Here is a 51,838-nt window from a genome sequence, read left to right on the forward strand (position 1 = left end):
GGCCCAGTCGGCCCCAAGCTGCGATTTTGGCCAAGTCGGAGAACGTTTTGGGAACGTGGCATTCGGTATTGACGATGGAAATCATAGAAGAGGACAGTTCGCTCCATCATAGGGAGTGGGTTGATGGATCGGAGTATTCCGGGCGGGGATTTGATCGGACGATGGAGCCTGAGCTTTGCCGATATTGATTTTGTAAATTCGAAGCCGGCCCTGACGCGCCTTGGCCTCGCCGCACAGCTGAAATTCTTCGCTTCCCTGGGGTTTTTCGCGATCGATCCCGGCTCAATCCCTACCGATGGCCTCTCGTATCTGGCCGAGCAACTCGGTGTCGAGGCTGGCGAGATAGCCGGTTATGACTTTTCCAGTCGGACAGCACGACGGCATTGTGCGGAGATCCTGATCCATCTTGGATATCACCGCATGAAGCGGGTGGATCGCGCGCAATTGACGGAATGGATTGCTGGCGAGCTGTGCCCGGGCGGCCAGTCGATCAATGCCATGCTTGAGCATGTTTTCCTGTGGTGCCGGGACCGGCGTATTTATGGGCCGTCGCGCAAGGAGCTTGAACGTGTCGTTCGCTCACAACGGCAAGATTATCTGGACACCTGGCTGATCGGAGCCAGTGATCGGCTTTCGTCAGATGCGGTGGCGTTATTGGAAGCCTCGCTTGCCGATCCGGACAGCTCGACCGGATTCAACAGGATGAAGGGTGACGCCGGACAGGCAACGCTCGACAACATTCTCGACGTGACCGAGAAACTCGCCTTTATCCAGAGACTTGATCTTCCCCATGATCTCCTGACGGCTACGGGCAAGCCATGGGTCGATCAGATTGTTCGCCGCGTTGCCGGTGAAAAGGCCTCGGAGATGCGCCGGCATGCGCCGGCGCGACAGCTCGGCCTTTATGCGATTTATCTAATGTCGCGGGAGGCGCAACTCACTGACGCGATGATCGACCTGCTGATCGAAACCGTTCACAAGATCGGAACGCGCTCGAAACGCAAGGTGGTGGGCGATATCGCGAAAGACATCGAGCGGGTCTATGGAAAGGAGCGCCTGCTGGTCGAGATCGCCAGCGCCTCGATCAATGAACCATCGGGGCGCATCTGCGATGTCATTTTCCCGATCGCCGGTAAGGCCAAGCTGGCGGCGATCGTCAAGGAGAGCCATGCGAAGGGCGCTCTGGACCGGCGCATCTACAAGGTGATGCGTGGTTCCTGGGCCAATCATTACCGGCGCATGCTGCCAAGCCTGCTTTCCGTACTTGAGTTCCGGTCGAACAACGCGGTGTGGCGGCCGGTCCTGGCGGCCCTCGACTGGATCAGGAGCAAGGTGGATGGCGGATGCCGCTTCGTGCCATTGCAGGATGTTCCGATCGATGAGGTGATTCCAGCGCGATGGCGCAGTTCCGTCATTGATGACGATGGGCGGGTAAACCGGATCAGCTATGAGCTTTGCGTCCTGACGCAACTGCGCGACCGCATCCGCTCCAAAGAAATCTGGGTGGTCGGGGCGGATCGCTATCGCAATCCCGATGACGATCTTCCCAAGGACTTCGAGATCAGGCGAGATGCGTACTATTCCGGCCTCAGCCTGACGCCAGATGCGCAGGCGTTTTGCGCCTCGATCCGGGAGGAGCTTGAACGGGAACTGTTGCTCCTCAATGCCAATATTCCACAAAACGACAAGGTCCGGCTCCTGTGGCGCGGCGACAACCGGATATCGATTACACCGTTCAAGCCCTTGCCCGAACCGAAGGGTCTCGCTTCGATCAAAAGCGAGATCGGTCAGCGCTGGCCGATGACCGGACTGCTGGACGTGTTGAAAGAGGCTGCTCTGGACACGGGATTGATGGATGCTTTCGAAACGTCGGCCTCGCGGGTTACCCTGTCGAAAGCAGCCTTGGCTCAGCGTCTTTTGCTGTGTCTCTATGGCTTGGGCACGAACGCCGGGCTCAAGCGGGTCGCTGGCGCAACACCCGATGTCAGTTACGAGGAATTGCTGCATGTCCATCGCCGTTTCATCCACGCGCCAGCGCTGAGGGAGGCGTGCGCGCGGGTAGCAAACGCGACACTGGCAATCCGCAATGCCGCAGTATGGGGAGATGCGGGCACGGCATGCGCGTCCGATTCAACGAAGTTCGGCGCGTGGGACCGCAACCTGATGACGGAATGGCACGCCCGCTATGGCGGCCGTGGCGTCATGATCTACTGGCATGTGGAGAAGCGCGCGACCTGCGTTTATTCCCAGCTCAAGCGGTGCTCTTCCTCGGAGGTCGCCTCCATGATCGAAGGCGTGCTACGCCATTGCACCGACATGGAAATCCAGCGCCAGTACGTCGATAGCCACGGCCAGAGCGCAGTCGGCTTTGCGTTCTGCCGACTCCTTGGATTTGAGCTTGCCCCGCGGCTGAAAGCAGTGGCACGCCAGAAACTGGCCCTTCCCCAAGCCGGCATGCGCACGCGGCTTTCCAATTTACTGCCGATCCTCTCCAGCCCGATCGACTGGGACGAGATCGAGCAACAATATGACGAAATGGTCAAATATGCCGCTGCCATGCAATCGCGCACCGCCGATCCGGAAGCGATCCTGCTCCGGTTTGCCAGAGCCGAAGTGATGCACCCGACCTACAAGGCGCTGAGTGAACTCGGCCGCGCGGTCAAAACAATCTTCCTATGCCGGTATTTGCGTCAGGAGGCATTCCGCCGCGAGATCCACGAAGGGCTGAATGTGGTTGAGAACTGGAACGGCGCTAATGGTTTCGTGTTCTTCGGCAAGGGCGGCGAGATCGCCACCAACCGCATCCATGAGCAGGAAATCTCCGTTCTGGCGCTACACCTCCTGCAAGCGTCGCTGGTGTATGTGAACACCCGCATGCTTCAGACCGTACTGGTTGAGCCGAAGTGGGCGGGGCGGATGACGCCGGAAGATTATCGTGGTCTCACGCCGTTGATCTACAGTCATGTGAACCCTTATGGCCGCTTCGACCTCGACCTGAACGACCGGATTGATTTTGGACGGCTTGCAGCGTGAGGCGGCTGATCGGCCTATAACATTTGGGTACACCCCAGAGTGATAGGGCCGAGTGACACCATTCGTCTGTCACAAAAGGGTGGGTTTGCGCTCAATGTGACGATACACTGCAAGAGCCACCCTAATGTGACGGATTTTGCACTTGGCTCGTATCGGATATGCCCGCGTCAGCACCACGGACCAGGATCTGGATATCCAGATTGGCCGCCTCAAGAATGCAGGTTGCGAAATTATCCGTTCCGAGACCGGATCGGGGGCCTCGCGGAGCGGGCGCACGGAACTGGAAACGATCATGCAGTTTATGCACACCGGCGACGAGCTGGTCGTGCTGCGGCTCGACCGGCTCGGCCGCTCCACGCGCGATGTCCTGAACCTGGTGCATGAGCTTGATGAAAAGGGAGCTTCGCTGCGCATCCTTGAGCCAGAGGTGACGACGGCGGGCGACATGGGGCGAATGGTCATCACCATACTCGGCATGGTCGCCGATATGGAGCTGAAGTTCATCAAGGATCGTCAGCGCGCCGGGATCGAAGCGGCGCGCGCCGAAGGCGTTTACAAAGGCCGGAAGAAGAACGTCGATGACGATGAAATCCGCCGTCGCCTTGCCGCCGGCGCCAGCAAGGCCCGCGTTGCCCGCGACCTGAAGGTCTCACGAATGACCGTCTATCGGGCGCTCGACATTATTCCGTCACAGACCAAACTGCCGGAAAAGCCGCCCACTGCCAGCATCGCCCTGCATCTGATTATCGAGAACTTCAACAAGCGTGGAAGAGGTAGAAAACCCGCTCGGGAGCGGATTGAGGCGATGCTGGAACGCGACTACGCCATGGTAAAAAACGGCAATTGTGATTACAAACTGACCGTCGCCTATGACCCCGATCCGGATGGCATTTCCCTTGATGAGGAAATCCAAAGCCTCCTCTCCGAGATGTTCAACATCGCAGAGAGCTACAATTGCTCCATGGAAGCCGATATCTACGAGGTCGGTGGTCAGCAACGGTCCTGGTAGAATCAATCAAGCGTTCAGTGTTCGTTCTTCAACCTGGCCAAAATCGCAGCTTCGGGCCGACTGGGCCATCATGGGGAATTGTAATTTATATGGCGGACAAGTCGGCCACTGCTTCGGCGGATCCTGAGGGCCTCGGCGAATCGGCAGCGTCCCCGCTTAAATCGCCACGCGTTCGCCTGGCGATGCTCATTAGCGCGATCTTGCTGCTCATTGGTGGCCTTGTCTGGTACTTGGATCATCAGAACCGGGGCCGATACATGCAGGTGACCGACAACGCCTATGTTGCGGCGGATTCCGTCATCACAGCGCCCAAGATCGCCGGATATGTTGAACGGGTGTTCGTTATCGAGAATCAGACGGTTCGGCAGGGGCAGTCTCTAGCTGAACTCGATCCCCGCGAATATCGGGCGCAGACTGAACAGATTACCAGCCAGATCGAAACGGCAACGGCTGCGGGGGATACGACGCGCTCTCAGATTTCCGAACAACAGGCAACCATAGCGCAAGCGCAAGCCCAGCTCGACGCGGCGCGCGCCGAGGCTGCTTTCGCCGCACAGCAGGTTACGCGATATCAGCCGCTTGCCGCATCCGGCGCCGAGCCAGGGGAGCGTTTCGCGCAGCTTCAGACGCAGGCACGGCAAGCTCGCGAGCGAACCAATGCTGCGCATGCCGCGCTGATTGCCGCGCAACGGCGTGTCGGTACACTGAGCGCGCAGGTACGTCAGGCCCAGTCGCAAGCAGAGGCCGCGCGTGCCCAACTCAAGGTGGCGCGCGTCAACGTCGAATCGACAGTGCTTAAGGCTGCCATCAATGGCCGTGTGGGCGACCTGGCTGTCCGTGTCGGGCAATTCGTGCAGCCCGGTACGCGCCTGATGACACTGGTTCCTGTCGATCGATTGTTCATAGAGGCGAATTTCAAAGAGACTCAACTGGGGCTTATGCGCGTCGGCCAGCCTGTTGGCATCGAAATCGATGCGCTCCCTGGCGTCGAACTGACCGGGCGTATTGCCAGTGTCGCTCCTGGCACGGGCGCCCAGTTCTCGGTGCTCCCCCCCCAGAATGCGACCGGAAACTTCACAAAGATCGTACAGCGCGTGCCTGTACGCATTGCAATCGATGCTCCTCTCGAAGTGCGCAGGCTCCTTGTGCCGGGAATGTCGGTTGGAGTAACGGTCGATACGCGTTCAGCCAGAGGAGAGATGGATCGACTCCGTCAGGCCGTAAGCCGGAAGCGTTGACAGTGGTCACGGTCACAGCATCTCCAGACGCAGCTCGTTCCGCGCGTGCGGACTTGACCGCTTGGATCGCTGTGGCTGCCGGCTCGCTCGGCGCACTGCTGGCGACCCTCGACATCTCGATCGTCAACTCGGCACTGCCAACGATCCAAGGCGAAATCGGAGCAACCGGCACTGAGGGAACGTGGATCGCCACCGCCTTTCTCGTTGCCGAGATCGTCGTCATTCCGCTGAGCGCTTGGCTGGAGCGGCTTTTGGGACTGAGAACCCTCCTTCTCATTTCCGTGACTGCCTTTACCGGGTTCTCCATCCTATGCGGCATCGCCACCGACCTTATGACGATGATCATCGGACGAACCGGGCAGGGCCTTATGGGAGGGCTGCTGATACCGACCGCCATGACGATTGTCGCAAAGCGACTCCCGCCACCCCAGCAGCCTATCGGGATGGCCCTTTTCGGAATGACAGTAATCTTGGGGCCCGTTCTTGGCCCCTTGCTCGGTGGCTGGCTGACGGAAAATTTGAGCTGGCATTATGCCTTCTTCGTCAATGTGCCGGTCTGCGGGATACTCCTCTTGCTCCTGTTGCTCGGCCTGCCGCACGAACGTACGAATTGGGTCTATCTTCGCGAGGCCGACTGGTTGGGTATTATAGGCCTGATCCTTGGCCTTGGAGGACTGACGATCGTGCTCGAGGAGGGGCACCGTGAAGACTGGTTCGAATCGACGCTTATCATCCGGCTGACGTTTATAACAGTAGCAGGGTTTGTGATGTTGGGGATCGGACAGATCCGGGCAACAAAGCCCGTCCTTAAGTTGCGAATCGTCATGAGCAGACAGTTCGGCAGCGTCGTTATAATGGCGCTAGCGCTGGGCATGGTGATGTACGGATCGACCTTCGTCATCCCGCAATTCCTGTCGCTTATCGCCGACTATAATGCCCTCGAGACCGGACAGGTCATTTTTCTCATGGGCGTTCCTGCCTTCTTTGTGATGCCATTCGTACCGTTTCTGATGCGGTTTGTCGACATCAGGCTGGCCGTTGGTGCTGGCCTCGCGCTTATGGCTGCTAGCTGCTTTGTGAACACCAGTCTCACAGTGGAATCCGCAGGCGAAGCCTTTACTACCGGTCAGCTGCTGCGCGGGGTGGGGATGATCTTTGTCATGCTCTTTCTGAACCAAGCCGCCATTACCTCAGTCAGCAAGGAGGATGCTGGAGATGCCTCGGGCATCTTCAATGCTGCGCGAAACCTCGGTGGCTCATTCGCTCTGGCGGCCCTGACGTCGTTCCAGGACCAGCGCATGTCACTCCACAGCCGACGGATGGAGGAAACGCTGTGGGCAAACGATCCAAGCGTGCAGGAGTATATCGCGGGGATGTCTCATACTCTGGGAAATATGGACGCCGGCCTTCAGTCGCTCGCTGGCACTATTCAGCAGCAGGCGTTCGTCATGACCTATAACGACATATTTTTGACGATGGCGGTAGCGACTTTTGTGACGCTCCCGTTCGTGTTTTTCCTTCGCCCGCTCCCCAAGGGGATGTCGCTGACGATGCATTGAGGTGGTAATGGCAAAGTTAAGTGGTCTCATCCTTCCGCTGCTCCTTGGTGGATGTGTGGTCGGCCCGGACTATTCCGGACCACCAGAGCTCGGCCAAGCCGCGCCGCGGCCAACATTCGTTCGTCAACCAGCAGATGCATCGACCAGCGAGCCTGAACTCGCCGAATGGTGGGCGACGCTGCAAGATCCGGTTCTCGATGAGCTCGAGCGGCGCACTCTTGTCGCGAATCCCTCGATTGATGTTGCGCAGGCCCGACTTCGCCAAGCCCGTGCGTCTGTACGCCAGGAGCGAGCAAACCGCCTGCCGACGGCTGGTGCTCAGGGCACGGCCATATTTGCCGATCTTCCCGGGATCGATCTCCAGACCAGTCAAGGAAGTACTACACCCACACCTGTTCCGGCGCCTTCATCCGCCCAGGATGCGGACACGTCTCTGCGTTTCTACAACCTTGGTCTGAACGCAAACTGGGAAATAGATCTCGCGGGCGGGCAGGTGCGAAAAATCGAAGCGGCAAACGCGCTGGCGGCGGCAGCGGCGTATAATGTTGCAGACGCAAAGGTCCAGCTCAGCGCTGAAGTCGCGCAGACCTATACCAATCTTCGTGACCGGCAGCAGCGCGCCGCCGCTTTTCGCGAAGGTCTCGACATTCAGCGGCAGCAGCTCGCCCTAGCCCGGCAGCGTTTCGGGCAAGGCACAATCCCGGCCTTTACTGTCGGCCAAGCGAACCGCGCGGTTCAGGCCACGATCAGCGATCTCGCCGCAGCCGATGCTGAGATCGTAATATATATGAATGCGCTAGCGGTTCTCGCCGGTGAAGCGCCGGGATCTCTCGATCCGCTATTGACGCCACGGCGCGATATCCCGATGCCCCCTGCGCGGGTGTCGATCGGAGACCCTTCGGCGCTCCTGCGTCGCCGTCCCGACATCCGCGCTGCGGAGCGCAGTCTCGCTGCCACAACTTCCCGGATAGGAGTCGCGGAAGCAGCTCGTTTTCCGAAAATCAGCTTCATGGGGATTCTCGGGATTGGCGGCACGTCGATCGGAGACCTGGTAGATCTGGGCAATATTTCCAACATCGCCGTCCCTCAGCTGCAATGGGGCTTGCTCGATTTTGGACGAACGTCAGCGGCGATATCACAGGCACGCTCTGGTCGCGATGAAGCCGAGGCACAATATCGGCAGGTAGTGCTCGGCGCGCTTGAGGATGCGGAGACGTCGCTTGCGCGCTTTGCACAGCAAAGGCGAAACGTCGCCGCTTTTGCCGAAATCAAGCGGTCAGCAGATGAAGCGGCAACGCTGATGCGGCAGCGCTATGCGCGGCAGGTCATTTCGAGAGGCGACGCTCTTGAGGCTGACCGCCAGCAGCGGCTTGCAGAGGCAAACCTGCACAGTGCGGTTGCGGCCCTCACCGCCAGCTATGTTGCCATACAGAAGTCGCTTGGACTGGGATGGACAGAAGCTGGGAGTCAAGCCTCAGCCCTTATGAGCAAATAATGATGGTATCTGTCCGGACTTGCCAATACAAGAATCGGCGGCCCTGCCCACCGCCAATGATGACTTTTGGCACAGGGCAACCCGCCTGTTCGGCATCCATCCTGCGGCCCTTGCGATTATACAGAGTTTCGCGGGGTAACGCGCCCCGGGGCGATTGCGATGTGTTTGACGGGGGTTGCCCCCGATAGGATGAAATACGGATTCACGACCGCATAGCCGGACGCAACATCGGACCGGAGACAACCATAGAGCAGTTTATCGGCCTCGACGTGTGATTGAATAGAATTTTCTGTCCGACGAAGATCTATCCCGCGGGGAGTTGTCCTGACCGCGTATACGACCTTGTACCCGACAGACGGCATCACCCGCAGACGGAAGATGGGGGCGCTTGTAAGACCAGCCAAGCTTACGACCTCACGACCATAGATCGACGAAGGGGGCACTTCAAGGTTTGTTACACGGACAGCGGTAAGTTGAACATAGAGGCAACATTGCGGGGTCAGATGAGCTTCGACCCCCTTCATGCAACTTGGTCGATGGGTTCGACGCCAAGATTGAGCGGCCTGAAGCCGTCGTTATCGACGCCATGGCCGGTGTTCTGCCAAAGATAGTCGCCGGTGAGGCTGATATGCCGCCAGCCCAGCGGCGCGACATGCGCAAGCAACTCGTTGGGGGCAGGCTCGCCCGATCGGCGTAGGTGATCGACTGCCCGGCCCATATAAAGTGTGTTCCAATAGATGATGGCGGCGGTGACAAAGTTCAGCCCCGATGCCTTGAGCGCCTGGTCCTCGAACGTGCGATCCCGCAACCGGCCCTGCTTGTGCGCGAAGACGGCCTGGGCGAGGAAATGCCGCGCTTCGCCCTTGTTCAGTCCGGCCTGGCACTGCTGCCGGAGCTGCTTCGATTCCAACCAGTCGATTGTGAACAGTGCGCGCTCGATGCGGCCCACCTCCTGGAGCGCGAAATCGAGACGGTTCTGACGGCGGTGCGCGGCCAGCTTCTTCAGCATGACCGACGGCAGCACGGCATGGGCCTTGATGGATGCGGCCAGACGGACCAGCTCGTCCCAGCTCTCGCGGATCACCGAGGTGTTGATCGGGCGGCCGATCAGGGGCGCCAGCGAAGGGTAGCGACTCTGGCCCTCGAATGTGCCGAGCTTGCGGTCTGCCAAGTCGCGCAGGCGCGGGACAAACCGGAAACCGAGCAGATGCGCCAGGCTGAACACATGGTCGGAACTGCCGCCGGTGTCGGCGTAATGGGTGGCCGGTTCGATGCCGGTTCCGTGGGCGACCAAACCGTTGAGGACGTAGGGCGCCTCGGCCGCGGTCGCCGAGATCAGCCGGGCGTGGAACGGGGCATAGGTGTCGGCGACGTGGGTATAGATCTTCTGCCCGGGTTCCGAGCCGTAATGCAGGTTGACGCTACCGGCGGACCCGCGGCGACCGCTCCTGAAGAACTGCCCATCCGAACTCGACGTGGTGCCGTCTCCCCAGAGCCGGGTGAGCGGCAGGGCGGCCTGCGCATCGATCAGGTGGCGCAGCGCGCCCGCATAGTTCTCGTCCGAGAGATACCAGCTGTGTGTCCACGCCAACTGCGCGTAACTGATACCCTGACTGGCGTTAGCCATTCGCTCGATCCCGAGATTGGTCGCGTCCGCCAGGATGGCCGCAAGAAGGGCCTCGGGATTGGGATGCGTCCGCCCCGAACGGAGTTCGGGGAAAGCTGACACAAAGCCGGTGCGTCTCGCCACCTCGGCCAGAAGCTCGGTGATGCGGACCTTAGGCATGATCCGATCAACGAGTGCATCGAGCTGGTCGGCTGCCGCGGGTGTCGTTGCCGCGACCGGGGTGACGCGCAATTCGTTGCCCCTCAGCTCGACGCCGTCGAGCGTGCCGCGCTTCAGTGCATTGCCGAACCGGCGCAGCCGCCAGTCGAGCAACTTGGCACGTCCGTCGAGGTAGCGGTCCACGTCGGTGTCGAAAGGCAGATTACCGGCGATTGCTGCGGCCTCGGAGCGGGGCAGCAGATAGGCATCGAAGCGAAGGTGGTCGCGGGTACCCTCCACCCACAGGTCTCCCGAGCCAAGCCGCTCGCGCACCATAGCGACGGTTGCCGTCTCATATCGTCTCCGATCGATGCTTCCGCCCTCCGTGATCGCGGCTTTCCAGCTCTTCGGGAATGGCATGGGTGCGTCGATCGGCACCTCGCGCTTGCCGGTCGCGTTCAACTCGCGCACCAGCTTTACGGCCGCGAGCACGCCATCGCGCGACCCCGTGGCCTTGAACCGGAATGCGTCCAGGAAAGCCGGCGCATATCGACGAAGCGTCATGTACTTGTCGGACGCCCTGACCAACGGCTCGTCACGAGCGAGATCGGCGATCGCGGACACCTCATCGGCCACACCCATCAACCGGTCCCAGCCAACGCCGGTCTCGAGCGCAGACCAAGGATCAAGCCCGTCTTCGCGCGCGACACGAAGCGTACCGATCGTCGATCCGAACATTCGCATGAGGCGGCCGACGTCCTTGGTGGTCGCCTCGTAGCGGCGTTTTTGCGAGGCTCGCGCCTTGGCGAATAGGAGCCCGGTCTGCTTGGCGAACATCTCGATCGCGGCATCGGCGAGCCGGGCTTCAAGGTCGATCATGGCCGCGGCCAAGGTCGCTCGCCGGCGACGGAGCGAATAGTCCGAGAGGAGGAATGCCGGCGCAACTGCTCCTTCACGTACGAGTTGGCGAAATCGGCGCTCGTGGATGCTCTCGGCCACCCGCGCGTCGATGCCGATGCCGCGGACGTAGGACAGGCGAGCGAGGATGCCGGCGAGATTTCGGGCGGATGGGCTGTCGCCCGTGTCGCGCAACCACGCGAGCGGGGTCACCCCACTTTTCTGATCGGCGACCAGCAAAGCGTCGAGGGCGCCGACCTGCCCTGGCGTGAGTGCGGCCACCACGATGTCGGCCGCGAGCTTGCGCGCCCTTGCCCTTCCTGCGATCCCGATCCGCTCGATGCGGGCTGGCGCCGGAAGAACGATGCGGCCTGCGCGAAGGTCGTCGATGATCGCAGTCGCAATGGCCATGCCGCGCTCGGTTCCTCTCGCCGCCTCGGTCGCGACGTCAAGTGCGCGCCCCACGTCGCCGGGCTCGAAGCCGCGCAGGCCCAGACTTCCCATTGCTTCCCAGGCGTGCTCGAGCCGGGTCTGTGCGCGGTGGGCATAGCCAGCCAGCGTGCTCGATCGCAAGCCGAGTTGGTCCGCTATGTAATGGGCCAGAAAGTCGGGCACCACCTCGTCGTGTCGTAATCCAAAGCCTGGATACTGCAGAAGCGCCAAGTGGAGCGCGAAGCCAAGCCGGTTGGCGTCGCCACGCCTCGCCTCGATCAGCGACCGATGCTCGGGCATGACGGTGTAGAACTTGGCGAGCGAGGCGCGGTCGAGCGGTACGCCGAACAGTGCTCGGCGCTCGTCTCCTGTCAGAAGGTCGCGTCGGGCCATACGACTCACTCCCGTCAACCAGTAAGCGTAGCCTTGCCGCGCCAGGGACGCGAGGTTTCGCAAAACTTGTAAGTTCCGCGACAGATCGGGACCACACGGAAAATCTGGTGTAAACGCTCGCGCTAAATGGCGGCGTTCTGATCGCGCTATTTGTCAGTTGCCGGGTCCGATGACGAGGCAATCGCGCGCGGCCTGAACGATGTCAGCGGTGACCTCCTCGACGCGGTTGAGGGTCATGATCCGCCGCATCTGCGCGAACAGGCGCTCCATGAGCCGGAAGTTGCCGCGCGTGATGCGGATCACGGCTGCCTGCGCTTCGATCGCGTCGAGTTGGGCCGGGTCGAAGCTGATCCCGAAATCGCCGGCGTGGGTCGCGAGCAGCAGCCGCATTTCGGTCTCGGTAAGCGGTTTGAACTCGTGGACGAAGCCGATCCGCGAGTAGAGCTGGGCATAGCGGGCGAGGCGCTTCTCCAAGCCCGGCATACCCATCAGGATCAGCCCGAAGCCGTGGCGATCGGCCATGTCGCGGAGATGTTCGAGCGACTTTATGGTCAGGCGGTCGGCCTCGTCGACGATGACGAGGGGGCAGGCGATGCGGGCGGCGTCATGGGTGATTTCGTCCTGCGAGCCGCCCGCGACCGTCAGCCGGGCATAGCCCAGCTTAATGAGGTTGAGGCCCAACACCGCGTCGATCGTCTTGGGCGTGTTGCTGACCGACACGGTGTAGAAGACGGCGCGGCAGCGAGCGACCTTTTCGCCAAGGAGCGCGGCAATGGGACGGAGCGCGGCATATTCCCCCAGGTCGGGGAAGCTGGAAAACTCGCGCGCCGATCGCGTCTTTCCGACGCCCGGCCGGCCATGACACACGCCGATATAGCGGTAGTGCGCGCAGGCTTCGGCAAACTCGACGAACCGGGCATGTTCGCGGGTCGCCAGGAACGGCTGCTCGACCAGGAACTCAATCGTCAGCGGCGTAGAGCCGGAGCCCTCGGTAGGTGGTGGGCCGGGAAGCCGTATCCTCTTGGTCGCCATCGAAGGTCTCCGTGGGGGCAGGCACCTGCTTGTCGCGCTCCTTCGCGCCGCGCCGGGCGCGCTGGATCGCGCGCAACGACGGGTGCCCAGCGTGCTCGGAGCTGAGCGCACGGCAGACGAACCGGCCCTGGTGGTAGACGTGGATCTCGGTCAGGTCGCGGGGGTCATAGACCGCCTCGACCTGCTCGCCGACGAAGGCCGCGAGCGTGGGTTCGACATAGCGCCTGCCCATCAGACGGATGCCGTCGCGCAGCACTTTACGGGGCTTGGGCACGTGCACGAGCAGCATGTCGAGCTGTTCAAGGCTGTCGGGCATTGCGGGCAGGAACCCGCCCTTCTGCCAGCGCGTGATCGGCGGTTCGCCGGTGCTGCCATGCGGGCGACGATGATAGACGCCGCACACGAACGCCTCGAAGCGGGCGCGCAGCTCGTCGAGCGTGAGCACTGGCGCCGACAGCGGCTTGCCCGCGATCAGGTGGCCGGGCAGGTCGGGCAGGAACATGTCGTTGATGGTGCGGAACAGCCGCTCGATCTTGCCGCGCCCGCGAGGACGCCCCGGCAGCGAATGGATGAGGCGGATTTTGAGGGCGATGCACGCCTGCTCGATATGCTCGGAGATGAAATCCGAGCCGTTGTCGACGTAAAGCTGTTCGGGAATGCCGCTGACGATCCATTCGGGATTGGGCTTGCGCCAGATCGCCTGCCGCAAGGCGTGCGCCGTGTTGAGGGCACTGGGGGCATCGAGGCTGAGGAAGTAACCGGCGATGGCTCGGCTGTGATCGTCAACGATGACGGTCAGCCAAGGACGCACCGGGGTTCCGGCATCATCGAGCACGAGAATGTCGAGAACGGTATGATCGGCCTGCCACATCTCGTTCGAGGTCGCGGCTTCGCGCCGATGCACTAGCTCGTGCTGGTCGCGGTAGACGGCCGGATCGGAGGCTGCGGCGATCTGGCTTGCCGGTATCGCCCTGACGACACGCGCGACGGCCGCATAGCTGGGGGTTCGGTGTCCATGCGCGATGGCGAGTTCCTGCACCTTTCGGTGAATGGCGGCGACCGGGGGTCGCGGGCGCTTGGTGGCGAGAGTGCGGGTCAGTTCGACCAGATGTTCCGGCAGGTGCAGCCTGCCCCGATCGTTGCGCGGCAGACGCGCGAGACCGGCAAGTCCTTCGGCACGGTAGCGCCCGAGCCAGCGCTGCAACGTCCGCTCGCTCAGCGTGCCGGTGCGGGCGAGGTCCGCGAGCGGGATGCCATCGGCGAGGTGCGGTTCAAGGACGCGGTAGCGCTCGATCGCCAGCGGCGGGACAAGCGCCGGATGCGTCACCGCCGACGGTCCGTGTCGCAGGTAAGGAAAACGGAGATTTGCCTGCCCATCGCCATGCGAGTCCGCTCGCGTTGCCAAACCGGCCTGTTCGACGTAAATCTACCCGGTAAAGAAAACTAGGGCAACATAGACCTGCCGATGACGACTTTCTTCCCAAACCGCGCCCGATCGGGGCGCCACCGGCCCTACGCATGAAAATCGGTTACGCCCGCGTATCGACCGCCGAGCAGAACCTGGACCTCCAGCGTGATGCGCTGAAGGCTGCCGGCTGCGAGAAGGTCATCACCGACAAGGCCTCCGGGGCGACTGCCGCTCGCCCTGGATTGGAAAAGGTGAAGGAGCTGCTTCGCGCCGGCGACACACTGGTGGTCTGGCGCCTCGACAGGCTCGGCCGCTCGCTCCGTGATCTGATCGGATGGATGACCTACCTCGACGAGGAAAAGGTCGGGCTGCTGAGCCTGCACGAGGCGATCGACACGACCACCACGTCGGGCAAGCTTACCTTCCACCTGTTCGGGGCATTGGCGGAGTTCGAGCGCAACCTGATCCGCGAGCGGACCCAGGCCGGTCTCACCGCAGCCCGCGCTCGCGGCAAGAAGGGTGGCCGGCCGGCCGCACTCGGCAAGGAAAAGCGCGACCTGCCCGTCAGGCTCTACCACGAGAACACGATGCCGATCGCCAAGATTTGCTCGATGCTCGGCATCTCCAAGCCAAAACTCTACGCCTATGTGCGATCGGCCGAGACCAAGCCGGTAGCCGCGTAGCGACGCTCGCCGACAAATAGCGCGATCAGAATGCCGCCACTTAGCGCGAGCGTTTACACCGTTCGCGGTCCCGATCGGCCCAGCGTCCCCCGGAACCGTTCGTTATCGGGAAGGCATCTAAGCGGTCTGCACCATCCTTCATCTAAAGTTCTCCAAGCGCTTCTGAGGATTTTCGGGCGCACCAAAAGCACTTGCTCCTCCAGTGGCTGGAGCATGTAACCGCAATTTGCTCTCCTGCGGACGGGGGGCTGGAGGTGGCTTTTTGACGGCCCGTGTTGAAGCAATCGGTATGTCTCGACGCTCATTAGTGGCGCGGCTGGTGGCCTGTGGAACCGGCTTGGTGCTCGGTTCTCCAACGCTCGCGCGACAGACTTCCCGGTCTGCGGGCTCGTGGAACTTCGGTGCGGCTCACCTCGAATGGGAGCCGCTGGAAGTCGGCACGGGTGATACCCTCCTTGTTTCGGCACAAGTGCGCGGAGTGCCGGTGCGGGCGGTGCTCGACAGTGGCAGCGGCGCGTCGATCATGAGCACGGCGCTCGCGGCGAAGCTCGGCTTGAACGATGGTGAGCGGCGCATGATTAGCGGGCTGAGCGCCAAGGCCCCGGTGCTGCTGGTCCGCGACATCGACGTACAGCTCGCCCGCGAAACCCGTCGCTTACCCTTTGCCGTCGTTGGTGATCTGAGTTCAGTGTCGGCGGCCTTTGGACGACCGATCGATATCCTCCTCGGTGCCGATATGTTCACGGGTAGCTGCATCGCGCTCGATTTCGCGAAAAGGCGTATGGCGGTCGTCAAGTCAGGCACGTTTCTCGCCGGTCCCGACTGGCGCGCTGTCGCGCTCGGGCGCGGTGCCAAGCAGGAGCTGTTCATTCGAGCTTCCGTCTCGGGTTTGCCTCCCGTGCCCTTGATGATCGATCTTGGCAGCTCGGCCGCGCTGATGCTCTCGTCGGCCTATGCCCGCGATCAAGGGCTGTTGAACGGGAAGCTCGTCTCGACCGCGGCGATCGGCGGCGTCGATGGTGTGCGTATCAACGATGCTTTCACGATCCAGAACATCAACATCGAAGGGCTTGGCGTCTCGAACGTCCCCACACTCGGGATGAGAGCTTGGCTCTCCACCAGCACGGTTGGCAATGTCGGCCTACCGCTGATCGCTCAATTCGACGTGGTGTTCGACGTGACCGCCGGATTCGTGTGGCTCCGGCCACTCGGTCCTCGTCGTCGCCTGCCGATGCTGAAGGACCGTAGCGGCCTTGGCCTCGCGGCCTCACCAACGGCGCTCACCGTTGTTCATGTGGCGGCGAACAGTCCCGCGGAAAAGGCTGGCTGGGCGGTCGGCGACCGGATCGTGGCGGTGAACGGCCATTCGATCGATGCGAACTATACGCGTGGGGAGCTCTGGCAAGTGCGCTCCCGGCCTGCTGGCACCCTCGTAAAGCTGACGATGGCCTCGGGTGATGTGCGCGAGCTCAGGCTGGCCGATTATTATTGATCGGCTTGAGGGTGGCCTTTGCCGATCGCCTTCATGATCCGACAATCGGCCATGCGCGCCTTGGTGCAGCTCTGGCTGAGCATTGCCAACTCATCCCGCAACACCGCGAGTTGCGCCAGTCTCTCCTCCACATCCTTGAGGTGCTGAGCAGCGATAGCTGAGGCGGCACCACAATCCTGGTCCGGGTTCTGCGCCAGCCCCATCAACGAACGGATCTCGTCGACGGAGAAGCCAAGCCGGCGACCGTTGCGGATGAAGTGCAAACGCTCAATGTCACTGGCATCGTAGGTTCTGCGACCCGACGCCGTGCGAGGGGCGGATCGGAGCAACCCGATCGACTCATAAAAGCGGATCGTCGTCACCTTCGTCGAGGTCTCGCTGGCGAGCTGCCCAATCATCACCGGCTTCATCATGCCATCCTTGCTTATGCGAACGTGTCGCACATTTCGCTTGCTTCTACAGCGACTGGAGGTGGTAAGGAAGGCCGCATGAATGCTTCTACCGAAAGCTGCGGGTGCCACGGGGAGCCCGCGCGCGCGCAAACCGATCCGGCCTATCGCCGTGCGCTGCTGACCGTCGTGGTGCTCAACCTCGGCTTCGGAGTCGCCGAGCTGTTCGGCGGGTTCATCGCCGATAGCCAAGCGCTGAAAGCGGATTCCCTCGATTTTCTCGGGGACGGGTCGATCAGCCTTATCGGTCTTCTCGCGCTTGCCTGGTCCGCACGGGCGAGGGCAAAGGTCGCGCTGACGCAGGGGTTGTTTCTCGGTGCGCTTGGCGTGGGCGTAATCGGTTTCGCGATTTGGCGCGCCCTGAACGCAACCGCGCCCGATGCCGAACTGATGGGCACAATCGGCGTTGTCGCGCTCGCGATCAATGTCGTGTCCGCCTTGGTGCTTGCGCGTTTCCGGGAAGGGGACGCCAATGTTCGCGCGATCTGGCTGTTCAGCCGCAACGACGCGCTCGCCAACGTGGCGGTGATCGCCGCGGCCGGTCTGGTGGCGTGGACAGGAAGCGCCTGGCCGGACCTCGCCGTCGCCGGCCTCATCGCCCTCCTGTTCCTCCACTCCGCTTATGAAATCGTCACTGGCGCTCGGCGCGAATTGGGAGAGCGGTAGTGCGTCTGCTCGCGTTGATCCGGGCAATGCTCTCGTTGCGGCTGCTCTCCGCGCTCGCGGCGCTGCTGATCCCTGCTGCGGCAATCGCCGAACCCGGCGACGTGCAAACCGCATGGCGGCTGCTCGACTATATGGCCGTCGATTATGGCGGCGCGGTCGCCAACGGTCGGATCAAGAGCACGTCGGAATATGCCGAGATGACGGAGTTCGCCGCGTCGGTCTCGACACGGTTTCAGGGCCTGCCGGCGAAGCCGGAGCGTCAAGCCCTCATCCAGCGGGCTGCCAACCTCCAGGCGGTGATCGCGGAAAAGGGACCGACTGAACAGGTGGCAACATTGGCGCACGGGCTCGCGGCCGATCTGTTGCGCGCCTACCCGGTGCCGCTCGCGCCCGATAAGGCTCCGAACCTCGTCTCCAGCGATGCCCTGTTCCGACAATCCTGCGCGTCCTGCCACGGGATGACGGGCAACGGCCGTGGCCCTGACGCCGCCAAGCTCGCTACGCCCCCGATTGCTTTCACCGATGCCGAGCGCGCGCGCCAGCGCAGCGTGTTCGCGCTCTATCAGGTGGTGACGCAAGGCATCGACGGGACCGCGATGCAGAGCTTCGCCGATCTGCCCAACGATCAGCGCTGGGCGTTAGCATTCCGAGCCGGGAGCTTCGCCTTCACGGATGCGCAGGCGCGCGAAGGCGAGCGGCTTTGGAAATCCGACCCGACCCTTCGCCGGCGCATTCCGGACCTGAAAACCCTGGTCGCGCTCACCCCGGCCGCGCTCGGCGCGGCGATCGGCGACGCCAAGGCTGACCCAGTGCTCGCGTTCCTGCGTCGTCATCCCGAACAGGTGATACAACAGGCTCCCGGCTCGCTCGCGGTCGCCCGCGCCAAACTCGCCGAAAGCGTGGCGGCTGCGCGGCGCGGCGATGCGCGCATGGCGAAAGAGCTGGCGCTGTCGGCCTATCTCGATGGGTTCGAGCCGATCGAGCCAACACTCACCGCGCGCGACGCGACGCTGATGGGTCGAATCGAGGGCGCGATGGGGGAGTTCCGCGCCTCGATCGACCGGGGCGCGTCGCCCGATGATCTCGCGGAGAAGGTCGCAGTACTGGGCGGCCTTTTCGACGATGCGGAAGCGGCGCTCGCGCCTGATGCCGCCACCGAAGCGTCCACGTTCCTGGGCGCGTTCACGATCCTGCTGCGTGAAGGGCTCGAAGCCCTGCTCATCGTTGTCGCCATGATCGCGTTCCTGCGTAAAGCCGAGCGCGGCGAGGCGCTGCGGTACGTGCATGGCGGCTGGGTCAGCGCGATCATCGCGGGCGGGATCACCTGGGCGGTCGCCACCTATGCGATCGGGCTCAGCGGTGCGAGCCGGGAGCTGACGGAAGGGTTTGGCTCGCTGTTCGCCGCGGTCGTGCTGCTCTCGGTCGGGATTTGGATGCACGGCAAGGCGCAGGCCGATCAGTGGCAGCGCTATATTCGCGAGAAGATGTCGCGGGCGCTCTCGGGCGGGTCGGGCTGGTTCCTGTTCGGGCTGGCGTTCGTCGTAGTTTATCGCGAGGTCTTCGAGACGATCCTGTTCTATGCCGCGCTTTCGGCGCAAGGTGACAACGGGATGCTTCTCGCGGGGGCCGGGTCGGCGATTGGACTGCTCAGCCTGATCGCTTGGGCCATGCTTCGCTACAGTCGCAAGCTGCCGATCGCGCAGTTCTTCCGCTATAGCTCCTGGCTCATGGCGGTCCTGACCGTCGTGCTGGCGGGTAAAGGCGTCGCCGCGCTCCAGGAAGCCGGCCTTATCAACATCGCACCGCTCGCGGACGTGCCACGGCTGTCGATGCTCGGCGTGTTTCCCACTTGGCAATCGGTGCTGGCGCAACTCCTGATGGCGGTCGCCATTGCGGTCGGGTTCGCCTGGAACGGGCGCGACCGATCCCGCTCGGGTTCCGGCTCAGTGACCCTTGGTTCGAATTAGTGCAATGACATGAAAACCCTTCCGTGATAGAGGCAAGCTAGTGCGAGCCTTTTTGCCTTTCCTGACATGCCTGATGCTGGTCCTGACCAGCTTCTCCGGCATGGCCCATGCCGCCGATCTGGCGGGGGGAAGCATCGCGGGCGTTGAGTTCACGGTCCATACCGCCGGTGACATCGATCAGGTGCCATCGGACTCGGACAAGAATGTCCCGCATCATCACAATTATTGTCACGGACACGACGTCGGCGCGCCTGCGCGCACGACGATGGAATATACCCCCGTCCTCACAGTGCCCAAGCCGACAATCTCCGCCTCTGCGTCGCTCGACGGCCGCACCGGCATGGTCCATTTGAGGCCCCCCCAAGCCTGACGTCCGATTTGGGCGTGCGTTGGCGCGCCCCTGTCGATCATCGTCAGGAGTCCTATTTTCATGAATCGTATCCTCGCGGCCATGCTGGCCGCAGCGTCTTGCGCCACGATGGCGCAGGCGCAGGTCGGACCGTCCGCGCCTGTTGCGCAGGATGCGCCGGTCTACACGCTTGACCAAGCGGTCAGTGCAGCGGGCGGTTCGGCCCCTGCTGCGGAAGCGGCGACAGCTGGAATCGACGCGGCCCGTGCAGGTCGCACAGTCGCCGGCTTGCGGCCCAATCCGGTGGTTCAAGGCCAAGTCGAGAATGTCATCGGCTCCGGGCCGTATCGGGGGGTCCGCAGCGCGGAAACCACGGTCGGCTTTGCGATCCCGATCGAGCTAGGCGGCAAGCGCGGCGCCCGCGTCGCGGTCGCCAATGCGCAATTGTCCCGGGCCGAGATCCAGGCCGCGATCATCGCGGCGGATGTCCGGCTTCAGGTAACGCAGCTCTATGTCGAAGCGGTCGCGGCCGATCGCCGGGTAATGACAGCCCGCGATCAGGCCCGGATCGCCAGCGATGCGCTGCGGGCCGCGAGCGTTCGCGTGCAGGCAGGGCGGGCATCGCCACTCGAGCAACAGCGCGCGGATGTCGCGCGTATCAATGCCGACGCCAATGTGGAGCGGCAGCTTCGCTTGGCCGAGGCGGCCCGCGCCAATCTGGCGCGTCGGATCGGACGGCCGATCGACGGCCTGCTCGATGACACGCTGCTCGATCGCCTTCCCGGTGTGAACGTCTATGGGCCGTTGGCACCGGTCAACACGACCGGCACACTCGCGCTGGCGGCAGCCAACGCGGATTTCTCCATTGCCGAAGCCGGCGTGCGGCTCGCGCGCGCCAATCGCGTGCCTGACCTGAACGTCGGGCCGTCGATCCGCCGCCTGGAAGCGACCAACGACATGGCGGCGGTGTTCAGCGTGTCGATCCCGATCCCGGTGTTCAACAATGGTCGCGCCGCGATTGCGCAGGCGACCGCGCAGCGGACCCAGGCGGATGCGCAGCGCCGCGTGACCGCGCTCGACATCGAACAGGCGATCACGGACGCGCAGGCGCAGGCGGCCAATGCCGCAACGACGGCTCGTGCGGCGTCGGGGCCGGCGCTGGCGGCTGCACAGGAGGCCGCCCGCATCGCGCGGATCGGCTATCGCGAGGGCAAGTTCGGCCAGCTCGAATTGCTCGATGCTGAACGCACGCTCGCCGAAACGCGGGTCGCCGCGATCGACGCGCTTGCCAATTACCAGAATGCCCGCGCGCAAGTGGAGCGACTGACCGCTCGTGCGCCCAATGGGGGGAATCAGTGATGAAGAGCTTTTATCTCGCGGGCGCGGCGTCGCTCGCCCTGCTCTTGGCTGCCTGCGGCGGCAAGGATGGCGGAAACGAGGCAACTGCCGAAGGCGCAGCTGCCAATGAGACGGCAGCGGGCACGGAAAAGGGCGGTGCTGAAGGCGGTCATGCCGGTGAAGGCGTCGTCACATTGGGTGCCGACCAGATCGCCACAGCGGGCGTCCAGGTCGGACGGCCGATCATCGGCGGGGCCGGGACGATCGAGCTGCCCGCGATCATCGAGGGCGACCCACAGGGAACGCAGGTCGTCTCGGCCGCAATTGCGGGACGCGTGGTCGCGCTCACCCGTAACCTCGGCCAATCGGTCGGACGCGGCCAGACCATTGCGGTCATCGAAAGCCGCGAGGCGGCGCAGATCAAGGGCGAGGTCGAGGCGGCGCGGGCGCGGCTTCAGCTCGCTAATTCGAACCTCGCGCGCGAACAGCGGCTGTTCGCGCAGAGAGTCTCCCCTGAACAGGATCTGATCGCCGCCCGCACAGCGGCGACGGAGGCGCGGATCGCCCTGACGCAGGCGCAGAGCATGGTTTCGGCGGCGGGTGTCGGCGGCGGCGGGCTCAACCGGCTCGGCATTGCCGCGCCGATCTCGGGCCAGATCATTGCGCGCCCCGTGACGCTGGGACAAACGGTCGCGGCGGATGCCGAACTCTATCGCATCGCCAACCTGAGCCAGGTGGCGATCGCGCTTAATCTCAAGCCCGAGGATGCGGGCCGGGTGCGTCCCGGCAATACGGTGCTGGTGAAGGCGGCAGGCCGTCAGGCGACCGCCCGCGTGACCTTCGTGTCGCCGGCGCTTGATCCGCAGACGCGGCTCGTGCCTGCGCTCGCCACCCTCGACAATCGCGGTGGCGAATGGCGGGTCGGCGAGCCTGTGACGGCAGCCGTGCAGCTCACGGGCAGCGGCGGGAGCGGGGCGGTCCGCGTGCCGACGACGGCGGTCCAGAGTTTCGAGGGCAAGTCGGTCGTGTTCGTGCGCACGCCCACCGGCTTCAAGGCGACCCCGGTCCAGCTCGGCGATGCGTCGGGCGACACGGTGATCGTCCGGTCGGGCCTGACCGGCAACGAACAGATCGCCACCACCGGAAGTTTCACGCTCAAGGCCGAGATCGGCAAGGGCGAAGCGAGCCACGAGGATTAAGCCATGATCGCCCGTATCGTAACCTGGGCGGTCGAGAAGCGCTGGCTAGTCCTGCTCCTCACCGTCATCGTCGCCGCCATCGGCGCCTTTTCCCTCTACCGGCTACCGATCGACGCGGTGCCGGACATCACCAACAATCAGGTCCAGATCAACGTCCGCGCGCCTGCCCTCTCGCCCGAGCTGGTCGAGAAGCAGGTGTCGTTTCCAATCGAAACCGCGCTCGCCGGCACCCCCGGCCTGGAATATACGCGCTCGTTGAGCCGCAACGGCTTCGCGCAGATCACGGCGGTCTTTTCGGACGCGACGGACATCTATTTCGCCCGCCAGCAGGTGGGCGAGCGTCTGCGGGGCGTGCAAGAGAATCTGCCCGACGGCGTGAACCCTGAAATGGGTCCGATCGCGACAGGCCTGGGCGAGGTGTACATGTACACCGTTCGTCTCGATCATCGCGAGGACGACAAGCACAAGCCCGGTGAACCGGGCCAACAGCCCGATGGCAGCTACATCACGCCAGAGGGCGAGCGACTGACGACCGAAGAGGACAAGGCGACCTACCTGCGCACCGCGCAGGACTGGATCGTGACGCCGCTTCTGAAGACCACACCGGGCCTCGCCGGTGTCGACTCGATTGGCGGTTACGCCAAGCAGTTCCTCGTCGTGCCCGACGTGCAGAAGCTGGCCTCGCTCGGCATCACGCTGACGGACCTGGGAAATGCGCTGGAGCGCAATAACACCAGCGTCGGCGGTGGCTTCGTCAATCGCAATGGCGAAGGTCTGGCTGTTCGCTCGGATGCGCTCGTTCGCAATGCCAGCGAGTTGGCCAGGACCGTGATCGCGACACGTAACGGCGTGCCGATCACGGTCGAACAAGTTGCGACTGTGAAGACGGGTCAGGCGATCCGCATGGGTTCGGCATCGGAGAACGGTACCGAAGTCGTCGTCGGCACGGCGATCATGCGGATCGGCGAGAACAGCCGCATCGTGTCGACCGCGGTCGCTGAGAAACTGAAGACGATCAACGCTTCGCTGCCTCCTGACGTCGTAATTCAGCCGGTGCTGAACCGCACCGAGCTGGTCAATTCGACGATCAAGACGGTCGCGAAAAACCTGTCCGAAGGCGCGGTGCTGGTCATCGTCGTGCTCTTCCTGCTGCTCGGCAACTTCCGTGCGGCCCTGATCGCGGCGTTGGTCATCCCGATCACCATGATGCTGACAGGCTTTGGTATGCTGCGCGCTGGGGTCTCGGCCAATCTGATGAGCCTTGGGGCTTTGGACTTCGGTCTGATCGTCGACGGCGCCGTCATCATTGTCGAAAACGCGCTGCGCCGGCTTGCCGAGCAACAGCATCATGAAGGCCGATTGCTCAGCGTCAAGGAACGGCTCGCGACCGTGGCAGCCGCTGCGCGTGAGATGATCCGTCCCTCTGTGTACGGGCAGGCAATCATCATCCTCGTCTACGTACCGCTGCTCACGCTGACCGGCGTGGAGGGTAAAACGTTCGGACCGATGGCGCTGACCGTCATCATCGCGCTCGCCTTCGCCTTCATCCTCTCTCTCACCTTCGTGCCGGCGATGATTGCGATCTGGCTGTCGAAGAAGGTCGAGGAGAAGGACGGCCGCATCATCACGTGGCTGAAGAAGCGCTACGAACCCGGTCTCGACCGGGCCATGAAGCGCCCGACGCTGACGATCGGTGCGGGTGTGGGAAGCCTTGTGGTGGCGGCGCTTGCTTTCACTACGCTCGGCTCGGTGTTCCTGCCGCAGCTCGACGAAGGCGATTTGCTGATCCAGTCGCTCCGCATTCCGGCAACGTCGGTCCAGCAGAGCCAGGCGATGCAGGTGCCGATCGAGCGGATGATGTCGAAGCAGCCGGAGGTGCAATTCGTCTATTCCAAGACGGGCACCGCCGAGCTGGCGGCCGACCCGATGCCGCCGAACGCGACCGACATGTTCGTCATCCTGAAGCCGCGCAAGGATTGGCCGGATCCTGAGCTTCCCAAGGAGGAGCTGGTCAGCCGGATCGAGGGTAATCTCGCGAAGATTCCGGGAAATGCCTACGAGATCACCCAGCCCATCCAGATGCGCTTCAACGAGCTGATCGCCGGCGTGCGCGGCGACATCGCGGTGAAGGTGTTCGGGGACGACTTCAACCAGATGAACCGGACGGCCGAGCAAATCGCGGCGGTGCTGCGCAGAACGCAAGGCGCAGCGGACGTGAAGGTGGAGCAGACGACCGGTCTTCCCATGCTCGACATTCGCGTCAACCGCGACGCGATGGCGCGGTTGGGCGTTACGGCTCAGGATGTGCAGGACACCGTGACTGCGACGATCGGCGGGCGAACATCGGGCCAGATCTTCGAGGGCGACCGTCGCTTCCCCGTGGTGATCCGCCTGTCGGAGGCGCAGCGTGCCGACATCGGCCTGCTCCAACAGGTGCAGGTGCCGGTGGCAGGCGGCGGCTATGTACCGCTGTCCAGCGTCGCCGAGATCAAGGTGGTCGATGGTCCGAACCAGATCAGCCGCGAGAACGGCAAGCGGCGCGTGGTGGTGCAAGCCAACGTGCGTGGCCGCGACGTCGGATCCGTCGTGGCGGATGCGCAGGCGGCGATCGGCAGCCAACTCCGGCTGCCTGCCGGCACCTATCTCGAATGGGGCGGCCAGTTCGAGAACCTCCAATCGGCAAGCGAACGGCTGAAGCTGGTCATTCCGGCTTGCTTCATTTTGATCCTGCTGCTCCTCTACGGGGCGTTGGGATCGGTCCGCGACGCCGCGATCGTGTTCACCGGCGTGCCTTTCGCGCTGGTGGGCGGCGTCCTGTTGCTGTTCCTGCGGGGCATGGACTTCTCGATCTCGGCGGCAGTGGGCTTCATCGCCCTCTCGGGCATCGCGGTCCTCAACGGCCTCGTCATGGTCAGCTCGATCCAAGATCTGATCCGATCAGGGATGAGCCGCGAGGAAGCCGCGCATGTTGGCGCGATGCAGCGTCTGCGACCCGTCATCATGACCGCGCTAGTCGCCAGCCTCGGCTTCGTGCCGATGGCGCTGGGCGAAGGCGCCGGCGCAGAGGTTCAAAAGCCTTTGGCGACGGTCGTCATCGGCGGTCTGATCTCGGCGACGCTTCTTACGCTGTTCGTGCTGCCGACACTCTATGCCCGGTTCGGGCAGAAAGTGATCGAGAAACCCGAGCACTACAATGAGGAGCATGAAGGGGACGACCACGGTCAGACCTTCGTGAACAACTTGGCCTGATGGATGGGCGGGGCGATCCGCGATCGCCCCGCCCATCTCTGGGAGATGGGGATATGCCTCGCACCATAACCAGCTCGATGCTTCACGGCGGGCCACTGCGCATCTGGTCGGCACTCACCGATCCGGATCATCGCCGGGCGTGGAGTCCGCTCGTATTTCTCGATGATCCGTCCCGGCTCGGCGACACAGAATGCACCTTTGCGATCCAGGGCATCACCCGGCCAATTCGGACGCCAGCACGGATTGATCGATTCGATAAACCGCACGCCTTCGCTTGGTCCTGCGGCATCCCCTATCTGTTCACGCTCGAAGAGCGGTACGAGCTGGCGGGGGACGATGGCGGCACCAGGCTAACGCATAGCTGCACGCTGCGCGGGGCGCTCTCCCTGCCGTTCGCGGCGATGATGTTGCGCCGCCTGCGATCCCTGATGGTCGAATCTGACGATCGCCTCGCAACCTATCTCCGCTGGCGGGTAGGTCAGCCTGCCCGGGCTATCAATCGTCAGCGCGTCCCCTTCCGCTGCAGGAGGAAGGCGCGATGATGATGCACTGTAAGCGGGTGCTGCCCGCCGTCATCCTCGTTGTCGGGCTCGCGGCGTGCTCGGAAAGAAAGCCGCCAGCCCCGCCAACGGAGCAGCAGATCCATTCGTCCGACAGCGCCGTGGCGACCGGGGAAATGGGGCGGCATAGATATCGCTGTTCCGACGGGGAACCGCTGTTCGTCGATTACAAGGACAACGGCCTGCAGATCGATTTGCGGCGCTCCAACGGGGGACCGCCGATGATGCTGACCGCGCCAGCGCAGGGCCTGCAATATGTCGGCGAAACAGCCACCGCGACCTTCAAGGGGTCGCAGCTCACCATCGTGGAAGGCGATGGCCGTACCCGGATCTGCGAGCAGGAAGGCACGCGATGAACTGCCCTGCCTTCGAACGCCACAGGGCGCTTCGTCGGAAGAGACCGATGTCTGACACGTCGATTTCAAATGTGACAACCTTGTGCGGCCTGAATCGGGCCGGTCTGGCGATCGCGCGCCTCGGCGTCGTTCTCGTCTCCGGGGCGGTTATAGGGGCGTGTAATCCAGCGCCGACCCAGCCTACCGAGCCGGCGCATGAAAAGCATCTGACGTCGAAACTAATCGCGCAGCGCATCATGTACTGCGACGACGGCACACGCGCCGATGTCGACTTCATCGATGACGGCTTGAAAATGGCCGTCACCTGGCTGCCGAAGGGCAGGACCGAGATCCTGCGCGCGCAGCGAACCGGTGACGAGTTTCGCGGCGACCATTCGCGGGCTGTCGTGGCGGGCGGATCGATCGCGTTCACGCGACGCGGGAAGATCCGCGTCTGCCACCGAACCCCGGAGGAGTCCTAGGAAATGCAGGCACTGCTCTATACGCTTGCGCCTGTGCTGGCGGTCGTGCTCGGCGCGATTGTCGCGAGCCGCACCAAGTTGAAACCTGGCCTCGTGGCGGGCCTACAGCATCTCGCTGCCGGCGTCGTGTTCGCGGCGGCAGCGACCGAAATCCTGCCGCAGGTCAAGCATGAGGCATCGCCCAGCGCGACGTTGATCGGCGGGGCGGCGGGCGTCGCGACCATGCTGGGGCTCAAGGCTCTTGAGGCCCGCTTCAAGGGGCCGATGGCGCTACTCGCCGCGATCGGCATCGACATTCTGGTCGACGGCCTGGTGCTCGGCCTCGCTTTCGTGGCGGGCGAGAAGGCAGGTCTCCTGCTGACGATCGCGCTCACTCTGGAAGTGTTATTTCTGGGACTGACGCTGACCGACGAGCTGGCGGAAACCTATCGCTCGCGCTTGCGCATCATCGTGATCGTCTCGGCATTGGCCCTGCTGCTGCCGATCGGCGCGCTCGCTGCCGTGCCGGTCGCCGCGCTGTCGCCGGTGATGATCGCCGGCTTCCTCAGCTTCGGGCTGATGGCGCTGCTCTACCTCGTCACGGAGGAGTTGCTGGTCGAGGCGCACGAGAAACCCGACACCCCGCTCATCAGCTCGATGTTTTTCGTCGGCTTCCTGGCCCTGCTGACACTTGAGGAGATGATGGGATGATCCCGGGCAACGACAACAATGGCGGGCAGGAGCGCCGCACACTGTGGATCGTCCTGCTGCTGAACGCGGCGATCGCTGCGGGCTTCTTCGTTTCCGGCTTCTTCGCGGACTCGAGCGCGCTGATCGCCAACGGCGTCGACAACCTGTCCGATACGGCTGTGTATGCGCTGAGCCTTGTGGCGCTCACCCGGGGCCAGACATGGAAGACACGCGCCGCGGTCGCTTCGGGCGTCATGCTGCTGATCTTCGCGGGCGGCATCTTGATCGATGTCGGACGGCGCTACGTGCAGGGCAGCGAGCCCATCGGACCTACCATGATGGTCATGTCCGCGATCGCCGGCGTCGTGAATTACCTCTGCCTGCGGCTGCTCCAGCGCCTCAAGGATCCGGACGTCAATCTCCGGGCCGCAACCACCTTCAGCTTCAACGACTTCATTTCCAACGGCGGCATCCTGATCGCCGGCGTGCTGGTGCTGTGGTTGGGTACCAATTGGCCGGACCTGCTGGTCGGCTTCGCCACCGCCATCATCGCCATCAAGGGCGGTGTCGAAATCCTGCGCGACGCGCGCGCCGAAACCAAGAAAAGCGAAAGGAGGTCGTCATGAACGACAAGCTCGAACTCGACATTCCAGTGTTGTTGCCGGACCTTCCTGACGCGGCCGATGCCTGCCTGGACCGTCTCGTATCAACCCTGTCAAAGCGCGAAGGTGTCGAGCGGGCGCATGTGATCTGTCTCGACGGCAACACGCCAGCGGCGCTGTGCATCCATTTCGATGCCGCCAAGCTGCCGCTGCCACGGTTGCGCGAAATGGTGCGCGCCGCAGGTGCCGAAATCACCGAGCGCTACGGCCATGCGATCTGGCAGGTGACGGGGATCAACCACGAACGTCGGGCGCGCACGGTCAGCGATGCGCTGTGCGCCTTGCCCGGCGTGGTCCAGGCAAGCGCCAGCACCAGCGGGTCTGTCCGGGTCGAATATGATCGCCGCGAAACCACCGAAGAGGAGGTGCGCGCTGCGCTTCGCAAGCTGAAGGTGAGGGTGGGCAAGCGGGTCGCTGCCGATGAACATGCCGGCCACGACCACGGCCCCGGGGGCCACGGCGCGGGCGAAGAGAAGCACGGCCCCGGCGATGGCCACGACCATAGCCACGCCGAATTTCTCGGCCCCAATACCGAGCTGATCTTCGCGCTCGCCTGTGGCGCGCTGCTGGGGATCGGCTACGCGATCGAGAGGCTGGTCGCTGGCGCGCCCGAATGGCTGCCGACCGCCTGCTATATCGCAGCCTATTTCTTCGGCGGATTCTTCACGCTGCGCGAGGCGATCGACAACCTCCGGATGAAGAAGTTCGAGATCGACACGCTGATGTTGGTCGCTGCGGCCGGCGCCGCTGCGCTGGGCGCATGGGCCGAAGGTGCGCTGCTGCTGTTCCTGTTCAGCCTCGGCCATGCGCTTGAGCATTATGCAATGGGCCGCGCCAAGAAGGCGATCGAGGCGCTGGCGAAGCTCGCGCCCGAAACCGCGACCGTGCGACGCGGCGGGCAGACCAGCGAAATCCCGGTCGAGCAGATGGTCGTCGGGGACATTGCCATCGTCCGCCCGAACGAGCGCCTGCCTGCCGACGGCTTCGTCATCAAGGGCACCAGCGCGATCAACCAGGCCCCGGTCACGGGTGAAAGCATCCCGGTCGACAAGGTGCCGGTCGCAGATGCCGCAGCGGCACGCGCCAAGCCCGATGCAGTCGACGCGGAAAGCCGGGTTTTTGCTGGTACGATCAACGGCGGCGGCGCGATCGAGATCGAGGTGACACGCCGTTCCAATGAAAGCGCGCTTGCCAAGGTCGTGAAGATGGTGAGCGAAGCGGAGACGCAGAAGTCGCCGACGCAGCGCTTCACCGACCGGTTCGAACGGATCTTCGTGCCCGCCGTCCTGGTCCTGTCAGTGCTCCTGCTGTTCGCATGGGTGGTCGTCGACGAGCCGTTCCGCGACAGCTTCTATCGCGCGATGGCGGTGCTGGTGGCGGCAAGCCCGTGCGCGCTCGCGATCGCAACGCCGAGCGCGGTCCTGTCGGGCGTTGCCCGTGCAGCGCGGGGCGGCGTGCTCGTGAAGGGCGGTGCACCGCTCGAAAACCTCGGGTCGCTCAAAGCGATCGCTTTCGACAAGACGGGCACGCTGACCGAAGGTCGTCCGCGCATCACTGATGTCGTGCCCGTCGATGGCGCCGATGAAGGCGAGTTGCTGGCGCTGGCTGTCGCCGTCGAAGCGTTGAGCGACCATCCCCTGGCCCAAGCGATCGTCAAGGACGGCCGCGAACGTCTGAACGATCGTGCCGTGCCGACTGCCGGCGACCTCAAGAGCCTGACCGGTCGGGGCGTCACCGCGAGCGTGGATGGCGAGACGGTGTGGATCGGCAAGGCCGAGATGTTCGGAAGTGAGGGCATTCCGGCGCTGGGGCAGGGCGCGCAGGACGCAATCGCGAAGCTGCGCGAGAACGGCCGCACGACAATGGTGGTCCGCAAGGGGGACCGCGACCTGGGCGCGATCGGCCTGATGGACACGCCTCGCGAAGCTGCCAAGACCGCGTTGCGTCGGCTGCACGAGATGGGCGTGTCGCGGATGATAATGATCTCCGGCGATCACCAGAAAGTCGCCGAAGCGATCGCCGACGAAGTCGGGATCGACGAAGCGTGGGGCGACCTCATGCCCGAAGACAAGGTTGCCGCGATCAAGAAGCTCGCCGGCGAAGACAAGGTCGCGATGGTGGGCGACGGCGTGAACGATGCGCCGGCGATGGCAAGCGCCACGGTCGGCATCGCGATGGGCGCGGCGGGGTCGGACGTTGCGCTGGAGACAGCCGACGTGGCGCTGATGGCCGACGATCTGGCGCACCTGCCATTCGCAGTCGGTCTTAGCCGCCATACCCGTGGAATCATCCGGCAGAACGTCTTCGTCAGCCTGGGTGTCGTCGCCTTCCTGGTGCCTGCTACCATCCTCGGCCTCGGCATTGGGCCAGCGGTGGCGGTTCATGAGGGATCGACGCTGCTCGTCGTCATCAATGCGCTCAGGCTGCTCGCCTACCGCGATCCGGCAGGGAAGGCGGCATGAAGTGGCTGATCGCCTTCGACCTCGACGGCACGCTTGCCGAGAGCAAGCGGCCGTGGCTGTTGAAAAAGTCCTACTGAAGGCTGCCGATCGTCTGTCGAAATCGCCTTTTTAGATTATGCGAGAGGTTTGCTTATCCGGTTCCACCTGAGACATCAGGAGCCACCTTGGGGTCGGGATCCTGTGCCTTGCCGGTTGCGGGTGCCGCTTTCTGGCTCGGCATAGCGGTGAGATAAGCAACGATCGCGTCAACGTCCTTCTCGGCCACCGGCGCCTTGTACACCTCACGCATCTTGGTGACGGTCGCCTTCCACTGGTCCGCCGATAGCGCAGGCTGAGTTAGCGCCATGCTGGCCGAGTGGCACGAAGTGCAGTTGGCGTTGATGACGTCGGCGTGCGGACCATCGGGGTAGGTAGCGTCATCGACCGGCAGGTCGACGCTGGTCGAGGCGAGCGAAAAGCCGCGGGCTGAGACGCTGGTGGGCGGTGCCGGCTCGGATGTCTCGGAGATCGGGGCAGGCGCCTTGCGGCTGCTCGGCGCCCCGATCGAGACGAGGATAATGCCGGTCAGGCCGATCAGGCCAGCGGCCATGATGCCGGGAGACGGGGTCTTCATGCTACTCGCTCCTCAGGCCGCGATGATGGTGGTGGTCTCGATATTGCCGCGCATGAACCCGCCCGGGTTCCAGATCGGCTTCATCGGCTGGGCGACACCGTTGGTGTTCCAGCAGCGCACCATGATCGGGTTGGCACCGCGTCGCAGCGGCACGCGACCATCCCACCGACGGAAGCTGTACCTGCCCTCGTCCGCTCCGAGCGTCGTCCTGTACCAGGTGCGGCCTCCGTCCGACGATACATCGACCTTGGCGACGCCGCAGTCGCCGCCCATCGCGATGCCGCCGACCGGGATCGATGCCTCATAGGCTATCGTCTGGCCATCGGGCAGGCTGGTCATCCAGCTGCGCGGGATCATGCGGTTGATGGGGACAGTCGGGAAGTCTCTGGCGCCGGGCGCGACATTCGCGCCCGGCGTCGCGGGGATCTTGTAGGCCTTGGCCATCCAATACTGGTCGTCGGGGCCGGGCAGTACCTCGATCGAGTTCAGCATCTTGACCCAATAGGTCGAGTACCAGCCCGGCACGATCAGCCGGCAGGGAAAGCCATTGAGGAGCGGCAGCTGCTCGCCGTTCATGCCGAAGGCGATCATCACTTCGCCGTCGCGGGCATGGTCGATGTCGAGCGCCTTCTCAAAGTCAGGGGCGCCCGCCACGACCGGTTGATCGAGCGCACCGAAGCGCACCTGCACCGCGCCTGTCTTGACCCCGGCGAGGTCGAGCACGTCGCGCAGGCGCACACCGAGCCATTTGGCATTGCCCATCGCGCCGTTGCCCCATTGCGCGCCGGCAACACGTGGCTGGAACAGCCCACGGCTGTTTCCCGAGCATTGGTTGACCGCCGCCATCTCGACCCGCGGCAGGCGCAGCAGCTGGGCGAGGCTGATCGACAGCGGTCGGTTGACGTGGCCGAAGACGTTGAGGCGGAAAGTCTCGACATCGATCGAGGTCGGGATGTCGGCCCAGTGCCAGCGGACGAAGAACTGGTCGTTGGGCGTGAACACCGACTTGTCGAACACGTCCATCGGCGTTTCCAGCAAGGGCGGATGGACACGCTGGAGGATCATGCTGCCCTTGCCGGGAAAGGCGCTGGTCATCGGCCGTTCGGCATTGCCGCCAGGCAGCTTCAGGTCGACGAGCTGCTGCGCCAGTGCCGGCGCGGCGGCAAGGCCGGCGGTACCGAGCGCGGCATGCCTGAGAAAGCGGCGACGGCTGGTCTCACTCGCCAGTTCGGCGTCGAAATTGTCCATGACAAGGCTCTCCTGTGGCCAGCCACGCTGGCGGATCGAAGGGGCGTTTCGCAAGTGATCGGACCGACTGATCCGATCATCATGGCGGATCAGTTCGGGGTGGCGATGCAGGGTGAGACGAACAGGTTGCCGCGCCATGCGCCGGCCAGCGTCTTGGCGCCGACGAGCAGCCACATCGCCGCAAGCGCGACTGTCAGCACCGTGCCGACGAAACCGAAGAAACCGAGGTTCAGCGTCGTGCCTAGGCGTAAGGTGGCGACGGTGTAGACGCCGAGCGGAAAGGTATAGCCCCACCAGCCCAGGTTGAACGGGACGCCGGCGCGCCAGTAGCGGATGGTGATGAGCGTCGCGAGCGCCAGCCACCACAGGCCGAAGCCCCACAGGCAGAGTCCGGCCACAACGCCGATCCCTTGCGCGACGGCACCGATACCGGCCAGCCCGTGCGCCGCGAGGATAGCCGGCGCGTCCGCCCCGAGCACCAGCATGCCCAGAGCACCCGTGCCGATCGGTCCCAGCGCCAGCCAGGAGGACGCCGCCATGCTCTCCTGCGGCAGTTTGTGGAGCGCCATGCGCAGGATGAGGATGGCGAGGATGCCGAACGCGACCGGCACCGAATAGGCCCACAGCACATAGGAGGTCGCAAGCGTGACGAGCTGCGCGTGAGGATCGGCCAGATGCGGCGCGAGCAGCCCGCCGCTGGCGCCCGCCACTTCGGCAGCGACGACCGGCAGCAACCATACCGCGGTCATGCCGTCCAGGCTGTGCTCGTGACGGGTGAACATCATGTACGGGATCAGCACGCCACAGGCGAGCGACATGGCGGCGTCGATCCACCACAGGACGTGTGCGACCGGTACGATGCCATTCCCGAACCGTGCGATGCCGAAGGCGAGGCAGCCGTTGATGATCGTCGCGAGGCCCATCGGGATGGTGCCGATGAACATCGACACGGTGTTATGCCCGAAGATGCGCCGCGCCTCGTGCCCGAACATCACCCAGCGCGCGCCATAAAGGCCGGCGAACAGCGCGAAGAGTGCGATATTGAAGAACCACAACACCTCGCCGACGGGTTTAAGCGAAGGCCCGATGCCGGGCACCTGCGGCAGCGCGAGCGCGAGGATACCGGTGCCCATCGTCGCGGCGAACCAGTTGGGCGTGAACTGACGAATCATCTCGCGGGGATGATCGAGCCGGCTGAGCGGCTTGAGGCCGCTGAGAACGGAGTGCGTGTCGGCAGTCATGCGACCTGCTCCTTGATGAGGTCCGTCAGCGCGTCGGCCGCGCGGGTGCGATAGCGTTCCTTGTGGCGCAGCGCGTGAAAGGCGCGGTCGGGCAGCCCGAGCGGCAGCTCGACAAGGTCACCGGCCTTGAGCGCGCGCGCGACGACCAATCGCGACAAGACGGCAACGCCGGCACCCGCCTCGACGGCGGTGCGCACCGCCTCGTTGGACGGCAGCGTCATCGCTATCGTCAGCTGGGCCGGATCAAACCCGCGCGTTCGCAGCACGTCCTCGAAGGTCGAGCGCGTACCCGATCCCAGCTCACGGACGATCCAGCGTTCAGTGCGCAGCCAGTCCTCGTCGACGCGCCCGGTGTCCTCGCGGCCGACCAGCACCATCGGATCACGCCCGACATGCCAGTGGGCGAGCGCCGGTTCGTCCACCTCGCCCTCGACGAAACCGAGCTCCGCCGCGCCGCTCAGGACCTGCGCTGCCGCACCTTCGGTGTTGTCGATCGCCAGTTCGACCGCGATCTGCGGGTGGCGTTCGTGGAAGGCGGCTAGCTTTGCCGGCAACCAGTAGCTCGCGATCGTCTGGCTGGCGACGATCCGCAATGAACCACGGGCAAGCCCGGCATAGTCCGCCAGCATCGTCTCGGCATGCGCTGCCCGCCCCAGCACCGCGCGCGCTTCCTCCAGAAAGCCGCGGCCTGCTTCGGTCAGCTGGATGCCACGCCCGACGCGGTGAAACAGAGGAACCCCGTAGCGCGCTTCGAGGGCAGCAATCGCGCCGGAGGCAGCGGACTGCGTGACGTTCAGCACCTCCGCTGCCTTGGTGACGTGTTCGCGCTCCGCGACACCGACGAAGATTCTGAGCTGCTCCAGGGTCATGCAGCATATATCGCGTACTTAGATCGATACGACCAACCGTTTGATATGGTCATTCCAATCTGGATATCGGAATGATCGGCAGCCTTTCGTCTGCGATGGTCTCGAAGACTTGGAGCGTTAGGCGGGCCTGCGACGTTTGATCGTCCATGACCGCTCATCACTGGCGGGGTGATCCTTGCGATGCTCGTCCTGTTCGTCGGCGCGCCGCTGGAACGCCACATCCGCGAGCGAGCCCGCCTGACGCCGGCCGAGGCCGCCAGGAAGGATGCCGAGCGCAAGCCCTGATCGCGCTGGCCCGCCCGGTGCCTGTCGGCGCTGAGGAGCAGCAAGGGCGCTATCAGGACACCAGCGCCGCATCGGCCTGCCGCCGGACTTCATCGGCAATCGGATGCAGCTCGGCCGCAGGCCGCTCGCCCACCACACTATAGCCGATCCCGTCGACTGCCCATGTGACCCGGCCCATGGTCCCGCTGGACGTGCTGGTCATGCTCGCAGTCTTGTCGATCTGCATAGGCCTCGTCAGCACCGCGAGTTTCGACGCTTGCGGTCCGTCGTAGAGGAGCAGTGCCGCAGGGCCGTGAGGCGTCGCGACCAGTCGCCCCCCACCATAGCGATAGCCGGCTGTGCTGAGGTCCGGGATGGTGACGCGCTCACCCAAACGGGCGGAGGTCCATCGGATCAGCATGGCGCGCTGATCCGGACCGATCTCCGCCGGTCGTATCCGGTCGGCGGCATAGACACGGAAATTGTCACTCGCCTCGTTGGCCAGCGCCGCGATGCCTGCGCGGGGTTCACCGCTCCACTTCGCGCTCGACCAACCACCGCCAAACCCGACCGCCAGCAGAAGTGACGCGGCGATGGCGAATTGCCATCGCGGCTGACGTTGCCGCCCCCTGATGGCTGCGACGCGCATCGTCGCCGGGATCGGTTCATCCGCGATCGGGGCAAACAGGGATGCAAGGGCTCGCGCCTGCTCCGCCTGTTCCCGCAAACGGGCATGCAGGTCCGGCTGGCCTTCAAGATAGGCGTCGACCAGGCGCTGCCGCTCGGGCGACAGCCTGCCATCGATCCATGCGGCCAGATCGTCCTCGCCGATCGGGCTGGTCATTGCACGCTCCTCAATCGCGGCCGTTCACCCTCCCGGAGGAGGGTCGCCAGTCGGTCGCGCGCCCGGGATATGCGCGACATCACCGTGCCCAGCGGCACGCCGACAACGGCAGCGACCTCCGCATAGGGCAGGCCCTCGACCGATACGAGGAGCAGCACCGTTCGCTGCTCCTCGGGCAACGCATCAAGGGCGCGCAGCAGGTCGCGGTGGTGTAGGCCTGTTTCCTGATCGGCCGGACGGCCGAGCGTGGCGTCGTCCACGAGGTGGAGCGGAACCGCTGTGCCTCGCCGGCTATGCTGCCGCTGATGGTCGACCAACAGATTGTGCAGGATCGTATAGACCCATGGGCGCACCTCCGCCCCGCGTCGTTGTCGCCAGCGCCCGACCGCGCGCTCGAGACAATCCTGCACCACGTCATCTGCCATTGCCCGATCGCGCAACCACGACCGGGCATAGCGGCGCAGACCGGGGATCAGGGGCTCGATCGCGGCGGCAAGCGGGTCCATGTCAGTCGCGCTGTACCTGCACGATGCGTCCCGGCGCGCCGTTCACCACCTCAGCGACCGCCAGAAAACGGCGGGGCGTCGCGGTGCTGCCTTGAACGATCTGCCGGATCGGACCCGACGCGTTGACGATCGCCGCACCCGCCGGGTTGCTCATGAAGTTGGCAAGCGGCTCTACAGCGCCGCTACCATCCGCGTTGGCGGTCAGCACGAGCATGTAGGGCTTCTTGGGCTGCAAACCGGTAACGGCACTCTGCACGACCTGAATGATGCCTTGGTCGAAGAGGGTGATGCTGCTTGCCGCACCCTTGCCGCCGATCGGCCCCATAGTCAGATGCAACGCCTTGCCGGCCGTGCCGAGCGGCTGGAGATTGTCGGTGCCGGGGCCTGTCGGAACAGCGTTCGGCACATAGGCGATCGCCTGCGGTGCCTGTCCGACCGGCACGGTAGCGACGACCGTGTTGCCAGCGGTGTCGATCGCGGCCAGCTCATCGGCATTCTCCAGCCCGACATAGATGCGCCGACCGTCGCCGGACGGCCAGACACCGTGCGGCATCTTGCCGACTGGAATGGTTGCCACCAGCGTGAAGTCGGACGTGCGGAACACCTTCACCGCATTCTCCCCGCCGACCGTCACATAGGCGAACTGCCCCTTGGCCGTGCGGGCGAAGTTGACGTGATTGGTGATCGGCCCGGTATCCAGCACCTTGAGGATTGTGAAGGGTGGCCTGGCATCGAATGCGACCGTCTTGCCGATGTCCTTTAGCGTAAACCACGCCTGCTTGCCGTCCGGCGTCGCGGCGATGTTGGGGCAGAATGGGCTCGGCTGCGCCACCTGTCCGACCTGTGCGTGGGTTGCGACATCGAACACGGCCAGCACCGGATTGAACGAGGAACAGACATAGCCGTATCGCCCATCGGGCGAGAAGATCGTCATACCCGGACCACCGGGCGTCTTGATGCGGCCGGTTTCCTTGTACGTCGCGGGATCGAGCACGGCGATATAGTCCTCGCCGCGAACGGTGACCCAGACCTCCTTTCCGTCCGGCGTGAAGAACGCCTCGTGCGGACTGCGCCCGACATAGGTCGTGTGTTTGACCGTGTTGGTGGCGGTGTCGATCCACGACACGGCATTCGATCCGATCGACACGACCGCCAAGGTCTTCCCGTCCGGCGAGAAGCCCAGGCCGTGGACCAGCACTTGTCCCTTGTAGAGCGGGGAGAAGTTCATCGGCTGCGGATCGCCGAGCTTGATGACGCCGAGCAGCCGGTTGTCGGCAGGGTCCGTCACCGACACCGTGTTGGAGAATTGTTCGGACGCATAGACGCGGTCGCGGTGGCTGACGGGCATGTCCTTGGCGTTCCACGGCGCCTGCTGCGCCATGGCGAGGCCCGGTGCGGCGCTCATCAGCAAGGCGGCCGAGCGCAGGATGGTCCGGATCATGTCAGTGCTCCATAGGGCTGTGGTGGTCGCCGCCCTGCGTCGGGGCCGGCGTCGAAGGCGGTAGCGGCTGACCGATCGCCAACTTCATAGCGGCAATCTCCTGCTGCTGATCGATGATGATCTCCTGCGCGATGCGCTTGAGCTGCTCGTTATGGCCGTAGCGCAGCTCCGCCACTGCCATATCGATCGCACCCTGATGATGCGGGAGCATCATCGTGACGAAGTCGCGGTCGACGTTGCCGGACGGCTTGACCATCATGCCCGCCATCATCCGGTCCATCGCGGCAGCCACCATGCTGGCGTAACCACCGGCAGGGGCGGCCGCGACTGCGCCTGTGAGCAGGGCCGAAGCAGTCAGACCGAGCATCCAATATCGTCTACGCATAAGCCTCCGGCGCATCAGTCCTGAAAGCATAGACGACGCTCGTCCGGGTTTATTCCATGGGTGAGCCGGTTATCAGCCTTCCCGATTGGGAACCTCCAACGGGACGACCGTGACCGACACAAAAATCCGCTGTATGCCCGCCGGGGCTTTCCCAAAATATGTTCCCGAAATATGAGTCCCGAAATTCGCTGTTTGAGATGGGATAACGGGACTCATGCTGGTTGGTTATGCGCGTGTCTCGACCTCCGACCAGGACCTGACGCTACAAACCGATGCGCTGACCAAGGCTGGCTGTGAAAAGCTGTTCACCGACAAGGTGAGCGGCGCGAAGCTGAACCGTCCCGGTCTGACCGAAGCTCTCAATTTCGTGCGGGCCGGTGACACGCTGGTGATATGGAAGCTCGATCGCCTTGGCCGATCGATCGGGGGCCTGATCGAACTGGCGGCGGACTTGTCCGCTCGGAAGATTGATTTCCGGTCCCTGACGGACGGGTTCGACACGGCAACCCCATCGGGCCGTCTGCTGTTCCATATCCTCGCTTCTGTCGCGGAGATGGAGCGCGAACTGATAAAGGAACGGACGATTGCCGGTTTGGCAGCGGCACGGGCCAAGGGCGGCACGGGCGGAGGCCGCAAGTCGGTCATGACGCCTGACATGCTCGATACCGCCCGCAAGCTGCTCAAGGCTGGCGACAAACCGGCGAAGGTCGCGAAGCTGCTCCAGGTCGGCCGTTCTACCTTCTATCGCCACTTCCCTGCGGCCGAGCGCGAACCCGGCTAACCGGCGTCAGAAGATCGTCGCGTAGTAGGATTGCTCGAACCGGCCACGGCTGATCCGGGCCATGCGCTCGATGCGTTCCGGCACCGGGGGCGGGCGACGGTTCCGGGCCGGTCTTGCGTCGGTGCGGGCTAACAGCACGAGATTGGCAATGGCCGCGCCCAACAGAAACTCTTCTTCGGCACCGCGCAGTCCGCGAAGGTGCAGGCGGGTCAGCCCTCGCTTGCCTTTGGCATCGGCGAACACCCGCTCGACACCCCGGCGCAGCCGCATCGACCGCTTGAATAGCGGCGTCTGCATCTCGCCGCGCACCATCTCACGCACGTCCTCATATTCGCTGTGCGTGACCGACCTGTTGCTGCCTGCGGTGCATTTCCGTTTGAGGTGACAGGCGCGGCAATCGGCAGGACTGGCGCTGTATCGGAGAAAGCCCGCCCGACGATCGGCACCGCGAAAGGGCAGTATCTTCCCAGCGGGGCAGACATAGCGGTCCTGCTCCCGCTCATAGCGGAAGGCTTCGCGGGGGAATTTGCCCTTGGTCTGTTCGGATCGTTCCAGCACCGGGATATGCGGGATGGTGCCGCGATCGGTGACGAACGCCAGGAACGCAGCGCTGCCATAGGCGGTGTCGGCCGCGACACGCTTTGGCCGATAGCCGAACCGATTGTCGGCCCGTGCCAGCATGGTCCGCCCCGCATCGACTTCCGCGGCGAAGCGGGCGGGACTGGCCTCCACGTCGATCGCCACCCCTCCCGGCGTGTCAATCAGGACATTGAAGGCATAGCCGAACCGGCCCCGCGCCGTGCGCGCCGACCATGCCGACGCCGGATCGGTGCGTGACACCTCGGCCGGTTTGCCACGCGGTACGCCATGTTCCTGCGGTGGAGCATTGGCCTGATCCGCCAGCCATTCACAAACCGGGCGGGGAAGCCGGGGCGCGGCCATGTCGGCGTCCCGCATCTTGCGCTGCCAGCTTGCATCGGCCGCGACGAACGATGCATCGATTGCGGCATCCTTGTGGGCGATCAGCCCCGCATCGGCGCAGCGCCGCACCGTCTGCTCGAACAGGATGCGGAAGATGCTAGCATCGCGGAAGCGGCCATGCCGGTTCTTGCTAAACGTCGAGTGGTGCGGCACCGGCGCGTTGAGCGGCAATCGGCAGAACCAGCGATAGGCGAGGTTGAAGCGGACTTCCTCACACAGACGGCGCTCCGACGTGATGCCATAGAGGCGAGCGATCAGCGCCATGCGGACCAGCAATTCAGGCGCGATCGAGGGACGCCCACGGCAACTGTAGTGCGGCGCGAGCGCATCGCGCAGTTCACCCAGGTCGATCAGCCCGTCTATCCTGTGCAGCATATGATCGGCGGGGATCATCGCTCCCAGCGCCCGCCAGCTTGCGCCCTTGCCGCCTCGCTGTTGCTCACCCATCATGGCCGCTGCTCCCGATGTGTCGAAGCAGGGAACCCGTTAGGAACGCGATCGGATCACCCGGCCTTTTTTCAACAGCCCCGACCGGTTTTGACACCTAAGTGGTTGTATATTGGTCAAGCAATTCGATCACGGCACAACTCGCCGCCCCGTCGCCCTCGCAACGGTCGATCGTCGTGGCAAGCAGGCTTTCGAGTTGCGCTAGGTCTGCCATTTTCGCGCGAACCCGCTCCAGGTGGTGGGCCGCGATCTCGCGGACCTCACTGCACGACGCCTGCGCGGGACCGCCAAGTGACAGGATCGCGCGCACCTCGGCCGGGGTGAAGCCGAGTTCACGCGCGCCACGGATGAATCCAAGGACGCGGACGTGGCCGGCCCCATATACTCGCCGGCCCCCGCTCGTGCGGGGTGGGGTCGCCACAATGCCGACGCGCTCGAAATAGCGGATCGTCTCGATGTTCACGCCGGTTCGGCGCGACAACTCGCCGATAGCTAGGCCTTTCTCATCCCTCATAATTCGCTTGCTCCTGTAGCCGCTACAGGAGGCATTAGGGGGTTATTCCGCCGGAGACGACTGATGAATAAAAGGATTTTGCCGCACGAAACCCTGGCCGCTTCCGCATCGCCACGCCGCGCCGACGCGGGGCTATCCGCCCTGGGTGCGCTGGCGAGCTTCGGCGCGGTCCTAGCCGCCGCATCCTGCTGCGTCTTGCCGCTCGCGCTGGCGGCGCTGGGCGTGGGGGCGGGCCTGTCGAGCACCTTCGCCGCGCTGATGCCTCTGCGCTGGGCCCTGACGGCGCTTTCCCTCGTCGGCCTGGCTGCCGGGTGGTGGGCGTATGTGCGGCGTCGGAGGACCTGCGCTGCGGATCGGTCCTGCACCGTGACCCTACCGTCCCGCGCAACTCCGATCATGCTCACGATCGGCACGACCCTGACGCTGACCGCGCTGATATGGGATCGCATTGAAGCGCCGCTTATAAAGGCGCTTTCCTGATGCAGCTCACCTCCACGCTGACCTGTCCCGAGTGCGGCGGTGTCGCGACCGAGACGATGCCCACCAACGCCTGCCAGTTCTTCTATGATTGCCGACATTGCGCGGCGGTGCTGCGGCCCCTGGCCGGCGACTGCTGCGTGTTCTGCTCGTTCGGCGATGTCCCATGCCCTCCGATTCAGGAGGCGAAGGCGAACGGGACCGTGGCGGGCTGCTGCGGGTGAGGGGGTATCGCACCTTTCAATCCGGGATGAGCGCGTAACCCCGGATTTGTAGATTCGCCAAGGTTGTAAGCGCCGAATCATCGATCTCAACGCCCGAAGCCACTTGGTTCGGCATGATCTCATTTCCGACCATGGCCTGACTGCAAACGCGGATTGAAACACCGGCTTTCTGGAGAGCGGCAATCAGCGCAGCGTTCGGGTTGGCCGCTACCTTCATACGCGCCGCATATGGCGCGTTCTGCAGGACGAGCGGGGTCGCGGGACCATGAATGATGACGGCGATGTCACCAGCCGGATGGACCTTGTCCGCGCCTAGCAGGTTCACGAAGCGCGCGACCTTCTCAAGGCTGGGATTCACTTTGTCGGGAGAGCTTGCGGCCTTGGTGACATTGAACAAGACGCGGTAGCGAAGCTTGGGATCGGGCCGCTCGGCAGCACTGGGCACGGCCACGATCCCGCCAAATCCCGGTATTACGGGATAAACCAGATTATCCTGTGCAGCTAGCGAGGTGCCGCCGGTCAGCATCGTTGCCGCGAGCAGAAATGTGGCGAAAGCTCTTTTTGGCAACCTTGCTCTCCTGTTGGACGGTAGGCGCTGCATAAACTCTCCAGAAGTGGGAGCCTACGCCTACGCAACACTGAACTGGCCCATCATTCCATTATCCTCATGTTCAAGGATATGGCAGTGATACATGAAGGGAGCGCTCTTGGCCGGCTGATCAAATCGGATGAGAAGCTCCACCGGTTCCTTGACGAGGACCGTGTCGCGCGGCCCCTGGTCGAGAACATCGGGCTGCCCGCCACCGCGGGTGAGAACATCAAAGTGGACGCCGTGAATATGGATCGGGTGGCGCATCATTTCGCCAGACACCTCCCATATTTCGGTGGAGCCTAGCTTCACCGTCTCATCGATGCGATTCATGTCGAATGGCTTGCCATTGATCGTAAGGCCGCCACCGCCGCTTCCTGAGCCCATCATGCCGCCCATGCCCATGTTGAGGCTCAGACGGCGACGGCGCACCGCCTTGCTGGCGTCGGGCCCAGTTCGTGATGCCAGAAGGGTCGGCACGACGCCGCTGGCACGAGCCTGTCCCAACGGCCGTGGTTCAAACCGCAGCACGGTCGCTGGTGCCGCGGCATCGGTCCTTCGGGCGCCACGCCCCATCATACCCATGCCGCCCATCATCGAGCTGTTGGTATCAGCCGCCGTCACCAGCGAGGCGGACCTACCGTCCGTGAAGTCCACGAGAAGCTCGGCACGTTGGCCCGGCGCCAAGGTTATGGCTTCCAATGCCACTGCGTGTTCGAGCAGCCCCCCTTCGGTTCCGATCCAGTGAAAGCTCCGCCGATCGGAAAACGACAGCTCATAAATCCGCGCGTTCGATGCGTTGACGAGCCGCAAGCGAACCAACCGATTTGGCACCGCCGCCAGCGGATTCACCGCGCCGTTCACAAGGATCGTGTCGCCGCGCCGGCCCTGCATGGCGACCATCATGCCGCCTGGCATGACAAGGCGACCATTTTCGAACTGGCGATCCTGGATGAGCAGGGGCAGATCGTCCACGCCATATTCTGACGGGAGCCCCAGGCCCTGCTCTTCGTCGTCGGTTACCAGCAACGCCCCAGCCAGGCCCGAATAGACTTGCTCGGCCGTCAACCCATGGACGTGTGAGTGATAAAGGAGGGTCGCTGCGGGCTGCCGGATCGGGAGCGTGGGCCGCCAGGTCGCGCCCGGCGCGATGATCTGATGGGGGCCACCATCCAGCTCTCCGGGGATCAGAAGCCCGTGCCAATGCACAGTCGTGTCCGCGTTGAGCCCGTTGGTCACGACAGCCGCCACGTCGTCGCCACGGCGCACCCTGATCGTCGGTCCGAGATAGCTGCCATTATACCCGAGCGTGTCACTCGGCCGGCCTGGATAAAATGAAGTCGTTCCGGACTGGACCCGTAGCGCGAATGAGCGGCCAGGCCGTGCGTCCAACAGCGGCGGCATCGGAAGCGGGTTTGCACCTCCCCCGCCGAGGCCCGGCGTGGAGCGCGAGCAAGCGGTGGTTGCGAACAATGCCGCTCCGCCAGCCAACAGCGAACGTCGATCGAGCATCTAAATCTGTCCCAGCGTGCAGCGCAGCTCGGAAGCGATACGGACAGCCTGGTCGATCAGCATGGGGTTACCTCGCACTCCGGCGCTTCGAAGGAGCCTCGATGGCTTGGCGAAATAGTAGCTCACGGGGGGAACCTCCTAGCTGGCGCTTGATCGAACACCACTCCATCATATATGCTACATATAAGATGTTTGGAGCAACTGTGCCACCTTCCCTCGTTAAAATGTCTCCGGAGCTTCTGGAGGAAAAGGCCGGCGAAGCGGAAGCGTTCCTCCGTTCGCTTGCGAGCCGGCACCGTCTGATGATCCTGTGCAGCCTGCTCGGCGGGGAGTTGTCGGTAACCGATCTGGGCGAACGCCTCGGACTGACACAGTCGAATTTGTCCCGCCATCTGGCCACGCTGCGCGACGAAGGCCTGGTCGGAACACGGCGGGAGAAAACGACGATATTCTACCGCATCACGTCCGAGCGCGTGCTGCCGATCCTGACGGAACTCTACGCACTCTTTTGCGCCGGTGACGAAGCTGAGAGCAGAGAATCCTGACGATGGAGGGTTTCACCCCATTCTCGGCCATCGTGGGCGGCGCGCTAATCGGCCTCTCGGCTTCCTTCCTGTGGATCGCCAATGGGCGCATCGCTGGAATCAGCGGCATCGTCGGCGGGGTGCTTGCGCCTGTCCGCGGCGAGATGGCCTGGCGCGCAACATTCCTGGTCGGCCTGCTCGCCGCGCCCTTGCTCTACCGGGCGGCGGGCGGCCTGCTACCGGACCTCACGTCGCCGGCCCCAGTCGCCGTCGTGATCGCAGCCGGCCTTCTGGTGGGATTTGGGACTCGGCTCGGGAGTGGTTGCACCAGCGGGCATGGCGTCTGCGGAATAGCGAGGCTCTCGCCCCGCTCGCTCGCCGCGACAGGCGTCTTCCTCATCACAGCGGCCGCGACTGTGTACGTCGCCCGACACGTCATCGGACTCTGAGCAATGAGGAAGCTGCTCATCGCGCTCGCCTCGGGGCTCATTTTCGGCTTCGGCCTGATCGTCTCCGCCATGATAGCCCCCAGCAAGGTTCTGGCGTTTCTTGATGTCGCCGCGCCGTCGTGGGACCCGAGCCTTGCCTTGGTGCTGGCCTCGGCCGTCATGGTTTCAGCGTTGGGATTTGCACTCGGCCGAAGGCGCGATGCTCCGCTTTTCGCACCGGCGTTCAATGGGCCATCGTCCCGGTCCCTGGACAAGAAGCTTCTCTCGGGCGCGGCTTTGTTCGGCGTCGGATGGGGCCTCGTCGGCTACTGCCCTGGTCCGGCCCTGGTCGCCCTGAGCCTCGGAGCGCCGGCGGCGCTGGTGTTCGTCGTGGCGATGCTGGCGGGCATGGGCGTCTTCGCCCTTCAGGAACGTTATCGCGCAGCCAGGCCCGGGGCAAACCCATGACGCCGGTCGACATCCTCACGCTCATATCCGGTGTCGTCGTCGGCTTTACCCTCGGGGTGATCGGCGGCGGCGGCTCGATCCTTGCCCTGCCGTTGCTGCTGTATGTCGTGGGCATGAAGGACCCGCACGTCGCGATCGGCACGAGCGCGCTGGCGGTGGCCGCCAATGCCTTCGCCAACCTGATCCAGCACGCCCGGGCCGGAACCGTGAAGTGGCCCTGCGCCCTCGTCTTCGGGGCATCGGGCGTCATAGGCGCCCTGATCGGCTCCACCCTGGGCAAGATGGTGGCGGGTCAGCATCTCCTGGTGCTGTTCGCAGGCGTGATGATCGTGGTGGGGGTTTCCATGCTGCGCGGCAAATCCGGCGGCGGCGACCCGGGCGTGCGGATCACGCGCCCCATCGCTGTGCGGCTCGTGGCGATCGGCCTTCTCGCCGGCCTCCTGTCAGGGTTCTTCGGCATCGGCGGCGGCTTCCTGATTGTGCCCGGCATCATGCTCGGCAGCGGCATGCCCATCCTCAACGCGGTCGGATCGTCGCTGTTTTCGGTGGGAACGTTCGGATCGGCGACAGCCCTCAACTATGCCCTGTCAGGACTCGTGGATTGGCGCGTGGCCGGCTTCTTCATCGCTGGCGGGGTCGCTGGCGGCGTCGCCGGCATGCAAACCGCCATCCGGCTCGCCGATCATAAGGGCTTGCTCACCCGCATCTTCGCTTTCGTCCTGCTGGCCGTGGCCGCCTACATGCTGTTCCGCAGCCTGGGCGGGATCGGCGGCTAGACACCATTGGAGACCGATCATGATCTTTCGTCAGTTGTTCGAGCCGGAGTCCTCGACCTACACCTACCTCCTCGGTTGCCCGGAGACGCGCAAAGCCGTCCTGATCGATCCTGTCCTCGAAACGATCGAACGCGACCTTGCCGCGCTTCAGGAACTGGATCTCGAACTGGCTTATACGTTGGAGACGCATGTGCATGCGGACCACGTCACATCGGCCTGCTATCTGCGCAGCCTTACCGGCTCCAAGATCGCGTACCCCGCCATGGACGGCCTTCCCTGTGCTGACGTGGGGGTCGCCGAGGACCAGCCTTTGACTGTCGGCGCGCTCAAGCTTCAGCCGCTGTTTACGCCGGGGCACACCGACGCCCACCATACCTACCTGGTTGAGCAGCCCGATGGTCTTCGCGCCTTCACCGGCGACGCCCTGCTAATCGACGGCTGTGGCCGCACCGACTTCCAAAACGGTGACGCCGCCACCCTTTATCACTCCGTCACGCAGAAGATTTTCACGCTGCCGGGCGATGGTCTGATCTACCCGGCTCACGACTACAATCATCGCCACATCACGACAGTGGCGCAGGAGCGTGAACGGAACCCGCGCCTTGCGGGCAAGACCGTTCAGGAATTCGTCGCGATCATGGCCGCTCTCGATCTTCCCTACCCAAAGAAGATCGACGTTGCCGTTCCGGCAAACAAGCTTTGCGGTGATTGCCCGACAGATTTGCCGGAAATGCTGCGCCAGATAGGCGGCAAGTCCGAGCAGGGCTGAGCCATCCGATACAGGTTCATTTACAGGAGAAAGTCGATGCCAACACGCACCTCGAAACAACTCGTTTCCGAAGCGAATGCGATTGTCGAAACTATCGCGCCTGACGATGCAGCCAAACTTGTCGGCAATCCCAAGGTCCAGTTCGTTGACATCCGCGAGCCAGGGGAAGTCGCAAAATCGGGGCTGGTGGCTGGTGCGGTGCATGTCCCGCGTGGCCTTCTGGAATTCCAGGTCGATCCTGAAAGCCCCACCCACAATGCCAAACTCGCCAGTGGATCGCGGTTGGTGCTCTATTGTGGGTCCGGCGCCCGCTCGGCGCTGGCCGCAAAATCACTCAAGGAGATGGGCGTGGAGAATGTCGCCCACGTCCCCGGCGGGTTTGCGGCGCTCAAGGATGCCGGCGCTTCAATCGCACCGGAATAACCCATGGCGCGCTCGAGCGCCGCTTCTCGCAGGCAGGATACAATCCTTGGATAGCCATATCGCATTCGCCAGCCTCGGATTGAGCCCGATAGCCATCTCCATAGGCCCGCTCGACATCCGCTGGTACTCGCTGGCCTATATCGCCGGCATCATTGCCGGGTGGTGGTATCTGCTGCGGCTGCTGGCCCAACCAGCGGCCCCGATGAACCGCGCACAAGCCGACGATCTCGTGTTCTACGCGACGTTGGGCGTTATCCTCGGTGGCCGTCTCGGCTATGTGATCTTTTACGGTCCTGAGATGATCTTCGACCCCCTGCAAATCCTCAAGCTGTGGGACGGCGGCATGTCGTTCCACGGGGGTGCAGCTGGCGTCTCGCTCGCGCTGATCCTGTTCGCGCGACGACACGGCCTCGAATGGCTGCGGGTCCATGATTATGTCGCCTGCACCGTGCCGATCGGCCTGTTCTTCGGCCGCCTCGCTAATTTCGTGAATGGTGAGCTTTGGGGAAAGCCCACCGATGTGCCTTGGGCGATTGTGTTCCCCGGAAGTCGCGATGGCCTCGCGCGTCACCCGAGCCAGCTCTACGAAGCCGGGCTGGAAGGACTGGTCTTGTTTGCCGTGCTCGCGTGCCTTTTCTGGTTTACCAACGCCCGACGTCGCCCTGGCATGCTCGTCGGCGTGTTCCTTCTTGGCTATGGGCTCGCTCGCTTCATTGTCGAATTCTTCCGGGAGCCGGATGCCCAGCTTGTCGGCTTCACAGCCAGAACAGGGCTTCATATGGGTCAGTGGCTCACCGTGCCGATGATTGCCGCAGGTATCTATTTGATAGTCGCAGCTTGGCGCGCCGGCTCGCGCAACCAGCAGGGCAAATCAGTAAAAAGTGAGCCAGCAATCATGCCAAAATCGAGTTGCAGTGAATAGGAACTAGCGGTCGCTATCCTGCTGCTCCTCAAGGCTAGCACCAACTTTGATTGTGCATCGCACCGTCTCGCGCGTTCGGGCTGCGGCCTTGCTGCACCCTTCGATCGTTTCGCGATTGGCCAACACCATCCTGTCGGCCGCTATGATCGCGCGGAACGCGGTGGGCGAGGCGGCCTGCATCATCCGCTGCCCGCCTTCCCACATTGACAGGTCGAGCGCTCGCGCCGCCATCTTTTCCGGCCATTGCCAGCTCGCCGGCACGGCACGCGCGACGACGCCGGCGAACGCCGCCCAAAGCACCATGCCGAGCACCACTCCGCCGATCGCCGTCCACATCAACCAGCGGTTCTGCTCGTAGCCCCGCCGCGCCGATGCGGTGACGCCCTGAAGCGCCCGAGTTGCATCCTTCAGCTCTGCGGCTGCGGTCGCGATCGTCCGCCGGTCCTCGGCGCGGGCGTCACCGCCTGCCGCTACGATCCGGTCAACAACGTGACGCGGCGTTGCTCCGTCCCTGGCTGCCGTCACCAGCGCGTCGGCGCGCTGCAAGGTGGCGTCGATCTTCTGCACCATGCCCGCCAGCGTCTCGCTATAGGGGGCGTTTGCGGGAGGGGGCGGAATCCTACGCTAAGGATTTGGGCCAGCGATATTCCCCGGTTAGATTGATGTGTTCCCATCCCAACGGCGAGACGTGGGCGAGTAGATCAGGCGCGATATGGGTACCGCTGGCGGCCCGGGTATTGACGACCTCGCCGAGCTTCATGGTGTTCCAGAATATGATGATGGCGGCGAGCAGGTTCATTCCGGCGATGCGATAGTGCTGGCCTTCGCCGGATCGATCCCGGATTTCACCTCGGCGGTGGAAGCTGATGGCGCGCTTTAGGGCGTGGTGGGCCTCACCCTTGTTGAGGCCGATCTGAGCCTGGCGCTGGAGGCCGGCATCAAGAATCCAGTCGATCATGAACAGGGTTCGCTCGATGCGGCCCACCTCTCGCAATGCGAGGGCCAGCTCATTCTGGCGCGGGTAAGAGGCGAGCTTGCGAAGAATCTGGCTGGGGGCGACGATCCCCGCTGCGATCGTCGCCATGATGCGCAGGATGTCGGGCCAGTTGCGCTCGATGAGCGGTTCATTGATCTTACCTCCGACCAGCGCTCGCACATTGGCCGGCGTCGCGTTGGGCGTGAAGGCATAGAGTCTTTTCTGAGGGAGATCGCGGATACGGGGGGCGAACCTGTAGCCGAGCAAGGCGCAGGCGGCGAACACATGATCGGTGAAGCCGCCCGTGTCGGCAAAATGCTGGCGAACGCGGCGGCCCGCGTCATTCATGAGCAGCCCGTCCAGGATATAGGGAGCCTCGCTGACCGTTGCCGGGATCACCTGGGTTGCGAACGGCGCATATTGATCGGACACATGGCTGTATCCCTTGAGGCCCGGGACGTTGCCATATTTCGCGTTGATCAGATTCATCGCCTCGCCCTGCTCGGTAGCAAGGAAGAACTGCCCGTCGCTGGATGCCGATTGCCCTTGTCCCCAGAAGGCGGCCATGGGCAGGGCGGCGTGGGCCTCCACGATCATGGCGAGCGCCCGATCATAGGCGCTGCCTTCGACATGCCAGCGCGCGATCCGCAGCAATTCCCAGAAGCTGTGCGTGTTGGTCGCCGCCGCCATCTTGCGCAAACCGAGATTGACGCCTTCCGCCAGCAACACGTTCATCAGGCCGATCCGGTCGCTGCAGGGCGCGCCGGTGCGCAGATGCGTGAACGCCTCGGAAAATCCGGTTCGCTCATCGACTTCCAGCAACAGATCGGTGATCCTCGCGGGCGGGAGCTGTTGATAGAGATCGAGCACGAGATCCTCGGCCCCTTCGGGCGTGTCGGCCCTCAGCTTGTCGATGTGCAGCTTGCCGTTCTCGATGATGCCGCCTGGGATCGTGCCGGTTCGCGCCGCGCGGCCAAACTCCTTCAGCCGTGTATCCAGTCGAGCCCTGCGCTCGGCCAGCCATTCGCCGGGCCGCAGCGGCACGGCGAGCCGCGCGGTCTGCTCTATCGCCTGTGGCGGGACCAGAAGCTGCTTGAGGTCGCCATAGCGGCGCGATCCCGCCAACCATATGTCACCGGACCGGAAGGCGTCGCGGATGTGGAACAGCACCGCGATTTCCCAAAGCCGGTGGTCGCCGCTGGGCTCAGCGCGAAGATGACGATGCCATTTCGAGTTGGGACGTAGAAAATCCACCGGCGGATCGACCTTGATCCCGTTACGCAGCATCGCAACGGCCGCCAGAAGAGGCGTGGCGATCGGCGCCGCCTGCATGTCGAGCAGGCGCAGCATCCTGGGCGCGTAGAGGCGGAAACGGTGATAGCCGTCCAGCACACGGCTGAGCGGGTCGGCCGCGAGCACGTTGGTCAGCGCGGAGGCCGTGGCGACAAGGGTTCTGAACCGTTCCCAGCCAGGCCCGGTGGCGATTATCCCGTCCAGGGCCGTGCCATCGTCCTGCGCTCCAAGCAAAGCACCACCGATTTCGGCAAAGGACTTCAGCGTGTCCCGAACGGCCGCCTTTTCGTCGGCGATCCTGGTGTTGCAAAGGCGTTCGGAGGCCCGATAGAGACGGCCTACGATGCGATCGTGGGTCTCCACGATGACATCGGCCAGCGATGACCGCCATTCCAGGGTGCAGACAGCGAGGATCGCAAGCCGCCTGTCTTCGGGCAGATCACGCATGCCGTCGGCGTAATAGCGCTCGCCCTGCCGGCGAAGCCGGGTCACACGATGCGCCGGCACGCCGTCCAGCAAATCCGCCGGAAGATCGAACCTTTGAAGATATTCCAGTCGATCCATCAGCCGGTTAGCGGCTGCTGAATTTGCGCCAACCTCGAACTGTCGCAGCCATACGAAGCGCGTGACGCGACCATCCACCGTATCCTCCAACAGGTGAGCCAAATTCTCGCTCAGGGTTGGCGTGATGCGATGGGCGATAAGATCCTCGATCCGGCGCTCGGCCTCAACCAGCGCATCGGCGCAAAGGCGCTCGATCGTCGAGGAGCCGGGAAGGATCGTGCGGGTGCGGCGACACTCCGCAACGAAGCGACGGGCAAGATCCTCATTCGATGTCGCCGCCTCGGCTTCCCGAGCGATCCATTCGCGCAAATCCCGTGCGCCCCGCCCCGAAAAGGAGCGATAGCCGTAGATTCGGCGAAGGTCCGCCAGATGCTCGTGCCGGGTCTCCTCGCGCGCGGCATAGAGGAGTAGATCGTCGCTGGTCAGGCCGAGCTGGGCCGCGATGAAATCCGATACCTGCGCCGGGATCAACTCGCCAGGAGCGAGCACCCGGCCCGGGTAGCGCAGGACGCACAGTTGCAGCGCGAAGCCAAAACGATTGTGGGCGCGCCGGCGCTGGCGGATATGCCCGAGATCCTCATCGCTGAGGGTATAGTGCCGCAGCAGCTCACCTTGATCGACCGGCAAGTGAAGCAGCGCCTCGCGCTGTCGATCGGTCAGGGTCACGCGACGCGGCATACATGCTCCTTATTCTTTCCGAGCTACGGTTTGAGATAGCTTGATTGAGATGCTGGTTAAGATACACAATAGCCCAATCTTATGTGCTCATGTTCGTCACCGCCTCAAACCTTCGTTTGTGATCCATGCTGATCGGCTACGCCCGCGTGTCCAAAGCCGACGGCTCGCAGTCGCTCGACCTGCAGCACGATGCCCTTCGCGCTGCCGGTGTCGAGCCAGGCAATATCTATGATGATCGTGCATCCGGTAGCCGTGATG

48 protein-coding genes are annotated in these 51,838 nt (G+C 63.9%); 30 read left to right on the forward strand and 18 right to left on the reverse strand.

Annotated features, from left to right (window positions below; translation table 11 throughout):
* Positions 1-123 precede the first annotated feature (123 nt).
* The 5 genes from RLDS_RS30885 (at position 124) to RLDS_RS0127575 (ending at position 8,334) form a co-directional block, all read left to right on the forward strand.
* Positions 124-3,033 carry a Tn3 family transposase gene (locus tag RLDS_RS30885; protein WP_021224283.1) on the forward strand — a complete coding sequence of 970 codons (2,910 nt, stop codon included), beginning with the start codon at positions 124-126 and terminating at the stop codon, positions 3,031-3,033.
* Positions 3,034-3,175: 142 nt separating this feature from the next.
* A complete protein-coding gene (locus tag RLDS_RS30890) occupies positions 3,176-4,042 on the forward strand; it encodes a recombinase family protein (RefSeq protein ID WP_006953933.1) in 867 nt (288 codons plus the stop codon).
* Positions 4,043-4,131: 89 nt separating this feature from the next.
* Positions 4,132-5,280 carry an HlyD family secretion protein gene (locus tag RLDS_RS30895; RefSeq protein ID WP_009824032.1) on the forward strand — a complete coding sequence of 383 codons (1,149 nt, stop codon included), beginning with the start codon at positions 4,132-4,134 and terminating at the stop codon, positions 5,278-5,280.
* 2 nt (positions 5,281-5,282) lie between these two features.
* Complete coding sequence (locus tag RLDS_RS30900; RefSeq protein WP_050763086.1) at positions 5,283-6,839, forward strand: MDR family MFS transporter; 1,557 nt, start codon at positions 5,283-5,285, stop codon at positions 6,837-6,839.
* 7 nt (positions 6,840-6,846) lie between these two features.
* Positions 6,847-8,334, forward strand: a complete 1,488-nt coding sequence (locus RLDS_RS0127575; protein WP_050763085.1) for an efflux transporter outer membrane subunit — start codon at positions 6,847-6,849, stop codon at positions 8,332-8,334.
* A gap of 520 nt (positions 8,335-8,854) precedes the next feature.
* Here the strand turns inward: RLDS_RS0127575 and RLDS_RS30905 are convergent.
* The 3 genes from RLDS_RS30905 to RLDS_RS30915 form a co-directional block, all read right to left on the reverse strand.
* On the reverse strand, positions 8,855-11,821 hold the full coding sequence (locus tag RLDS_RS30905) for a Tn3 family transposase (protein ID WP_021224430.1): 2,967 nt from the start codon (positions 11,819-11,821) through the stop codon (positions 8,855-8,857).
* Positions 11,822-11,974: 153 nt separating this feature from the next.
* Positions 11,975-12,853: an AAA family ATPase gene (locus RLDS_RS55015; RefSeq protein ID WP_009824028.1), complete on the reverse strand. Its 879-nt coding sequence runs from the start codon at positions 12,851-12,853 to the stop codon at positions 11,975-11,977.
* Positions 12,780-14,180, reverse strand: a complete 1,401-nt coding sequence (locus RLDS_RS30915; protein ID WP_021224431.1) for a Mu transposase C-terminal domain-containing protein — start codon at positions 14,178-14,180, stop codon at positions 12,780-12,782. Before RLDS_RS30915 ends, RLDS_RS55015 begins: the two co-directional genes overlap by 74 nt.
* A gap of 191 nt (positions 14,181-14,371) precedes the next feature.
* Here RLDS_RS30915 and RLDS_RS30920 point away from each other — a divergent pair, with 191 nt between their 5' ends.
* Positions 14,372-14,944, forward strand: coding sequence for a recombinase family protein (locus tag RLDS_RS30920; RefSeq protein ID WP_021224432.1), 573 nt, complete (start codon positions 14,372-14,374; stop codon positions 14,942-14,944).
* A gap of 289 nt (positions 14,945-15,233) precedes the next feature.
* Positions 15,234-16,436, forward strand: a complete 1,203-nt coding sequence (locus RLDS_RS30925) for an aspartyl protease family protein (protein ID WP_013039112.1) — start codon at positions 15,234-15,236, stop codon at positions 16,434-16,436.
* Here the strand turns inward: RLDS_RS30925 and RLDS_RS30930 are convergent.
* Entirely contained in the window at positions 16,430-16,846 is a 417-nt protein-coding gene (locus RLDS_RS30930) for a MerR family transcriptional regulator (protein ID WP_004212867.1), read from the reverse strand. The two genes, RLDS_RS30925 and RLDS_RS30930, sit on opposite strands and share 7 nt — an antisense overlap.
* A gap of 78 nt (positions 16,847-16,924) precedes the next feature.
* Between RLDS_RS30930 and RLDS_RS30935 the strand changes: the two genes are divergently transcribed.
* The 12 genes from RLDS_RS30935 to RLDS_RS30990 all read left to right on the forward strand — a co-directional run bounded on the left by RLDS_RS30935 (position 16,925) and on the right by RLDS_RS30990 (position 30,823).
* A complete protein-coding gene (locus RLDS_RS30935) occupies positions 16,925-17,551 on the forward strand; it encodes a cation transporter (RefSeq protein ID WP_004212870.1) in 627 nt (208 codons plus the stop codon).
* Positions 17,551-19,518 carry a cytochrome c/FTR1 family iron permease gene (locus RLDS_RS30940; RefSeq protein WP_021224433.1) on the forward strand — a complete coding sequence of 656 codons (1,968 nt, stop codon included), beginning with the start codon at positions 17,551-17,553 and terminating at the stop codon, positions 19,516-19,518. The genes RLDS_RS30935 and RLDS_RS30940 overlap by 1 nt, the downstream gene beginning before the upstream one ends.
* A gap of 73 nt (positions 19,519-19,591) precedes the next feature.
* Positions 19,592-19,888, forward strand: coding sequence for a hypothetical protein (locus tag RLDS_RS30945; RefSeq protein WP_007406840.1), 297 nt, complete (start codon positions 19,592-19,594; stop codon positions 19,886-19,888).
* 60 nt (positions 19,889-19,948) lie between these two features.
* A complete protein-coding gene (locus tag RLDS_RS30950) occupies positions 19,949-21,226 on the forward strand; it encodes a TolC family protein (RefSeq protein WP_004212875.1) in 1,278 nt (425 codons plus the stop codon).
* Positions 21,226-22,404, forward strand: coding sequence for an efflux RND transporter periplasmic adaptor subunit (locus tag RLDS_RS30955; protein ID WP_021224434.1), 1,179 nt, complete (start codon positions 21,226-21,228; stop codon positions 22,402-22,404). The genes RLDS_RS30950 and RLDS_RS30955 overlap by 1 nt, the downstream gene beginning before the upstream one ends.
* A gap of 3 nt (positions 22,405-22,407) precedes the next feature.
* Positions 22,408-25,653, forward strand: coding sequence for an efflux RND transporter permease subunit (locus RLDS_RS30960; protein ID WP_004212878.1), 3,246 nt, complete (start codon positions 22,408-22,410; stop codon positions 25,651-25,653).
* Positions 25,654-25,706: 53 nt separating this feature from the next.
* Positions 25,707-26,195, forward strand: coding sequence for an SRPBCC domain-containing protein (locus RLDS_RS30965; RefSeq protein WP_013849881.1), 489 nt, complete (start codon positions 25,707-25,709; stop codon positions 26,193-26,195).
* A complete protein-coding gene (locus RLDS_RS30970; protein ID WP_009824022.1) occupies positions 26,192-26,569 on the forward strand; it encodes a hypothetical protein in 378 nt (125 codons plus the stop codon). The genes RLDS_RS30965 and RLDS_RS30970 overlap by 4 nt, the downstream gene beginning before the upstream one ends.
* 47 nt (positions 26,570-26,616) lie before the next feature.
* Positions 26,617-27,030 carry a hypothetical protein gene (locus RLDS_RS30975; protein WP_004212881.1) on the forward strand — a complete coding sequence of 138 codons (414 nt, stop codon included), beginning with the start codon at positions 26,617-26,619 and terminating at the stop codon, positions 27,028-27,030.
* Between the two features lie 3 nt (positions 27,031-27,033).
* Positions 27,034-27,720 carry a ZIP family metal transporter gene (locus tag RLDS_RS30980; protein WP_004212882.1) on the forward strand — a complete coding sequence of 229 codons (687 nt, stop codon included), beginning with the start codon at positions 27,034-27,036 and terminating at the stop codon, positions 27,718-27,720.
* Positions 27,717-28,325, forward strand: a complete 609-nt coding sequence (locus RLDS_RS30985) for a cation transporter (RefSeq protein ID WP_004212885.1) — start codon at positions 27,717-27,719, stop codon at positions 28,323-28,325. The genes RLDS_RS30980 and RLDS_RS30985 overlap by 4 nt, the downstream gene beginning before the upstream one ends.
* Positions 28,322-30,823, forward strand: coding sequence for a heavy metal translocating P-type ATPase (locus tag RLDS_RS30990; RefSeq protein ID WP_004212886.1), 2,502 nt, complete (start codon positions 28,322-28,324; stop codon positions 30,821-30,823). Before RLDS_RS30985 ends, RLDS_RS30990 begins: the two co-directional genes overlap by 4 nt.
* A 130-nt stretch (positions 30,824-30,953) precedes the next feature.
* On the opposite strand, the gene RLDS_RS30995 is transcribed toward RLDS_RS30990, so the two are convergent.
* From RLDS_RS30995 to RLDS_RS0127585, 8 genes are all read right to left on the reverse strand, one after another.
* On the reverse strand, positions 30,954-31,436 hold the full coding sequence (locus tag RLDS_RS30995; protein ID WP_021224435.1) for a c-type cytochrome: 483 nt from the start codon (positions 31,434-31,436) through the stop codon (positions 30,954-30,956).
* Positions 31,437-31,448: 12 nt separating this feature from the next.
* Positions 31,449-32,684: a molybdopterin-dependent oxidoreductase gene (locus RLDS_RS31000; RefSeq protein ID WP_021224436.1), complete on the reverse strand. Its 1,236-nt coding sequence runs from the start codon at positions 32,682-32,684 to the stop codon at positions 31,449-31,451.
* Positions 32,685-32,773: 89 nt separating this feature from the next.
* Positions 32,774-33,925 (reverse strand): TDT family transporter, encoded by a 1,152-nt coding sequence (locus RLDS_RS31005; RefSeq protein WP_021224437.1) that lies wholly within the window; start codon positions 33,923-33,925, stop codon positions 32,774-32,776.
* The gene (locus RLDS_RS31010; protein ID WP_021224438.1) at positions 33,922-34,794 is read right to left on the reverse strand and encodes a LysR family transcriptional regulator; all 873 of its coding nucleotides are present in this window, start codon (positions 34,792-34,794) and stop codon (positions 33,922-33,924) included. The genes RLDS_RS31005 and RLDS_RS31010 overlap by 4 nt, the downstream gene beginning before the upstream one ends.
* 337 nt (positions 34,795-35,131) lie before the next feature.
* The gene (locus RLDS_RS31015; protein WP_021224441.1) at positions 35,132-35,902 is read right to left on the reverse strand and encodes an anti-sigma factor family protein; all 771 of its coding nucleotides are present in this window, start codon (positions 35,900-35,902) and stop codon (positions 35,132-35,134) included.
* A complete protein-coding gene (locus RLDS_RS31020) occupies positions 35,899-36,408 on the reverse strand; it encodes an RNA polymerase sigma factor (RefSeq protein ID WP_021224442.1) in 510 nt (169 codons plus the stop codon). The genes RLDS_RS31015 and RLDS_RS31020 overlap by 4 nt, the downstream gene beginning before the upstream one ends.
* A gap of 1 nt (position 36,409) precedes the next feature.
* Complete coding sequence (locus RLDS_RS31025) at positions 36,410-37,849, reverse strand: YncE family protein (RefSeq protein ID WP_021224443.1); 1,440 nt, start codon at positions 37,847-37,849, stop codon at positions 36,410-36,412.
* 1 nt (position 37,850) lies between these two features.
* On the reverse strand, positions 37,851-38,234 hold the full coding sequence (locus tag RLDS_RS0127585) for a DUF305 domain-containing protein (protein WP_228222241.1): 384 nt from the start codon (positions 38,232-38,234) through the stop codon (positions 37,851-37,853).
* A 214-nt stretch (positions 38,235-38,448) separates the two neighbouring features.
* Between RLDS_RS0127585 and RLDS_RS31030 the strand changes: the two genes are divergently transcribed.
* A complete protein-coding gene (locus RLDS_RS31030; RefSeq protein WP_004212894.1) occupies positions 38,449-39,015 on the forward strand; it encodes a recombinase family protein in 567 nt (188 codons plus the stop codon).
* Between the two features lie 6 nt (positions 39,016-39,021).
* Here RLDS_RS31030 and RLDS_RS31035 read toward each other — a convergent pair whose 3' ends face one another.
* Positions 39,022-40,446 (reverse strand): transposase, encoded by a 1,425-nt coding sequence (locus tag RLDS_RS31035; RefSeq protein WP_021224445.1) that lies wholly within the window; start codon positions 40,444-40,446, stop codon positions 39,022-39,024.
* Between the two features lie 94 nt (positions 40,447-40,540).
* Positions 40,541-40,957, reverse strand: coding sequence for a MerR family transcriptional regulator (locus tag RLDS_RS31040; RefSeq protein WP_021224446.1), 417 nt, complete (start codon positions 40,955-40,957; stop codon positions 40,541-40,543).
* A 63-nt stretch (positions 40,958-41,020) separates the two neighbouring features.
* Here RLDS_RS31040 and RLDS_RS31045 point away from each other — a divergent pair, with 63 nt between their 5' ends.
* Together RLDS_RS31045 and RLDS_RS31050 are read left to right on the forward strand one after the other, a co-directional pair.
* Complete coding sequence (locus RLDS_RS31045) at positions 41,021-41,437, forward strand: mercuric transporter MerT family protein (RefSeq protein WP_004213257.1); 417 nt, start codon at positions 41,021-41,023, stop codon at positions 41,435-41,437.
* On the forward strand, positions 41,437-41,658 hold the full coding sequence (locus RLDS_RS31050) for a GDCCVxC domain-containing (seleno)protein (RefSeq protein ID WP_004213258.1): 222 nt from the start codon (positions 41,437-41,439) through the stop codon (positions 41,656-41,658). The genes RLDS_RS31045 and RLDS_RS31050 overlap by 1 nt, the downstream gene beginning before the upstream one ends.
* Positions 41,659-41,674: 16 nt before the next feature.
* Here the strand turns inward: RLDS_RS31050 and RLDS_RS31055 are convergent, their stop codons facing one another.
* Positions 41,675-42,184 (reverse strand): DsrE family protein, encoded by a 510-nt coding sequence (locus tag RLDS_RS31055; protein WP_007406276.1) that lies wholly within the window; start codon positions 42,182-42,184, stop codon positions 41,675-41,677.
* 102 nt (positions 42,185-42,286) lie between these two features.
* On the reverse strand, positions 42,287-43,759 hold the full coding sequence (locus RLDS_RS31060) for a multicopper oxidase family protein (RefSeq protein ID WP_007016074.1): 1,473 nt from the start codon (positions 43,757-43,759) through the stop codon (positions 42,287-42,289).
* 203 nt (positions 43,760-43,962) lie between these two features.
* On the opposite strand from RLDS_RS31060, the gene RLDS_RS31065 reads away from it, so the two are divergent.
* From RLDS_RS31065 to lgt, 7 genes are read left to right on the forward strand one after another with little or no spacing between them, the layout of a single operon-like run.
* Entirely contained in the window at positions 43,963-44,304 is a 342-nt protein-coding gene (locus RLDS_RS31065; protein WP_004213264.1) for an ArsR/SmtB family transcription factor, read from the forward strand.
* Between the two features lie 2 nt (positions 44,305-44,306).
* The gene (locus RLDS_RS31070; protein ID WP_004213265.1) at positions 44,307-44,732 is read left to right on the forward strand and encodes a YeeE/YedE family protein; all 426 of its coding nucleotides are present in this window, start codon (positions 44,307-44,309) and stop codon (positions 44,730-44,732) included.
* 3 nt (positions 44,733-44,735) lie between these two features.
* Positions 44,736-45,179, forward strand: coding sequence for a DUF6691 family protein (locus RLDS_RS31075; protein WP_004213266.1), 444 nt, complete (start codon positions 44,736-44,738; stop codon positions 45,177-45,179).
* Positions 45,176-45,955: a sulfite exporter TauE/SafE family protein gene (locus RLDS_RS31080; protein WP_004213267.1), complete on the forward strand. Its 780-nt coding sequence runs from the start codon at positions 45,176-45,178 to the stop codon at positions 45,953-45,955. Before RLDS_RS31075 ends, RLDS_RS31080 begins: the two co-directional genes overlap by 4 nt.
* Positions 45,956-45,974: 19 nt before the next feature.
* Positions 45,975-46,724, forward strand: a complete 750-nt coding sequence (locus RLDS_RS31085; RefSeq protein WP_007016078.1) for an MBL fold metallo-hydrolase — start codon at positions 45,975-45,977, stop codon at positions 46,722-46,724.
* A gap of 36 nt (positions 46,725-46,760) precedes the next feature.
* On the forward strand, positions 46,761-47,147 hold the full coding sequence (locus tag RLDS_RS31090) for a rhodanese-like domain-containing protein (RefSeq protein WP_004213269.1): 387 nt from the start codon (positions 46,761-46,763) through the stop codon (positions 47,145-47,147).
* Positions 47,148-47,193: 46 nt separating this feature from the next.
* Complete coding sequence (gene lgt / locus RLDS_RS31095) at positions 47,194-48,069, forward strand: prolipoprotein diacylglyceryl transferase (protein WP_007016079.1); 876 nt, start codon at positions 47,194-47,196, stop codon at positions 48,067-48,069.
* A 3-nt stretch (positions 48,070-48,072) separates the two neighbouring features.
* Here the strand turns inward: lgt and RLDS_RS31100 are convergent, their stop codons facing one another.
* Positions 48,073-48,687: a DUF6118 family protein gene (locus tag RLDS_RS31100; protein ID WP_228222247.1), complete on the reverse strand. Its 615-nt coding sequence runs from the start codon at positions 48,685-48,687 to the stop codon at positions 48,073-48,075.
* 1 nt (position 48,688) lies between these two features.
* On the reverse strand, positions 48,689-51,580 hold the full coding sequence (locus RLDS_RS31105) for a Tn3 family transposase (RefSeq protein WP_016746447.1): 2,892 nt from the start codon (positions 51,578-51,580) through the stop codon (positions 48,689-48,691).
* Positions 51,581-51,705: 125 nt separating this feature from the next.
* Here RLDS_RS31105 and RLDS_RS55020 point away from each other — a divergent pair.
* Positions 51,706-51,838: recombinase family protein (locus tag RLDS_RS55020; protein ID WP_161626705.1), on the forward strand; the 133-nt coding region annotated here is incomplete at its 3' end.

It is taken from the genome of Sphingobium lactosutens DS20 (assembly GCF_000445105.1).
In the GTDB taxonomy this organism is placed as follows: Bacteria; Pseudomonadota; Alphaproteobacteria; order Sphingomonadales; family Sphingomonadaceae; genus Sphingobium; species Sphingobium lactosutens.

Excerpts from the sequence above, each read along its gene's own strand:
- RLDS_RS30970 (WP_009824022.1), top strand. The coding sequence starts at position 26,192 with ATGATGATGCACTGTAAGCGGGTGCTGCCCGCCGTCATCCTCGTTGTC.
- RLDS_RS30960 (WP_004212878.1), top strand. The coding sequence starts at position 22,408 with ATGATCGCCCGTATCGTAACCTGGGCGGTCGAGAAGCGCTGGCTAGTC.
- RLDS_RS0127575 (WP_050763085.1), top strand. The coding sequence starts at position 6,847 with ATGGCAAAGTTAAGTGGTCTCATCCTTCCGCTGCTCCTTGGTGGATGT.
- RLDS_RS30920 (WP_021224432.1), top strand. The coding sequence starts at position 14,372 with ATGAAAATCGGTTACGCCCGCGTATCGACCGCCGAGCAGAACCTGGAC.
- RLDS_RS31090 (WP_004213269.1), top strand. The coding sequence starts at position 46,761 with ATGCCAACACGCACCTCGAAACAACTCGTTTCCGAAGCGAATGCGATT.
- RLDS_RS31000 (WP_021224436.1), bottom strand. The coding sequence starts at position 32,684 with ATGGACAATTTCGACGCCGAACTGGCGAGTGAGACCAGCCGTCGCCGC.
- RLDS_RS30885 (WP_021224283.1), top strand. The coding sequence starts at position 124 with ATGGATCGGAGTATTCCGGGCGGGGATTTGATCGGACGATGGAGCCTG.
- RLDS_RS31055 (WP_007406276.1), bottom strand. The coding sequence starts at position 42,184 with ATGCTGACCGGCGGCACCTCGCTAGCTGCACAGGATAATCTGGTTTAT.
- RLDS_RS31045 (WP_004213257.1), top strand. The coding sequence starts at position 41,021 with ATGAATAAAAGGATTTTGCCGCACGAAACCCTGGCCGCTTCCGCATCG.
- RLDS_RS31080 (WP_004213267.1), top strand. The coding sequence starts at position 45,176 with ATGACGCCGGTCGACATCCTCACGCTCATATCCGGTGTCGTCGTCGGC.
- RLDS_RS31030 (WP_004212894.1), top strand. The coding sequence starts at position 38,449 with ATGCTGGTTGGTTATGCGCGTGTCTCGACCTCCGACCAGGACCTGACG.
- RLDS_RS30985 (WP_004212885.1), top strand. The coding sequence starts at position 27,717 with ATGATCCCGGGCAACGACAACAATGGCGGGCAGGAGCGCCGCACACTG.
- RLDS_RS30980 (WP_004212882.1), top strand. The coding sequence starts at position 27,034 with ATGCAGGCACTGCTCTATACGCTTGCGCCTGTGCTGGCGGTCGTGCTC.
- RLDS_RS30905 (WP_021224430.1), bottom strand. The coding sequence starts at position 11,821 with ATGGCCCGACGCGACCTTCTGACAGGAGACGAGCGCCGAGCACTGTTC.
- RLDS_RS31035 (WP_021224445.1), bottom strand. The coding sequence starts at position 40,446 with ATGATGGGTGAGCAACAGCGAGGCGGCAAGGGCGCAAGCTGGCGGGCG.
- RLDS_RS31050 (WP_004213258.1), top strand. The coding sequence starts at position 41,437 with ATGCAGCTCACCTCCACGCTGACCTGTCCCGAGTGCGGCGGTGTCGCG.
- RLDS_RS30925 (WP_013039112.1), top strand. The coding sequence starts at position 15,234 with ATGTCTCGACGCTCATTAGTGGCGCGGCTGGTGGCCTGTGGAACCGGC.
- RLDS_RS30975 (WP_004212881.1), top strand. The coding sequence starts at position 26,617 with ATGTCTGACACGTCGATTTCAAATGTGACAACCTTGTGCGGCCTGAAT.
- RLDS_RS31020 (WP_021224442.1), bottom strand. The coding sequence starts at position 36,408 with ATGGACCCGCTTGCCGCCGCGATCGAGCCCCTGATCCCCGGTCTGCGC.
- RLDS_RS31040 (WP_021224446.1), bottom strand. The coding sequence starts at position 40,957 with ATGAGGGATGAGAAAGGCCTAGCTATCGGCGAGTTGTCGCGCCGAACC.
- RLDS_RS31005 (WP_021224437.1), bottom strand. The coding sequence starts at position 33,925 with ATGACTGCCGACACGCACTCCGTTCTCAGCGGCCTCAAGCCGCTCAGC.
- RLDS_RS30955 (WP_021224434.1), top strand. The coding sequence starts at position 21,226 with ATGAAGAGCTTTTATCTCGCGGGCGCGGCGTCGCTCGCCCTGCTCTTG.
- RLDS_RS31070 (WP_004213265.1), top strand. The coding sequence starts at position 44,307 with ATGGAGGGTTTCACCCCATTCTCGGCCATCGTGGGCGGCGCGCTAATC.
- RLDS_RS31075 (WP_004213266.1), top strand. The coding sequence starts at position 44,736 with ATGAGGAAGCTGCTCATCGCGCTCGCCTCGGGGCTCATTTTCGGCTTC.
- RLDS_RS31085 (WP_007016078.1), top strand. The coding sequence starts at position 45,975 with ATGATCTTTCGTCAGTTGTTCGAGCCGGAGTCCTCGACCTACACCTAC.
- RLDS_RS30950 (WP_004212875.1), top strand. The coding sequence starts at position 19,949 with ATGAATCGTATCCTCGCGGCCATGCTGGCCGCAGCGTCTTGCGCCACG.
- RLDS_RS31105 (WP_016746447.1), bottom strand. The coding sequence starts at position 51,580 with ATGCCGCGTCGCGTGACCCTGACCGATCGACAGCGCGAGGCGCTGCTT.
- RLDS_RS30945 (WP_007406840.1), top strand. The coding sequence starts at position 19,592 with ATGCTGGTCCTGACCAGCTTCTCCGGCATGGCCCATGCCGCCGATCTG.
- RLDS_RS31015 (WP_021224441.1), bottom strand. The coding sequence starts at position 35,902 with ATGACCAGCCCGATCGGCGAGGACGATCTGGCCGCATGGATCGATGGC.
- RLDS_RS30935 (WP_004212870.1), top strand. The coding sequence starts at position 16,925 with ATGAATGCTTCTACCGAAAGCTGCGGGTGCCACGGGGAGCCCGCGCGC.
- RLDS_RS0127585 (WP_228222241.1), bottom strand. The coding sequence starts at position 38,234 with ATGCGTAGACGATATTGGATGCTCGGTCTGACTGCTTCGGCCCTGCTC.
- RLDS_RS55015 (WP_009824028.1), bottom strand. The coding sequence starts at position 12,853 with ATGGCGACCAAGAGGATACGGCTTCCCGGCCCACCACCTACCGAGGGC.
- RLDS_RS30895 (WP_009824032.1), top strand. The coding sequence starts at position 4,132 with ATGGCGGACAAGTCGGCCACTGCTTCGGCGGATCCTGAGGGCCTCGGC.
- RLDS_RS31025 (WP_021224443.1), bottom strand. The coding sequence starts at position 37,849 with ATGATCCGGACCATCCTGCGCTCGGCCGCCTTGCTGATGAGCGCCGCA.
- RLDS_RS30930 (WP_004212867.1), bottom strand. The coding sequence starts at position 16,846 with ATGAAGCCGGTGATGATTGGGCAGCTCGCCAGCGAGACCTCGACGAAG.
- RLDS_RS30995 (WP_021224435.1), bottom strand. The coding sequence starts at position 31,436 with ATGAAGACCCCGTCTCCCGGCATCATGGCCGCTGGCCTGATCGGCCTG.
- RLDS_RS31010 (WP_021224438.1), bottom strand. The coding sequence starts at position 34,794 with ATGACCCTGGAGCAGCTCAGAATCTTCGTCGGTGTCGCGGAGCGCGAA.
- RLDS_RS30965 (WP_013849881.1), top strand. The coding sequence starts at position 25,707 with ATGCCTCGCACCATAACCAGCTCGATGCTTCACGGCGGGCCACTGCGC.
- RLDS_RS30990 (WP_004212886.1), top strand. The coding sequence starts at position 28,322 with ATGAACGACAAGCTCGAACTCGACATTCCAGTGTTGTTGCCGGACCTT.
- RLDS_RS31060 (WP_007016074.1), bottom strand. The coding sequence starts at position 43,759 with ATGCTCGATCGACGTTCGCTGTTGGCTGGCGGAGCGGCATTGTTCGCA.